Below are 51,138 nucleotides of genomic sequence, written 5' to 3'. Positions count from 1 at the left end.
GCACAGTTTAGAGGAGTCAGAGAAATTACATTTTTCCTCTACAGACTATCTAAAATTTATGCATAAATCTTACTAGTCCCCTAAAATTATACTTGACCCGAAGTCAGCCCAGAACAAAATACTGAAGGTGGAAGATGTTTTCATTATTTCGTCTTTAATTAACAATAATTCGTTGTTATCAGACGAAAGTCAAATCACTTATAAAGATACATTTATTTATTGTTTCACAGACTGTTGGCTGTAAATCTGGTCAACACTTTTTGGTTTTTTGATTTGTTATCCGATTTGTTGACGTTTTTAATCAAAACATATCAATTCTTATGATATTCTTAAAACCAGAAAAACCTGTTAATCATACGATTAACAGGTTTTTGGTATAGATTGATACTATAATTTGTCGGGGTGGCAGGATTCGAACCTGCGACCTCCTCGTCCCAAACGAGGCGCGATAACCGGGCTACGCTACACCCCGAATTGGTTATCTTATAATTGCAATATTATTAGAAATTTTTTTCTACTCTCGCAATTTGCGGAGAGACAGGGATTCGAACCCTGGGTACCTATTTCTAAGTACGACGATTTAGCAAACCGTTCCTTTCGGCCACTCAGGCACCTCTCCAAATTTCTCTATAAGAACGTGCGTATCTAAACGCGGATGCAAATGTATATTTTCATATACTATAATCCAACATTTTTTTTACTTTTTTTATCCCTTTTTATGTAACTATCTCATTCTGGATATTCTACCCTCAAATGATAAATATTTCTAAGCTTCTGTTTCATCACTTTTTTAATAATTTCTATCTCTTTGAAGGTAATATTGGCATTTAAAAATTGATTTGCATTTACCTGGCCTGCTATAATTTTATCTACAAACTCATCAATTATTACATAAGTTGGGTTTTTTAAACTTTTTGAAGCCGCTTCTACGGAATCTGCCATCATTAAAATTGCTGTTTCTTTAGAAAAAGGTAAAGGTCCTGGATATCTAAAATCTTTTTCATCTACCTCTCCATGCAAATCCAAATGTTTTTTATAAAAATAATACACCAAAGTTACTCCATGATGGGACCGAATAAAATCTATAACTCTATCTGGTAATTTATTTTTTCTTGCTATTTCAATACCATTAATAACATGATCAATAATAATTTTGGCGCTGTCTTTGGGCTCTAATTCATCATGTGGGTTCGCATTGGTAACTTGGTTTTCTGTAAAAAAAGTAGGATTGGCCATTTTTCCTATATCATGATATAACGCCCCTACTCTAACCAACATAGCATTAGCACCTATTTCATTAGCTGCTGCTTCTGCCAAATTAGATACTTGTAAAGAATGATGAAACGTTCCTGGAGCTTTATTAGAGAGCTCTTTTAGTAGCTTAGAATTTGTGTCTGATAACTCCAACAAAGAAACATCAGACACCAGACCAAATACTTTCTCATAAATATAAATTAAAGGTTGCACAAAAACGGTAGTAATCATTCCGTTTAGCAAAAATAAACTCAACGTTATCCAATCTAAATTATTTAGATTACCCTCATGAATTACATGAAAAGCCAAGTAACCAATTATATATATAAATGTAATCTGACCTATAGAGATAAATAAATTTGCTCTCTTATATAATTCTGAAATAGTAAGTATAGTTACAACACCAGCGATAATCTGTAAAAAAATGTACTCAAAACTATTTGGAACAATAAAACCTAATAATAAAACCGTTAATACGTGCACTATTAAAGCTAACCTAGAATCAAAAAAGGTTTTTAATATTAAAGGTAAAATACACAACGGAATTACAAACACGTAAGCCTCCTCATATTGCAACATGAGCGTTGTTACAAAAACAAATAAAAGTATATTAAAAAATATAAAAGTAACCTTGGTATTATTTTCAAAAATGGAGCTTCTATATTTTCTAATAAATAACAAAAGCATCATTAACACAAGAGCCACTAATACCGTATACCCAATAATTATATAATAAAAATTATATTCTGACCATAGTTCTGATTCGTATTGAGCCTTTAAAGAATCTAATACCTTAATTTTATCAGCTTTAACAACTTCTCCTTTTGTTATTATAACATCCCCTTCTTCTATTGCCCCTCTTGTATATGATATTTTAGACAAAGCATCTTCCAAAGATTTGTCAGACAGCTCTTTGTTATAAAAAATATTCGGTTTTACGATTTTTTTAAAGAGAGTATTATAAAAGCTCTCAAAATTAGATAATCCTTTTTGTGAAAGAATTTCACTTATGTATTTATTTAAATGCGGTACATTGGGCAAATCTACTACTTCAACTTGTTGGGCCGAATTATTCTTGACTATATAAATTAAACTAGAAGTTTCTTTAATATCCTCACCAGAACTTAACCCTTTACTATACAACACCTTTAGAATCTCCCTTCCTGCCTCATCCAATGTTATACGCTGTTCTCTGGAATACGTCTCTTTATCAAAAATCGTTAAAAAATTATTTACATACTCCTTAGAAACACTTTTTTCGATTGCCTTTCTTGCGCGATAATAAGGAATTTGGCTTTCGACAATATTCTTCTTTTCAAGCGCTATTTCTGAATCTGTTTTATTTACCGAAAAATCAAAAGGAGCATACAAGTTTTCGAACTGCCACGGTTTTCCTTTTTTGTACTCATACTTAAACTTACCTCCTTTAGGGAAAAAGAAAACAATAAAACAAATAGATACTATATATAAACCGTATTTGTAGATATGGGACTGATTTTTATAAATATTGTCCAAAGATTTTCGCATAAGTAATAGTATCTAGTCTCAAAAATAGAAAATAATAACATTAAACAACCAATTATAGGTAGAACCATTTTCTATGAAGTTTAATTTATTAAATTTACGAAAACGTTTAAGCAGACTAAATTCATGAAAAAAGTAGTAATAGTATCCGCCGTAAGAACTCCTATTGGTAGTTTTATGGGTGCATTATCTAGCATCCCAGCCCCCAAATTAGGCGCTATAGCCATTAAAGGCGCTTTAGATAAAATAAGATTGAGTCCCGATAAAATTGAAGAAGTAATAATGGGGAATGTAATACAAGCTGGCACAGGACAAGCTCCGGCTAGGCAAGCGGCTATATACGCCGGAATTCCCAATACTGTTCCTTGTACTGCTATTAACAAAGTATGCGCTTCTGGAATGAAAGCAGTAATGCAAGCAGCGCAAGCTATTGCACTAGGAGACGCTTCTATTGTTGTTGCAGGTGGAATGGAAAACATGAGTCTTATTCCTCATTATATACACATGAGAAAAGGGGTTAAATTTGGCCCTGCTTCCATGATAGATGGCATGCAAAAAGACGGCTTAGTAGATGCGTATGACGAAAATGCTATGGGCGTTTGCGCAGATGCTTGTGCCGCAGAATATAAATTCTCTAGAGAAGATCAAGATAATTTTGCCATACAATCTTACAAAAGATCAGAAGATGCATGGAAAAATGGGCTTTTTACAAATGAGGTAGTTCCTGTAGAGGTACCTCAACGAAGAGGAGAACCTGTACTTATTACTGAAGACGAGGAATATAAAAATGTAAGGTTAGAAAAAATTCCTTCATTACGCCCTGCATTTACTAAAGAAGGCACCGTTACAGCAGCGAATGCATCTACCATAAATGACGGAGCCGCTGCTTTAATTCTAATGAGTGAAGAAAAAGCTAAAGAGTTAAACATAAAACCTATTGCTACAATTAAAAGTTACGCTGACGCTGCTCACGAACCAGAATGGTTTACTACAGCTCCTGCTAAAGCATTACCAAAAGCATTAGAAAAGGCTAATATTTCTATTTCAGATGTAGATTATTTTGAATTTAACGAAGCTTTTTCTGTAGTTGGGCTTGCTAATATGAAAATATTAGGATTAAACGATTCTAATGTAAACATTAACGGTGGCGCCGTTTCCTTAGGACACCCCCTTGGATGTTCTGGTGCTAGAATATTAGTTACCTTAATAAACGTTTTGGAACAAAAAAATGCTAAAACAGGTGCCGCTGCTATATGTAACGGCGGTGGTGGTGCTTCTGCTATAGTTATAGAAAGAAGCTAATTAAATACCTAAAGTATTAAAAAAAGGGTCTTCCACCAAGTGAAAGACCCTTTTTAATAGTATTGAACAAAAGGATTACTCTCCTAACAACTTCTTTAATCTCATGAAGTTTTCATTATCCCCCATTGCGCCATAGATATTTTTTAACTGAGTTAATATACCTTGGTTATCTGGATTTGTCTTTAAAGCTTCCTCTAAAACACCAGCTCCTTCTTTAAATAAATCATCTTTTTGTTGCTTTAACTCATCATAACGAGCAATATCCGCTCTTGAGTTTCCTAAAGAATTCATTTCATCGATTAATCCATTACCTTCATTTACATATGTTGTAGAAAGGTTTAATTGCGCATTAGTATACCCTGGATCAACTTCTAATGTTCTTTTATAAGCAGCTCTTGCTTCTGCAATATTCCCCTGCTCCATATTAATTACACCAATATTATAATGCAAATCTGGATTATCTGGCGCCACATCAACAGCCTCCGCCATTAATTCTTTAAATTTTTCTTTATCTCCTAATTTAAAATAAAGATTAGCTTGATTTAGAATTAAATTTACATCTTTTGGATCATTTACTCTTGCTGCTTTATAAGCCTCTAAAGCCTTATCGTCTTGACCCAATTGCGTATATATTAAAGCTGTATTCTTTACAATTTCAGCTTTTTTAGAAGGTATTTTATCATCTACAGGATCCTTATATGTACCAGATTTAACCATTAAATCTCTTTGTACTTTATCCATTTCTTCACTCTCTCCTGAAGCAATATTAGTAGCTTTATATACTATTGCGCTACCATCGTAACCAACTTCTTGTAATTCATTATAATATTTTAAAGCATCCTCATAATGCCCCCCATTTACTGCACTACTCGCTGCATAATACAAATAAGTGGTGTCCTGTGGACTTAAATTATAACTTAGATATAGCTTTTCTGCAGCTTCTTTGAATTTTTTAGCCCCGTTATCCGCTACAGCTGAATTGACTAAATCGGAAGTTATAGCAGCCATCTGTTGCTTAGTATCTGAAGAATATTTGGCTTTACCGCTTTCTTCTTCAATTTTTAAAACCTTTTGAAAAGAAGCAACTGCCTCTTTAAAAGCTCCATTATCGCCTTTTTTAGCAAGGTCTGCATATGTTTTTCCTCTTAAAAATTCATATTGCGCTTTTACTTTTGCTTCTGCATTAGCAACTAACCCCGAAGCAGCTTCTAAAGATGCTTTTGCAGACATAGAATCTCCTCCTTTTAAAGCTTTATCTGCTGCTTTTAATTCACTCTTCTGGGCAAACCCTACCATGGTAAAGGACATTGCTGCCAATAATATAACTTTCGTTTTCATTTTTACTCTATTAAAATATTAGTTTTTGTTTATTATTTACTCTTCTGTTTCTTCTGTGCTATCCTTATCAATTGCCGTGCCACCTTCTGCATCTACCTCTATATCAGATGTTTCCCCTTCATCAATTTCATCTTCATCCTTCATTACTTTTGCTACAGCCGCAATAGAGTCATTTCCTTTTATGTTAATTAACTTCACTCCTTGTGTAGCTCTACCCATAACCCTTAAGTCTTCTACCGCCATACGAATAGCAATACCCGATTTATTGATAATCATTAAATCATCGGAATCTGTAACATTCTTAATAGCAACTAATCCCCCTGTTTTTTCTGTTATAGATATAGTTTTAACTCCTTTACCTCCACGGTTAGTAACTCTATAATCGTCTATACTAGAACGTTTACCATAACCATTTTCAGAAACCACTAAAAGTTCATCTTCAAAATCATGTATCGTAACCATACCTATTACCTCATCCGTATCATGAGCTAATGTAATACCACGTACACCAGAAGCATTTCTACCCATCGGTCTAGTTTTACTCTCCTCGAAACGAATTGCTTTACCAGATTTTAATCCTAAGAAAACTTGACTAGTTCCTGTTGTTAATTTAGCCTCTAACAATTCATCCCCTTCTCTTACTCCAATAGCATTAATACCATTTTGACGAGGACGAGAATATTGTTCTAAAGATGTTTTCTTAACTACACCTTTCTTAGTAGCCATAATAACATAATGACTATTTACATACTCTTCATCTTTTAAATCTTGCGTACAGATAAATGCTTTCACTTTATCGTCTTGTTCAATATTTATAAGATTCTGAATTGCTCTACCTTTTGATGTTCTACTTCCTTCCGGGATTTCATAAACCCGCATCCAGAAACATTTTCCTTTTTGCGTAAAGAATAACATATACTGGTGGTTAGTACCAACAAATAAATGCTCTAAGAAATCTTCGTTTCTTGTTGAAGAAGCTTTTTGACCAACTCCTCCTCTATTTTGAGTTTTATATTCAGAAAGAGGTGTTCTCTTAATATAACCCGCATGAGAAATAGTTATTACTACTTGCTCATTAGGAATCATATCTTCCATGCTTAAATCTCCGCCAGCATAATTAATTTCTGATCTACGCTCATCACCATACTTATCTTTAACCTCTTGGAGCTCATCTTTAATAATTTGCATCCTACGCTCCTTATTTGCTAAAATATCTTTTAAGTCCGCGATAGTTTTTAAAATTTCATCATACTCTGCACGAAGCTTATCTTGCTCCAGTCCAGTTAATTGACGCAATCTCATCTCCACGATAGCTTTAGATTGAATTTCCGAAAGCTTAAAACGCTCCATCAATTTCACTCTAGCTTCCTCTGCATTTGAAGATGCTCTAATAATAGCTATTACCTCATCAATATTATCTGACGCTATAATTAAACCTTCTAAGATATGAGCTCTATCTTCTGCTTTCTTTAATTCAAATTCTGTTCGCCTTACAACTACCTCGTGTCTATGCTCCACAAAATAGTGAATCATCTCCTTAACATTAAGTAACCTTGGCCTACCGTTAACTAAAGCAATGTTATTTACACTGAACGACGATTGTAACGCAGTGTATTTATAAAGCATGTTTAATACTATATTCGGAACCGCATCTCTCTTAAGAATATAAACGACACGCATACCTTTTCTATCCGATTCATCGCGAATCGTAGAAATACCTTCTATTTTCTTATCATTCACCAAGTCTGCGGTCTTCTTAATCATATCCGCTTTATTCACTTGGTAAGGAATTTCAGTAACAATAATACATTCCCTTCCTTGCACTTCCTCTATTACAGCTTTGGCACGCATTACAACCCTACCACGACCTGTATGAAAAGCTTCTTTTACACCTTCGTATCCATATATAATCCCCCCTGTCGGAAAATCTGGAGCTTTTATATGTGTAATTAACTCTTCAATCTCTATATCATTATTCTCAATATAAGCTATGGTACCATCTACGACTTCCGATAAATTATGAGGCGGCATATTTGTTGCCATACCCACTGCAATACCAGACGCTCCATTTACTAATAAGTTTGGAATTCTTGTCGGTAATACGGTAGGCTCCTTAAGAGAGTCATCAAAATTTAACTGATGATCCACAGTATCTTTATCTATATCTGCTAGCATATCATCTGCCATCTTACGCATACGGGCCTCCGTATAACGCATTGCAGCAGGGCTATCTCCATCAATAGAACCAAAGTTACCCTGGCCATCTACTAACATATAACGCAAACTCCACTCCTGAGCCATACGCACCATAGAATCATATACAGAAGTATCTCCGTGTGGGTGATACTTACCTAAAACCTCCCCGACGATACGGGCAGATTTCTTATGCGCACTACTGGACCGCACTCCTAATTCATACATCCCAAACAAAACCCTTCTGTGCACAGGTTTTAGCCCATCTCTTACATCTGGAAGGGCACGTGACACAATGACCGACATTGAATAATCAATGTAAGCCGATTTCATTTCATCTTCAATATTAATAGGAATCAATTTTTCTCCGTCTGCCATCTTAGAATCTAGTTGTTTTTAATTAGGGTTAAAAAAGCATGCCAATATACTCAAAATCGAAGTCAACAAAGCATTTAACAGAGACTTTATTAAAGAATTTATTAACACTTTAACACCCGCCAACAGTTAATAATTTGATATGCAATAATTTTGCTATTCCATACTTTTTTCGTCATTTAGATATAGTTTAACGAATATAGGTACAGTAATTGCTTATGTTTAAGCTAGATTTAGTAATTTTATAGCTGATACAATAATTATATGGATGATAATTTTTCACCACGAGTAAAAGATGTAATAGCCTTCAGTAAAGAAGAAGCATTAAGGCTGGGCCATGATTTCATTGGAACAGAACATCTTATGCTTGGATTATTACGAGACGGAAATGGAAAAGCAATTAATATTTTGGATGCTTTAGATGTAGATTTAGATCATTTAAGAAGAAAGGTTGAAATTCTAAGCCCATCTAACCCAAACCCTAGTGGTATACAAAAAGACAAAAAGAACTTACACCTGACAAGACAGGCAGAACGTGCTCTAAAAACTACTTTTTTAGAAGCTAAGCTATTTCAGAGTTCTTCTATAAATACAGCTCATTTATTACTTTGCATTTTAAGAAATGAGAATGACCCAACAACCAAATTACTTCAAAAATTAAAAGTAGACTATGATGGGGTTAAAGAACAATTTAAATTTATGATTACTAGTGATGATGATATTGTAGACTCTCCTACCTCAGAATCATTCCCAAGTGATTCCGAAGATACTAATGAAGGTAAAGAAAGCTCCTTCGGAAATACATCTACCCCTAAAGGAAATAAAAAATCTAAAACACCAGTTTTAGATAATTTCGGACGCGATTTAACACAAATGGCAGAAGAAGACAAATTAGACCCTGTTGTTGGTAGAGAAAAAGAAATAGAACGTGTTTCTCAAATTTTAAGTCGAAGAAAAAAGAATAATCCTCTTTTAATTGGAGAGCCTGGCGTTGGCAAAAGTGCCATTGCCGAAGGATTAGCTTTAAGAATTATCGATAAAAAAGTTTCTAGAATACTATACAATAAAAGAGTTGTAACATTAGATTTAGCTTCTTTAGTTGCCGGAACAAAGTACCGTGGGCAATTTGAAGAACGCATGAAAGCCGTTATGAACGAGCTAGAAAAAAATGATGATGTTATTCTTTTTATTGACGAAATACACACCATTGTTGGTGCTGGTGGCGCTACCGGGAGTTTAGATGCTTCTAACATGTTTAAACCTGCTTTAGCAAGAGGTGAAATTCAATGTATTGGAGCCACAACACTAGATGAATACAGACAGTATATTGAAAAAGATGGCGCCCTAGAAAGACGTTTTCAAAAAGTGATTGTAGAACCTACAACTGTTGAAGAAACAATTGAAATTCTACAAAACATTAAATCGAAATACGAGGACCACCATAATGTAACTTACACCGATGAAGCAATCATAGCTTGCGCTAAGCTAACTAATAGGTATATGACAGACCGTTTTCTTCCAGACAAAGCCATTGATGCTTTGGATGAAGCGGGATCAAGAGTACATATCGTAAATATGGATGTTCCTAAACAAATTTTAGAGCTAGAAAAGCAACTAGAAGATGTTAAAATATTAAAAAACAGCGTTGTAAAAAAGCAGAAATATGAAGAAGCTGCCAAACTACGCGACGACGAAAAAAGAATAGAAAAAGACCTAGCTGTTGCCCAAGAAAAATGGGAAGATGACAGCAAGCTCCACAAAGAAACGGTATCTGAAGATAATGTAGCAGATGTAGTTTCTATGATGAGCGGTATACCTGTTAATAGAATTGCACAAACAGAAAGTAATAAATTAGCAGAATTACCAGAGTTAATTAAGTCGAACGTAATTGGACAAGACGAAGCTGTTGCTAAAGTTGCTAAAGCAATTCAAAGAAACAGAGCCGGACTTAAAGACCCTAACAAACCAATAGGCTCCTTTATTTTCCTAGGTCAGACTGGTGTTGGTAAAACACAATTAGCTAAAGTTTTAGCCAAAGAATTGTTTGATTCTGAAGAAGCTCTTATCCGAATTGATATGAGTGAATACATGGAAAAATTCGCTATATCTAGATTGGTTGGCGCACCTCCAGGATATGTAGGATACGAGGAAGGTGGTCAATTGACAGAAAAAGTTAGAAGAAAACCTTACTCCGTTGTATTATTAGATGAAGTTGAAAAAGCACACCCTGATGTGTTTAATATGATGCTACAAGTATTAGATGATGGGTTCTTAACCGATAGTTTAGGTAGAAAAATTGATTTTAGAAATACAATTATAATAATGACCTCTAACATTGGAGCCCGTCAACTAAAAGACTTTGGACAAGGCGTTGGTTTTGGTACTGCGGCTAAAAAATCGCAAGCAGATACACACCAAAAAGGTGTTATCGAAAATGCTTTAAAGAAAGCTTTTGCCCCAGAATTTCTAAATAGAATAGACGACGTAGTTGTTTTCAACGCATTAGAAAGAGCAGATATTCATAAAATTATTGATATTGAACTACGTAAATTATACGCTAGAATCAAAGATATAGGATACCACCTGGACCTAACAGATGAGGCTAAAGATTATATCGCAGAAAAAGGTTTCGACAAACAGTACGGTGCACGACCTTTAAAAAGAGCCATACAAAAGTATATTGAAGATACCCTAGCTGAAGAAATTGTAAATTCTAAACTAGAAGAAGGCGATAGTATATTTATGGATTTAGACAAGAAAAAAGAAGAGCTTACTATTAAAATTAAAAAAGCAAAAAAATCTTCGGAAGCATAAATATTACATCGTACAAATATTTAAAAAAAAGGAGCTACAAGTTGTAGCTCCTTTTTTTATGTAAATATATTTTCAACTACCACCAAAAGCAGTATAAACGAAATTTAAGCCTTTAGTCTAATTTATTACCATAAGCCTTGAGTTACCAGTACATTCGCTTAGAATATTGTAATATATAATACATGAAAGTGGATTTGGCGAAGAAAAAAATTGTAGTAAAAGAATACCAGCTAGAGATAGGAAAAGTTCAAGTATATGACAACTATATGGTTTCTATTTTTGATGAAGGCGCCACACTTACACTAGAAAAAGCGTATCAAATTATAGGTATTTCCGAAATTCACTTTAGAAACAAAAACTTTGGATACATTAGCTATCGCAAAAACTCATATGCTATAGACCCAACTATATATAGCTATATACGAGAGCTAGAAAACCTAAAAGCATTTGCTATAGTATCTGTTAAAGAAATAGACATGCATAACTTTAACATAGAAAAACTTTTCTATAAAAAAGCTATGAAGTTTTACATAGAATATGACAATGCCTTAGTATGGGTAAAAAAAAGAATAAAAGCAAAATAAATTATTGCTATTCTTCTCCCTCCTGTTGTGGTTGTGGTTGCTCGGGAACTTTAAACAAATCTATATAAGCGTCTCCAAGAGCCGCTACAATATCACTTGCCATTAAAGACTGGTACCCCACTTGCTCTACAACTATATCTCCTGCTCTACCATGCAAATAAACACCGAAGATAGACGCACCCAGAGCGTCATAACCCTGAGCTAACAACCCTGTTATTATACCCGTCAATACATCGCCACTTCCTGCTGTTGCCATACCCGGATTACCTGTAGTATTTACATAGCCCTTACCTTTAAACAAAACAATTGTATTTGCTCCTTTTATAACAAGAACACAGGCATACTTTTCTGAAAAAGCCTTTGCTTTCTTAAGCTTATCAAAATCTCCTTTCCATTCCCCTATTAATCGTTCTAATTCTTTAGGATGAGGCGTAAGAATCGAATTCTTTGGTAGTTTCTTTAATAACTCTTTATTATCCGATAAAATATTTAAAGCATCTGCATCTATAACCAACGGAAACTTATTCGCTTCTATAAATTTAGTGAAAGCAACTACTGTTTCTTTTTCCGTTCCTAAACCAACACCAATACCAATCACTGATGGCTCTATATCAAAACTAATATCTTCAATAATCTGCTCCGAATTTGTCAATACCATAGCTTCTGGAAGAGCAGTTTGCATTGGTATATACCCACATTTTGGCAGATATGCAGTTGCTAATCCACTACCAATTTTTAAAGCAGCATTTGTTGCTAAAATTGGGGCTCCTATCTTCCCATAACTCCCTCCGATTATTAAAGAGTGACCATACGTTCCTTTATGCGAAAATTTTTCCCGTGGCTTATACAACGGTAAAACTTCATTCTTTCCAATAATTTCATACTCTACTTCCGTTTCAACTAAGTACTCTGGATCCAAACCAATATCTAAAACTTCCCATTGCCCTACATAAACCCCTGTATCAGGCAAGAAAAAAACTAGTTTCGGCGCTTGAAAACTTAACACATAATTAGCCTTTACGACTGCTTTTTCATTAGAAGGAGTCTTATCTGTATACAGTCCCGAAGGAATATCTACAGAAAGTACAAAAGCCTCCGACTTATGTAAATGTTCTATTAAATTCACCACCCAACCATCTGGCTCTCTATTTAGTCCAATACCAAAAATAGCATCTACAATAATATCATCTTTACCAATCTCTGGAAATTCGCAATCCGAATCCATAAAATTAGGCCATATTTTACGGTCCTTTAACCTATCTAAATTGATTAAAAAATCCTTAGAGCGCTTTTCACTATAATTGATAACATACACCTCTATATTATAACCATGCTCTTGCAAATGACGAGCTAATGCCATTCCATCACCTCCATTATTACCAATTCCACAAAAGAGATGAATTTTTACAGGAGCACCTTGCATACGCAGATGCATCCAATTAAAAATCTGAGTTGCAGCACGCTCCATTAAAGCCTCACTAGCAATTTCTTGTTTATTTATTGTGAATTTATCAGCAGCATATATTTGCTGAGCAGTAAAAAGTTTCATTCAATACAATTATTAAGCAAATAGTGAGGATTTCGCAAAAATCACTAGAAACATTTGATTAGCAAACCAAATGTACTACTTTTGAGACACACAAAGAATCATGTACGACAAAATAACGGACATATTATTTTCTTCATTGACCAATGGTACAACTACAATTGGTACAATTACCCCATTGGGGTAAGCTACTACATATACGTCCATTTTACGCGTTTTACACGCAACTCACTTATTCAGTACAAGTTAATCCCATTACATAATGAAAGTTTTAAAATTTGGCGGTACTTCCGTAGCCAACGCAAATAATATAGATCTAGTAAAAAACATAATTAATAATAGTAAAAGCAAAAAAAACATTGTTGTTGTTTCTGCTTTTGGAGGGGTAACAGATTTACTTCTAAAATCAGCCGATTTAGCAGCCAGCCAGGATGCAACCTACAAGCAAGTTATTACTGATATTGAAGAAAGACACCTATCTACTGTCAAAGAGCTTATAGACGTAAAAAACCAAAGCTCTATTCTAAGTAAAGTAAAAAGTGAACTTAACACTTTAGAGACCTTACTAGAGGGCGCTTTCTTAATAGGGGAAATAACCCCAAAACTATCTGATAAAATTGTGAGTTATGGTGAGTTATTATCTTCCTATCTTATTAGTGAGTATTTTAAACAAGAAGGCTTAAATGCGGAATACAAAGACAGTAGAGAGCTTATAAAAACAAACGACTTAAACGGAAAAGCAGTTGTTAATTTTAATCTAACTTATAAAAACAGCCTTCATTTCTTTACCAATACAAAAAGTACAGTCGTTGTAACTCCTGGATTTATTGCATCATCGGAAAACGGAAATTCTACGACCTTAGGCCGCGGAGGTTCTGACTATACCGCAGCTATTTATGCTGCTGCTGTAAAAGCCGATATTCTAGAAATTTACACAGACGTAAGTGGTATGTACACCGCTAACCCCAGATTGGTTCACCAAGCAAAAGCTATTCCTCATATTTCTTACGAAGAAGCAATGGAGCTTTCTCATTTTGGAGCTAAAGTACTATACCCACCAACAATACAACCTGTATTAGCTGAAGGAATATCTATTTGCATAAAAAATACTTTTGAACCAGATAATGAAGGTACCTTAATTACAAAAACGAAAAACGAAAAGGGAAAAACTGTTCGTGGTATTAGTAGTGTTGAAAATATTGCATTACTATCTTTAGAAGGTTCTGGAATGGTAGGTATTCCTGGTATTTCTAAACGATTTTTCGAAGTTCTATCGCAAGCAGATATTAGCGTAGTATTAATCACACAAGCATCTTCCGAGCATTCTATATGTGTTGGTATTTCGGCAGATGATATTGAAAAAGCTGTTGAAATTGTAAATAGTGCTTTTGAATATGAAATTGAAAGAGGTAAAATAAACCCCGTAATCCCTGAGAAAGATTTGGCCATTGTTGCTTTAGTTGGTGACAACATGAAAAGTCACCAAGGTCTTAGCGGAAAAATGTTTAGTACTCTTGGAAAAAACAATGTCAATATTAGAGCAATTGCGCAAGGAGCTTCGGAAAGAAACATATCTACTGTTATTAAAAAAGAAGATGTAAAAAAAGCATTAAACACCTTACATGAAGAGTTTTTTGAAGAAAACGTAAAGCAACTCAACCTATTTGTAATGGGAGTTGGTAATGTTGGGGCTAAATTTTTAAAGCAAGTTTTACAGCAAAGAGACTATTTAAAAGAAAATTTAAAACTAAACATAAGAGTTATTGGAATTTCGAACTCCAGAACCATGCTTTTTGATGAGAATGGAATTAACCTAAATAACTGGGAAAATTCACTAGTAAAAGGAGAAAAAGCCGATAAGCAAAAATTCTTTGAGAAAGTTAACACTCTTAATTACAGAAACAGCATTTTTGTTGATAACACTGCTAGTGCAGAAGTATCTGAAACCTATAACACATATTTAGGAAACAGCATTTCTGTTGTTACATGTAACAAAATTGCATGTTCTTCTAAATTTGACAATTATAAAGAACTAAAAAGATTAGCTAGAGAATATAACGCTCCTTTCTTATTCGAAACTAATGTAGGTGCAGGCTTACCTATCATAGATACACTAAAACATTTAATTGCTTCTGGCGATAAAATATTAAAAATACAAGCTGTTCTTTCTGGTAGTTTAAATTTTGTTTTCAATTATTTTAATGATGAAACCACCTTCCATAACATTGTAAAACAAGCACAAGAAGAGGGTTACACAGAACCAGACCCAAAGATTGATTTAAGTGGGGTTGATGTAATGCGTAAAATTTTAATTTTAGCAAGAGAAAGTGGTAATCAGTTAGAGATTGATGACATAGTCAACAACCCATTTTTACCACAAGAAAGTTTAGACACAACAAACAATGAGGACTTTTTTACTTCTTTAATTAAACATGAAGATTCTTTCCAAGCTATTTATAAAAAAGCGAAAGATGCAGACAGCAAGCTAAAATACGTTGCTCAATATGAAGATGGTAAAGCTAGTGTTGGGTTACAAGAAATACCCAAAGGACACGATTTTTACAATCTAGAAGGTAGCGACAATATTGTTTTGTTTTACACAGAAAGGTACCCTAACCAACCAATGATTATAAAAGGTGCTGGTGCTGGTGCAGATGTTACTGCTTCGGGAATTTTTGCTGATATTATTAGAATAGGTAATTTTTAAGCATGGAAGAAATAAAAGTTTTTTGTCCGGCTACAATAGCAAACATCTCCTGTGGTTTTGATGTACTCGGAGTTGCTTTAGATTCTGTTGGCGACGAAATGGTAGTTCGTAAAACAAAAGAAGCCGGCATTAAAATCACTAAACTAGAAGGGCAAAATTTACCTCTCGAAACGAAAAAAAATGTTGCTGGTGTAGCAGGTGTAGCATTATTAGAAAAAGCCGATTATAATGGTGGTTTTGAGATAGAAATTTATAAAAAAATTAAAGCTGGTAGCGGCATAGGCAGTAGCGCAGCAAGCTCTACAGGAGCCGTTTGGGCAATGAACCATTTATTAGGATGTCCGTTTTCTAAAACCGAATTAGTTAGGTTTGCAATGGAAGGAGAGCGTTTAGCAAGTGGTGTAGCGCATGCAGACAATGTTGCTCCTGCCCTATTTGGAGCATTTACTTTGGTTCGTAGCTACACGCCGCTAGACATCATCCCTATAAAAAGTCCGCCAGAATTATACGCTACAGTTATTCACCCACAAATTGAAGTTAAAACTGCCGATTCTAGAAAAATTCTAAAGACAACTATTTCTCTAGAAAATGGCATTAAACAATGGGGAAATGTTGGTGGATTAGTTGCTGGCTTGTTTATGGAAGATTATAATTTAATTGGTAGATCTCTAGAAGACCATATCATAGAACCTATACGCTCCATTTTAATTCCAGGTTTCGATAATATAAAAAAAGAAACTTTAAATGCTGGAGCACTAGGATGTGGAATATCTGGTTCTGGACCTTCTATATTCACGTTTAGTAAAGGCGAAGAAACTGCAAACAAAGTTGCAAAAGCTATGAGAGAAGTATATAAAAATATTGGCATTGATTTCGATATACATGTATCAAAAATTAACACCCAAGGAATAAAAATAATAGATTAAAGAATGAACTTTTACAGCCTAAATAAAAAAGCGCCAAAGGTATCTTTTAAAGATGCCGTAATTAAAGGTATTGCCCCAGACAAAGGATTGTATTTTCCTGAAAGTATAACACCTTTACCAGCTTCGTTTTTTGAAAACATAGAATCGTTATCTAACACAGAGATAGCGTTCCAAGCAATAAAGCAGTTTGTTTCTTCAGAAATTCCAGAAGATAGATTAAAAGAAATACTATCTAATGTTTTAGATTTTGATTTTCCTATAGTTGAAATAAGCGAAAATACTGCCACATTAGAATTATTTCATGGTCCTACTATGGCTTTTAAAGATGTTGGCGCCCGTTTTATGGCTAATTGTTTAGGCTATTTTTCGGAAGGAGAAGATAATGAAGTTACTGTTTTAGTCGCTACATCTGGAGATACAGGAGGTGCCGTTGCTAATGGGTTTTTAGGAGTAAAAGGCGTTAAAGTGGTTATTCTATACCCGAGCGGAAAAGTTAGTGATATACAAGAAAGACAACTTACAACGCTAGGCCAAAACATTACTGCATTAGAAGTAAGTGGTACTTTCGACGATTGCCAAGCTATGGTTAAAAATGCATTTCTAGACAGTGAATTATTAAATAATATGCAGTTAACATCTGCAAACTCAATCAATGTTGCGCGCTGGTTACCGCAGTTATTTTACTTTCTATTTGCTTATAAACAAGCAAAATCTAAAGATAAAGAGATTGTATTTTCAGTTCCTAGTGGTAATTTTGGTAATATTTGCGCAGGTTTAATGGCACAACGCTTAGGTATGCCTGTAAAACAATTTGTTGCAGCAACTAATGTTAATGACACCGTACCTGAATTTATGAGAACGCAAGAATACTCCCCTAAACCATCCTCAGCAACTATATCTAACGCTATGGATGTTGGCGACCCAAGTAATTTTATCCGAATTCGTCATTTATTTAAAGATAATTTTACAGACTTAGCCAAAAATCTTTCTTCGTATTCTTTTACAGATGAAGAAACAAAAAAAGCTATGCTCGAAATATATAAAGACTCTAAATACATTACCGACCCTCATGGTGCCGTTGGATATTTAGGTCTTAAAAAGTATCGAAAAAATACCCCTGATACGTATGGAATTTTCTTAGAAACCGCGCATCCTGTAAAGTTTTTAGATATTGTGGAAGATACTATGGATGTTAAAATCGACATCCCTTCTCAAATATTAAAAGTAATAGATAAAGAGAAAATATCTCATAAAATAGCTACCTATGACGAGCTAAAAAGACATTTATTAAAACGCTAATAAAAGAATAGAATTAGGAATACAACAAAGCCTCTTAACATAACGTAAGAGGCTTTGTTGTATTTCAAGGTTGTTATTTTAGCTATTGCAACTTTCATTTTACTAGTAACTACCTAACCAAAAGAATACACTATGGCATATTCCTTCTTTTACAATCCTAAATGCAACTTTTAAATAGTTCATATTTAATTTTCTCTTAAAACCATTTCTCCGTCTATATAGACAACCAAAGTTGCCTTTTTTCTGATTATAATCTCCTCTAAATTACAATCTCACAATATCATCAACATCTTTCCTATAACCATTAAAAGCAATACTCTAAAAAGGTTCGCGTGTTTGCCTAAAACAAAGTAAGCCATCCATACGCTTTCTACTTTTAAGCATCTTACATGCACAATAAGCCATAATATAAGTACATTTAATGTCTCAAATACCATCTTCATGGTCTGTATTTGCTCACGAACAAGCAACTATTTAGCTTGCAATCAGAAAACATTAAAACCTACTCTCATAGAATAATTAATTTATTAAACACGGGCACACTAAATTGGTTAATCCCTTTAGCGTAAACACAATAAACTCTGATAATTTTTTTTTATTAATTTAAGATATACAGCATTTTTTACTTCTAAAAATATACTGGTTAATTTAAAAAAACTGTCTAAAAGCACTAAAAAACCATTGCATTTAAACAACTCCATATGATTTATTTTGAATAGATTTGTACGACTAAAATAATTAAATAATGAAAAATACTGCTTTAACTACTACTCACGAAGCTCTTGGAGCAAAAATGGTTCCTTTTGCCGGATATAACATGCCCGTTTCTTATGAAGGGATTAACATAGAACATGAAACCGTTCGAAAAGACGTTGGTGTTTTTGATGTTTCGCATATGGGAGAGTTTTTAATTTCTGGACCAAATGCATTGGCTTTAATCCAGAAAGTAACTTCTAATGATGCCTCTAAACTTACAATAGGCAAAGCTCAGTATAGTTGTTTGCCTAATGAAACTGGCGGAATTGTAGACGATTTAATTGTATATCAATTAAAAGAAGAGCAATATTTACTAGTTGTAAACGCATCTAACATTGACAAAGACTGGACCCACATATCTAAATACAACACTGCATTTAATGCAGAAATGCGTAATATTTCGGAGGACTATTCTTTACTTGCTATTCAAGGACCTAAAGCGGTCGAAGCTATGCAAAGCATAACCAGTATTGATTTATCACAAATAAAATTCTACAATTTTGAAGTTGCAGATTTTGCTGGGGTTGAGAATGTAATTATATCTGCAACAGGATATACTGGTTCTGGAGGTTTTGAAATTTACTGCAAAAATGAAGACGTAAAACAAATATGGGATACCGTTTTTAAAGCTGGGGCAGATTTTGGGATTAAACCTATTGGGTTAGCCGCAAGAGATACTTTAAGATTAGAAATGGGTTACTGCCTTTACGGCAATGATATCAACGATACCACTTCACCGTTCGAAGCAGGTTTGAGCTGGATTACTAAATTCACCAAAGAATTTGTGAATAGTGAAGCTCTTGCTGAAGAAAAGAAACATGGTCTTGAAAGAAAATTGATTGCTTTTGAATTGGATGAAAGAGGAATCCCTAGACACGATTACGATATAGTAGACGGACAAGGAAACATTATTGGTATTGTAACATCCGGTACCATGTCTCCTTCTTTAGGGAAAGGTATTGGTTTGGGGTATGTTCCTAAAATTTTATCAGAAGTTGGCTCTAAAATAAACATCCAAGTTCGTAAAAAATCTATTCCCGCAACTGTAGTTAAGCTACCTTTTTATAAAGTGTAATGATCGCGTACCAAAGCATAATTGATGATATAGCAAAAACTTCAAGAAAAGTTGCTAACAAAGGTGTAGTTGCCTCTTATATTCCTGAACTTGCTGTAAATAACATTGATAAATTTGGTATTCACCTAGTAGATGCAAATAACAATAATTATAGTACAGGAGATGCTTTGGATAGTTTTTCTATTCAAAGTATTTCCAAAGTACTAACACTTGCCCTCTCTTTTAGTTTAGTAGGCGATGACTTATGGAAAAGAATAGATGTAGAACCTTCTGGTGACCCGTTTAATCATTTATCGCTTTTAGAATTTGAAAACGGAATACCTAGAAATCCTTTTATAAATGCCGGAGCTATTGTTATAGCAGACATATTGGTTTCTCATTTAAAAAACCCAAAAGAAGATTTTTTAAATTTTATACAAGAACTAACGAATGATACTACTATTCAATACAACGAAAAAGTAGCACTATCCGAAAAAAATACTGGTTTTAGAAATTATGCTGCCGCAAACCTACTTAAATCGTACGGTAATTTGCATAATGATGTAGATACGGTGCTCGACTTTTATTTTCATCAATGTTCGCTAGAAATGAACTGTAAACAATTGGCTAATGCATTTTTTATTTTTATGAATCACGGAAAATGCCAAAGAGGAAAAAGTTACTTAAACATAAATCAGGTAAAACGGATAAATGCTCTAATGCTAACTTGCGGGTTTTATGACGAAGCAGGTGAATTTGCTTTTGAAGTTGGCCTCCCTGGCAAAAGTGGAGTTGGTGGTGGTATCGTAGCGTTATTACCAAATACATATTGCGTAGCTACGTGGTCTCCTGGTTTAAATCCTAAAGGAAACTCTAAATTAGGAATGGCTGCTCTAGAGGAATTAACAACCAAAACAAAGCAATCCATTTTTTAAAAGTTGAAAGTAAAAAAAATTTTAATCCTTGGTGGAAGTGGATTTATAGGCAACGCTATTTATAAGGAACTTTGCCCCTACTTTAAAACCTACGCTACCTATAATTCTGCCAGAAGGTCTTCCGAAAAAAACCAACAATTTATAAAATATAATATGGAAGAGGATGATATTTACAACATCCTTGAAAACATAAAACCCCAAATAATTATTTCTGCGGTTAGAGGTAATTTTGCTGCTCAAATACAAGCACACCAGCATATTGTTGAATATCTAGAAGAAAATAACTGTAGGCTTCTTTTTATATCATCCGCCAATGTTTTTGACGCGTATAGTAAGTACCCGTCTTATGAGAATGACAAAACTCTATCCGAAAGTATTTATGGTCGTCTAAAAATACGTATTGAAAATATGCTATTGAGATTGCCTCCAGAAAAAATGGCTATCCTAAGAGTTCCTATGGTTTTTGGTAATACTTCTACTAGAGTTAAAGACATTAAAAATAGTATCTTAAACAACGAATCTATTGATGTTTTCCCTAACCTTGTTATGAATGTTACCAATGATGACAAATTAACCCAACAAATACACTATTTAATCAACAGAAATAAAAGCGGTATTTTTCATTTAGGATGTAAAGACCTAGTACACCATGAAGATTTTATAAAAGAGGTTATTGACCGAATAGGAACATTTAACCCCATTTATAAAAGAAATTTTACCACTAACAATGAACGTTATATGGCTGTTTTACCTAAAACAAATAAACTGCCTAAAAACCTTCAATTTACCTATCAAGATATTATAGACCACCATTTTATTATCTAACTTTAAGAAAAACAAAAATGCAAAAATTAACAGACGCCCAAATACAAGAGAACCTGAAACAATTAGATGGATGGGAATACATAGATGGCGCCATTGAAACCACTTTTGAGTTTAAAGATTTTAAAGATGCTTTTTCCGTAATGACCCGTATAGCGTTTGAATGTGAAAAACAAAATCACCATCCAGATTGGAGCAATGTGTACAATAAACTCAATATTCGTCTTAACACACATGACGCAAATGGCATTACAGAAAATGATATTACATTAGCGCACACTATAGAAGAAATAATTACCAGTGAGTAAACCTATACCCTTTAGCCCTTGCAGCAGCAATAAAATTTATTAAATTTGTAAATACACCTTTTAAACAAAAATACCATGGGAAGAGCTTTTGAATTTAGAAAAGCACGTAAAATGAAAAGATGGTCTGCTATGTCTAAAGCCTTTACACGTATTGGTAAAGACATTGTAATGGCTGTTAAAGAAGGAGGTCCAGATCCAGACTCAAATGCAAAATTAAGAGCAGTTATACAGAATGCAAAATCTGTAAACATGCCCAAGGATAATGTAGAGCGAGCCATTAAAAGAGCAAGCGACAAAAATCTTGGAGATTTTAAAGTTGTTTTGTTCGAAGGGTATGCTCCACATGGTATTGCCATATTAGTAGAAACTGCCACAGATAACAATACTAGAACGGTTGCTAATGTACGTAGCTACTTTAATAAATGTAATGGTAACATGGGGACTTCTGGCTCTGTAGAGTTTATGTTCGACCATACTTGTAACTTTAGAATTCCTGCAGAAGGATTAGACCCAGAAGAGCTAGAACTAGAATTAATAGATTTTGGTGCAGAAGAGGTTTTCGTAGATGAAGATGGTATTTTAATTTATGCTCCTTTTGAAAATTTTGGCTCTATTCAAAAAGAATTAGAATCTAGAGGGCTTGAAATTTTATCTTCTGGTTTTGAGCGTATTCCGCAAGTAACAAAACAACTTACCGAAGAACAAGCTGCTGACGTAGAAAAACTACTAGAAAAAATAGAGGAAGATGATGACGTACAGAATGTGTATCATACCATGCAAGAATAACCTAATTTAGGTGTATATATACAAAAGATTTTAACTTAATTGTTAAAATCTTTTTCTTTTTAATACTCTATTTTTTTAGCTATAACTATTCTCCTCTATCTTTCCTTTAACTCCTTTAAAAAATAGCTCATAGGATTTAAAATCTTCTTCCTTATCACCTGTAGGTGTATATGGCTGAGATACCTTTACCTGTTTTTTTCCAAAATCAAAAGCTATTAAAACAATTGGAACTTTTGCTTCTATCGCTATATAATAAAACCCTGTTTTCCATTTACTTACCTTCTCACGAGTTCCTTCTGGAGCTAATGTTAATCTAAATTTTTCACGCGTTTTAAATACCTCAGCTGTGGAGCTAACCATATTATTATTTTTGGCTCTATCTACCGGTGCACCGCCTGTCCATTTAAAAAACCAACCAAAAGGAGGCTTAAACAGACTTTTTTTTCCAACATAATTAATCTCTTCATTCCAAACCTTGCGAATAAGTAGTCCTAGAAAAAAATCTATCCAACTGGTATGCGGCACTACTGCAATAACACATTTATTTACCTGAGGAAAATCGCCAACGGTCTTCCATCCTAATAATTTAAAATAAATAAATTTTGCTATTTTATGCATCTAAATAAATAAAATAGAGGTTAAACCTCCATTATGGTATCGAGAAAAGCTATTATATTTTTTCATATATAGACCTCAATTTTTGTTCTGTAATAGTATCTCTCCAATTCTCTCCTAAAGCGTTTTCCCATAAAGGAGTCATACCCATAGCTACTTTTATCATGGTACTGTATTGTTCATCGGACAAATCCTTACAAATTCCTGTAGGCAAAATAATATTATGTTTATCCATCATTTTATAAAACAACGCAACTCCATCTGGATAGAATTCTTCTAAATATTGAAATACCAAACAATTACCTATTCCATGTTTTACACCTAACAAATAAGACAAACCATAGCTCATAGCATGTGCTACTCCTACTTGAGAATAAGCTATACTCATTCCTCCGTGCCAAGAGGCCATCATTAATTTATCCCTAGACTCTTCCTCATTTAAATCCTCTAAAAAAACCTCTTTACAAAGATCTAAGGATTTTTCACCATAACTCTGGCTAAAGGCATTTAAATATGTTCCCGTTAAAGATTCTATACAATGAATATAACAATCCATTCCGGTATAAAACCATTGTTCTTTTGGCACTCCTTTAGTTACATCTGGATCCAATAAAACTTGGTCAAAAGTGGTGAAATCTGAATTAATTCCTAACTTCTTCTCTGGCCCTAATAATACGGTTGTTCTAGACACTTCTGCCCCTGTTCCACTAATGGTTGGGATTCCTACATGATATAGTGCTGGTTTTGTGACCAAATCCCACCCTTGATAGTTTGCGGAACCTCCTTCATTAGTTAACATAATTGCTACTGCTTTTGATAAATCTAAAAGCGTTCCTCCACCAATACCAACTATTCCTGATGGTTCCTCTGAAAACTCGGAACGAATTAAATCTACAATAGCATCTACTTGGTGTGTCTTAGGTTCTTCCTCTGCAGATATAAAAATAATTTTATCATTAAAAATACAAGGTATGTTAGCTGCTAACTCCTGATTTTCAAAAACATCATCGACTAAAAAAATAAATGGAGCTTCGGAATGTTTTCTTTTAGGCATTAATATTTTACTCAATTGAGCAAAACTACCTTTACCAAAGACAACTCTAGGAACCATTGGAAAGTTCTTATATTCTACAGGATTATTACGTCCAGAATTTTTCACTCTTACTTCTTTTTTAATTTCCATTATAATCTTACAAATATGGCGTTATTTCAGCTAAACTATGCAATGTTAAAAACTCAGCCTCATCATCCACTTCTTCTACCTGCTCATGCTGCCATGTGGTATGGAAAGGAACGTGAACAGCTTTTGCTCCTATATTAACCAGTGGCAAAACATCTGACTTTAAAGAGTTTCCTATCATTAAAAACTCGGACACTTCAATTTCTAAATGTTCTAGTAAGTTAGAATAGTTTTTTTCCTTTTTATCACTCAATACCTCTACATGATGAAAATATTTAGATAGTCCAGAACGCTCTAACTTTCTCTCCTGATCTAATAAATCGCCTTTCGTTAAAACAATTAATCTATATTTAGATTGTAACGTTTGTAATACCTCTTCTACTCCATCTAACAATTCCACAGGGTGCGAAATCATTCTTTTACCTATCTCTAGTATTTTAGATATTGTTTTTTGCGAAACTTTATTATTCGAAAGTTCCATAGCTGCTTCTACCATAGATAACATAAAACCTTTAACACCATAACCATATAGTTCTAAGTTTTTAATTTCCACTTTAAAAAGCTCCTGATCTATCTTATTTTTGGTTTCATACCCTTCTAATAAAGCTGCAAATTCTTCTTCTGCGTCTCTAAAATAAGTTTCATTCACCCAAAGAGTATCATCTGCATCAAAACCAATAACTTTTATATTTCCATAATCTACTTCCATTCCGCTCTTGCTCTTTTTAAATCTTCCGGGGTATCTATTTCTATACCACTCACTGTAGTTTCTACCATTTTAATGGTTTTACCATACTCTAAATAACGAATAGCCTCTATCTTCTCTACCGCCTCTAACATTAACATGGGTAGGCGTTGAAAGTCCATAAGCGCACTTTTTCTAAAGGCATAAATTCCTTTATGTTTAAAATACACACTTTCCACTTCTTTATCTCTTGGATACGGAATTGGCGAACGCGAAAAATATAATGCTCTATTGTTATTATCTACTATTACTTTTACAGTGTTTGGATTATTTATTTCCTCTAAATCGGTAATCCTTACCATCAAGGATGCTAAATCTATTTCTTTTTTTGGATCCTTTTTAAACACATCTAAAACACTTACCAAACTCTCTTTATCTGTAAAAGGCTCATCACCTTGTACATTTACAATAATATCTACGTCCAAATCGGTTACAGCCTCTGCAATACGATCACTTCCACAATCGTGCTCTTCGATACTTTTAAGAACTTTGCCCCCTGCTTTTTCTATAGTTTCATAGATTATATCGCTATCTGTTACTACATAAACTTCATCAAACAATTGTGTATTTATCGCAGCTTCATAGGTCCGTACTATTACTGGTTTACCCGCTAAATCTTGCATTAGTTTTGCCGGAAATCTAGATGCAGCATAACGTGCGGGAATCATTGCTATTATTTTCACTTTTAATTGGGTATTAAATTAGCTCTTCCGAGGTCTTATCTTTCTATAAATTCGGAATATGATTATTAAAATTAGTATCACCAATACTGCTGCCAAATAAGGCGCAAAAATAGATGCTGCAGTCACTGCTATGGCTGTTCCTGTTTCTACAGTGGCTACTACTGGATTTGCCAAACCACCCGTACTTGCTGTTGACGCCAACCTTGTTGTTGCACCTGCTCCTTTAATAGCAGTTGCTGTTCCTCCTCCTGCAATTATAGCAAGAGACCAAGTTACCACGGGATCCAAATTGGCCACAGTAGACACCATTACCGCTGTACCAGCTATAGCTGCCAAAGGTACTGCAAAACTATCTAAGAGGTTATCTACCCATGGAATAAAATATGCAAATATCTCTATTAATGTTGCTGCTCCCAGAGTAACTACCGCTGCCAAACTGCCTATCCATTCCCAACTTTCATTAAGCTCCCATACATTAAAATAAGAGGCCAAACTCAATGCAAATAGAGGCAAGAACACTCTAAAACCTACAGAGGCAGCTAAACCTACTCCTAAAAAAATACTTAAGATTGTTTCTGTTGTCATACTATTTCTATTCTAAATTTAAGGAATACTTATTCTTCAAAAAAATCATTCTTAAAACCAATTAAATACAATTGTTTTTTAGCTCTTGTTACCGCAGTATACAACCACCTTAAATACTCCTTATCTATACCATTTGGCAAATAAGGCTGCTCTACAAACACAGTATTCCACTGCCCTCCTTGGGATTTATGACAGGTAATAGCATAAGAAAACTTCACCTGTAAAGCATTAAAAAACTTGTTGTTTTTAACCCCTAAAAATTTCTTGTATTTTGATGTCTCATGCTCAAAATCTTTCATCACTTCTTGGTATAATCGATTACCATCTTCATAGGATAATGAAGGAGTCTCCGCACTAATGGTATCTAACAACAATACTGTTTCAAAAGGTTTTTGATTAGGGTAATCTACCATAACTACTTTAACTTCAGCAAATTTGAATCCATAAATTTCTTTAAACCTAAAAATTTCTAAAATCTCTATAATATCACCATTCGCTATAAAACCAGCTTCAGATTCTGGCTTAAGCCAGTAATAGTTATTTTTAACTACCATCATATAATCCCCAACAGCTAATTCATTTTCTAGAAACAAAATTCTGCTCCGAATATTCTCATTATACAAGTTTGCCCTTTTGTTAGAACGAACTATAAAGGCAGTTTCTTCTTTGCCGTTTTCGGAATAAGAAGTATCTATAGCCTCTTGTATTTCATAACCATCCTGTAGTCTTACAATATCTGCAAACGATTGTAAATTAAACTTAAACGTATCGTAAAAAGAACCTTCTAATGCTTCTCTTAACAAAGTGGCATTCACTAAGATGCCAGAATCTTCGGCTTGTCTCACTACTTCATCTAGCTCTAACTTTACCACCTCCTTATTATAGTTTAAGGATAATTTATCCGGATCCAAAGCAGGACTTAAGCTTAAATGTACTGGAGGCAACTGCGCTGTATCTCCTATTAAAATAAGCTTACAATTATGTCCCGAATAAACAAATTGAATTAAATCGTCTAATAAAGAACCGTTTTCAAACAATTTAGAATCTGCAGGTGTATCAGGAATCATAGAAGCTTCATCTACGATAAAAATAGTATTTCTATGTTTATTAGGAGCCATTACAAACTGTACACCACCTCCACTTTGCTTTTTGGGGAAGTAAATTTTTCTATGAATAGTAAAAGCTTTTGTTTTGGAATAGTTAGACATTACCTTAGCCGCTCTACCTGTTGGAGCCATTAAAACAGCTTTCATGGCTGTTTCCCATAAGCTATTAACCATAGTTCCAATTAAAGTTGTTTTTCCTGTTCCGGCAAAACCACGCAATAAAAAAACTTCATTTTTCTCCTTAGATAGAACATAAGAAGCAAGCTTTTGCAATGCTACAATTTGTTTTAAAGTTGGCTCATGTGGGAATTTCGACTTTAGTAAAGCGAAAAAAGAAGCATCGGTCATAGATTTCATATAACATCAAATATAATCAGGATTTTTTCGAGAAAACCTTTTGCTAATAAAAAAAAATTGTAGATTTGTGAGAACCACGAATTATAATTAACACTTACAGAATGAAGACCATAATACAAATTGTACTTTGGATTGCTTGTATCGGATTAGGATACGCTATTTATCAATCAGTTACAGGACCAATCGAATTTAAAAAAGTAAAACAAGAACGTTTTGCTAAAGTTATTTCTAATTTAAAAGACATTAGAAATTCGCAAGAAGCTTATAAAACTGTTACAGGAAAATATGCAAATGACTTCAATAGTCTTATTAAATTTGTTGAAAATGGTAAATACACTATAACACAACAGAGGGATTCTTCTTATATGGAATTTGATGAAACCTATAAAATTGATGTTTTAAAAGAAGTAAAAATAATAGACACATTAGGCTTTGTTGGTGTTCGCGATTCTTTATTCAAAAAAGATGACCGCTACAAGACTATGATGAATGTACCTGGAGCAACAAAAGGGGAGAAATTCACTATGAAATCTGCGGTAATTGAAAAAAGCGGGTACAAAGCCCCTGTTTTTGAAGCGAAAGTGGAAAAAAGTATAGTTTTATCTGATCAACCTAAAACACTTCTTGATCGCGAAAATGGTCAAATGAGTGTTGAAGAAGTTAACGGTTCTTCTATTAAAGTTGGATCTTTGGACGAAGTTAGCACTAGTGGAAACTGGCCTCCTATCTATGACAAAAAGAAAAACAAATAATAGAATCATCACAGGTAATAAAAATTTTAAGAAATTGTCCATTCAAGTTAGCTTGAATGGACTTTCTTTTTGTGTTATAGACACAATAAATAATAAGATACTACAATCGAAAAATGTATTATTTAATAACGAATTAAATCCATATAGCTTACTTCAAGAATTACAACCTATTCTAGAAAAGAACAAAATACACTCCCAAGAATTCTCAGAAGTAATTGTTATACATAAAAACTCGCTTTTTAGTTTGGTTCCAAGCCCCCTATTTAATTCTAATGAATTAGAAAGCTACTTAGCTTATAACACCAAAATTTTAGAAAACGATTTATTAGCCTACGACGAAATAGACAACCAGGAAATAGTTACGGTTTATGTCCCTTTTATGAACATAAACAACTATATATATGACCTCTTTGGTGAATTTACATATAAACACCACAGTACTGTAATGGTGCACACTCTTTTAAATAATTTACACTCTCAAAAAGAAGAAACATGCTATATTCATGTTTCCGAACAACAAATGGACATTACCGTTGTTACTAATAAAAAATTAAAATTACATAACTGTTTCGACTACAACACCAAAGAAGATTTTATATACTATGTTCTTTTTACTTTAGAGCAACTACATTTAGATCCTGAAACTATCCTTTTAAAACTTTTTGGCTCTATTGAAGAAGAAGATGCTCTGTATAATATTTGCTACAAATACATAAAAAATATAACTCTTTTTATTCCAAACAACCCATACCATCCTATTGAAGAATCTAACACTGAGTCTATAGATTTCACTGTTATAAACGCCCTATAATGCGCATAATTTCTGGAAAACACAAAGGAAGATATTTACAAGCTCCCAAAAAATTACCTGTTAGACCCACCACGGACATGGCAAAAGAAGCTCTGTTTAATATTTTAAACAACACCTACTACTTAGAAGATGTTATTCTACTAGATTTATTTGCTGGAACTGGAAATATCAGCTTTGAATTTGCATCGAGAGGAACAACACAACTAACTGCAGTAGATGCTAATCACGGATGCGTAAAGTATATTGATAAAATTTCTGAGGAATTAGATTTTAATATTAACACTATTAAGAGCGACGTATTTTCCTTTTTAAAAAATGTAAAACAAAAAAGCACTATAATATTTGCTGACCCTCCTTACGACCTACCCTTCGAAGACTTTGCGAAGTTACCGGAGTTAGTTTTTACTAACGAATTACTTGTTGATGACGATGACAGTTTGCTAATTATAGAACACTCCAAACACACCGACTTATCTTCCTTAGATAATTTTAATAACGAAAGAAGATATGGTGGTAGTGTTTTTAGTTTTTTTAAAAAAGGTACTGACCAATAAAAAACTAACCTACATTCTTTGTTATGAAAAAACACAATTACAAAATTAAAATTGAGTGGACTGGCAACGAAGGTTCTGGAACAAAAAACTACAAAACATACAATAGAAACCATAGTATATCTGGAGATCATAAATCTTCGGAAATAGATGGCTCTTCTGACCCCTCCTTCTTAGGAGATAAAACACGTTACAATCCTGAAGATTTATTCTTATCCTCCATCTCTTCTTGCCATATGCTTTGGTATCTCCATTTATGTTCTGCTCACAATATAATTATCACTTCTTATTACGATAATGCCACAGGAATAATGGAAGAAAAACCGAATGGCAGTGGACAATTTACGAGCGTAACCTTAAACCCTACCATTACTATAACTAATAATCAAAAAAAAACGAAAGCTCTAGAATTACACGAGGAAGCTAACAAAATGTGTTTTATTGCTAATTCTTGTAATTTTAAAATTAAGCACAATTGTAATATTACTATTAAAGAGGATTTTTAGCTAAAAAAAACATTCTTAAAAAATATACTACCTATATTACTTCCTATTTTTTCCGAATAGATACACTATTCTTTTTATAGAAAAAAGCAGTAATACTTTTCTATTATTTCACTATATAAGCGTACTTTTATTCTTTGTTTTGTTTACCCTTTTTAGATAAAATATTTTTCAGGTAATTACTTACACAAAGGCTATTCTAATGGCAAAAAACAATATTCTACCTCTATTAATTATTGCACTTTTTGCCATCTTTAATACTTCTTGCAAAGACAAAGGATATGTACCAATTAAAGAAAAAAGCACTACAAAAATAACTCCTCATTTTGCAGGCACAGAGACCTGCATATCTTGCCACAATGACGAACATGCACGTTGGGAAAACTCAGACCATGATTTAGCCATGCAAATTGCCGATTCTACAACTGTTCTTGGTGATTTTAATACTACTACTTTTAAAAGCAAAGGCGTAAACTATCTTTTTACAAAAAAAGGGAATAATTTTTACGTAAATACAGAAGGAGGAAATGGCAAATACCAAGATTTTAAAATAAAATATACTTTTGGAGTTTTTCCTTTACAACAATATTTAATCGCCTTCCCTAACGGGAGCTACCAATGCCTAATGGTTGCTTGGGATAGCAATAAGAACATATGGTTTAATCTGCAACCAAATTTAGTAATTGAACACAATGAATGGATGCATTGGAGTGGCGGAAGTATGTCATGGAATTCCATGTGTGCAGATTGCCACTCTACTAATCTTCAAAAAAAATACGATTCTAACACCCAAAGCTACGAAACAACGTATAGTATTATAAATGTAAGTTGTGAGGCCTGCCATGGCCCAGCTAGTAAACATGTAGAGTTTTACAAAAATAAATCTAAAAGTACGGTGCCTCCCGAGTTATACATGACAAAAAACATGGATAGTAAAGAAGTGGTGCAGAAATGCGCAAGATGCCATTCTAGGCGCACACAACATACCGACTATTTTGATTATACAGGGCACTATCTAGATCATTACGCACCTTCTTTAATCATTGACCCTCTGTATGAATTAGACGGCCAGATAAAAGATGAAGTATATGTATACGGCTCTTTTGTACAAAGCAAAATGTACCACAACAATGTGTCTTGTAAAGATTGCCATGATGTACACTCCTTAAAGTTAAAAAAACAGGGGAACGATTTATGCTTAAGCTGTCATGTCCCTACCTACAACGAACCCGAGCATCATTTTCATAAAAAAGATACTCCTGCTTCTTTATGCATAAACTGCCATATGGATGGAAAAACGTACATGGGTAATGATTATCGAAGAGACCATAGCTTTAGAGTACCAAGGCCAGACCAAAGCATAAAATACGACACACCCAATGCATGCAACAAGTGCCACACAGACAAAAGTCCTGTTTGGGCAAGTAACTTCTTAAAATTGAAATTTGGAGAACCAGACCAAAATCATTATTCCAATTTATTATTAGAAGGAACTAATGGCAATTTTGATGCTTATCACTCCATCCTAAAAAACTCTAATTACCCAGAAATAATTAGAGCCACAGCTCTTTACAATTACGCAAACCAAAACTTATCTGAACAAGACATTAACAACATATTACATTTTATAAATGACAGTTCTCCTTTAGTAAGAAAAGAAGCGGTGGCTGTATTAGAAAAAATAAATGCAAACGAGTATACCAATAATTATATTCAACCCTTATTATTAGATTCCATACGATCTGTTAGAATATCTGCAGCCCAATTCTATGCGGCAAATAACATTCCTTTACCACAAAATAGAGAATACAAAAAAGCAAATAAAGAACTTAAAAATTCATTAGAAAATAATTCCGAATTCCCCTCAGGACAACATAAAATTGGGTTATTACATGCCGCAAAAGGAGACATAACAGCTGCAGAAAAAGCCTATAGAAACGCAATTTTCATTGACAATTATTACAATCTTTCAAGATTAAATTTAGCTTTAATTGTATATAATCAAGGAAAAACGAAAGAAGCTGAAGAGCTTTACTTAAAGGTGGCTTCTCAAGAGCCACATTCGAGTTATCCACATTTTATGCTAGGCTTATTATACAATGAAATTAACCAACCACAAAAATCTATACAATACTTAAAATTAGCTACAGAAAAAAAGCCTATCCTAATTAATGCGTTCTATAATTACGGTATAAAACTACAAGAACAACAGAAATATAAGGACGCAAGGACAGTAATTGAAAAGGGGTTAAAAGAAGTTCCCAACAGTGAGCGTCTTTTATATTTAAAAGTTATTAATCAAATTAATACGAACAATACGCAAGGAGCAAAAAACACCACTCTTTTTTTACTAGAATCATTTCCCGACAACCCTGCTTACAAACAGTTGTTAGATAATATAAATTCTAGATTATAAAAAAGCAGGTCATAAGCCGGATTCTGTCTTTGTATAAAACAAATCCTTATCATTTATCTAGGCCAGTGGTTACCCAAAGGCTCTAACCGCCTACCCTTCAGCTCGGACGTGCTGCCCTCGAACACTGATTTACGTGACGTTTCACCGTATAGAGTTTACCTGGTTTCACTACAGCATTACCTGTACATACTTTCTGTTGCACTTGTCCGTCCCAATAAATTGGGAGACGGGTGTTACCCGCTATACTGCACTATGGTGTCCGGACTTTCCTCTCTTCACACAAGGCGAACAGCGATAAGGAGACCTGCTTGGGGACAAATGTAACTCAATTGTTGATAAATATGTTGCTATTATTACTTAAATGAAGCACAAAATCTACAGCTATTTTTATATTTGTAATTCGCACTTTGATAGAGTAGCATAATTTAATAAAAAATAGTATTTGGAACCCTTTATAGTATCAGCACGTAAGTATAGACCTAAAACATTTAAAGATGTAGTGGGCCAGCAAGCTATAACCAATACTTTGCTGCATGCTATAGAAAGTAACCATCTAGCCCAAGCTTTACTTTTTTGCGGACCTAGAGGTGTTGGTAAAACTACTTGTGCTAGAATATTAGCCAAACAAATTAACCAAGACGACAACCAAAAAGCAGATGAAGATTTTGCTTTTAATATTTTTGAACTAGATGCAGCATCTAACAACTCTGTTGATGATATACGTAGCCTTATTGACCAAGTACGTATCCCTCCACAGGTTGGAAAATATAAAGTTTATATTATTGATGAAGTACACATGCTTTCGCAATCTGCGTTTAATGCTTTTCTTAAAACTCTAGAAGAGCCACCCAAGCATGCTATTTTTATTCTAGCAACTACCGAAAAACACAAAATAATACCAACGATTTTGTCTCGTTGCCAAATATTCGATTTTAAACGCATTACCGTTAAAGATGCTGCTGAATATTTAAAATATATAGCCGAAAACCAAGGTATTACTGCAGAAGAAGAAGCGCTACATATAATTGCTCAGAAAGCTGATGGAGCCATGAGAGATGCTCTTTCTATATTTGATCGTGTAGTAAGTTTCTCTGGAAACACATTAACAAGAAAGGCCGTTACAGAAAATTTAAACGTATTAGATTACGACACCTACTTTTCTGCTACCGATTATATATTAGAACACAACATTCCGCAAACCCTTGTTTTGTTTAACAAAACACTAGCTTTAGGTTTTGATGGCCATCATTTTATAAGTGGTTTAGCTTCACATTTTAGAGATTTAATGGTCTGTCAACACCAACAAACTATTGCCTTGTTAGAAGTAGGGGAAGTTACTAAAAAGAAGTACCTAGAGCAATCGCAAAAGGCATCGAGTTCCTTTTTACTACAAGCATTAGATATTGCTAATGATTGTGATTTAAAGTATAAAACCAGTAAAAATCAGCGGTTACTAGTAGAACTTACTCTAATGAAATTATCCTCTATCAATTTTGATGGAGAAAAAAAAAATCCTGAATCCGTAGCATTACACAATAAAACCATCGAGTTTATTGCTCCTGCTTCCTTTTTTCGTGCTAAAAGTAATGGTTCTTCTCCTAAAACAGTAAAAAGTGAGATAACCTCTGAATTAGAGGAAGAAAAAACAACTCCTACAGAGACTAATGTTACCCCAAAAGAAACAGCAATTACTCCTAATGTAACTAACGCAGCAGAAGAGCATATTCCTAAAGTAAATACTCCTACTGTAAATAAAAAATTAGACTTAAAAAATCCTATAAAAAGAGTTTCTGGTTTATCCATTTCTAGCCTTAAAGCCAAAAAAGAGCATGAGCTAAATAGAAAGGATAATACAATTGATGAGGCAGAATTACCTAGAGATATTTTTCCGGAAGAAAAAATGCAAAAACTATGGGCAGAATTCGTAGAAGTAATTGATGCAAAAGGACAAAAAATATTAGCCTCCAATTTAAATGCAGACACTCCTAAACTAAGAAACGAAACCACCATCTGGATTGAGTTGCCGAATGATACAATGAAAAAAGAAGTAGAGCGCGAGCAATACGAACTCATGGAGCATCTAAAAAAGAGATTAAATAATTACTTCATTGAATTAAAGATTACGGTTAACGAAACTACAGAAACAAAATTTGCATTTACCCCAGCAGAGAAATACGAAAAATTAAGGCAAAAAAACCCTGTAGTTGACTTTTTACGTCAAGAATTTGATATGGATATTAACTAACCATATTATTCTAAAAGTAACTTTACAGTTTTAAAATAGAGTCTTTTCCTGTACATTTATTAAATACCATTATTGATTATGCTAGGACTAAAATTACCAACAGACCCAAGATGGGTTAATATAGTAGAAAAAAATATTGACGAGATATTAACCGACCATGCTTATTGTGAGCAAAAAGCAGCAAGCACCGCTATATCTTTAATCGTTTCTTTCCCTGAATATACCGAACTAATAAAAGAAATGATTGCTCTTTCTAGAGAAGAAATGGGTCACTTTAAAATGGTACACGACCGTATTATTGCTCGCGGAAAAACACTAGGAAGAGACCGCAAGGATCAATACGTTCTAGCTTTGATAAAGTTTTTCCCAAAAGGAGGCAGCCGTACTACACAATTAGTACACAGACTACTATACGCTGCTTTAATTGAAGCCAGAAGCTGCGAACGTTTTAGACTTTTATCGGAAGAATTAGAAGATAAAGAACTGGCCGAATTTTACCATAAATTAATGGTAAGTGAAGCAGGACACTATACCATGTTCCTAAAGTTCGCAAGACAATATGGGGAAACCGAAGAAGTAAATAAAAAATGGGAAGACCTACTTATTTATGAAGCCGAAATAATGAAAAATCTAGGCACAAAAGAAACGGTTCATGGGTAATACACCCTTACCTTTTCTTCTTAGAATTATACAAAGTTTTTATAATACCATCTGATAGTCCTATTTTAGGTACGTATATTTTCTTAGCGCCACTCCATTTTGCAGCGGAAAGAAAGATACGTGTGGCTGGTATAATTACATCTGCCCTATCTGGGTTTAAACCCAACTCTGATATACGATCATCATAACATAAACTATCTAGAAAATGATATTGTGCATTCAGCCATATACAAGAAAGTGCCTGCCCTTCTTTTCTTCCAGACATTTTATGCAACTTGTTTATATTCCCGCCGGAACCTATTATAGAAAGTTTAGATAAGCCTTCTGTATTTGTTTTAATCCAAGACTGCAAATCATTCCACAAATCTTCACCAACCATATCGTTAAGCAAACGTACCGTACCTAATTTAAAAGATTTAGAAATTTTAATTTTACCTTTTGTAAATATGGTGAACTCGGTACTACCACCACCAACATCTATGTACAAATACGACTGATCCTCTTTAATTACATCTTTTAAATCTGTCGAAGCTATTATCTTAGCTTCCTCTTTACCATCTATTAAGTCTATAGATATATTGGCTTCTTTTTTAATCTTATTTATTATTTCTTGCCCATTTTTAGCTTCTCGCATAGCAGAAGTAGCACAGGCTCTATACTCTTCTACACCAGCAACTTCCATTAACAACTTAAAAGCTTTCATGGATTTCACCATTCTATCTACATTCTTTTCTGAAATTTGCCCTAAAGTAAAAGAATCCTCACCTAAACGAACCGCAACACGAATCAGCGCACTCTTTCTAAACTGCGTTTTTTTTCCTTTTTCCTCAATAACATTATGAGTTAACAAACGAATAGCATTAGAACCTATATCTATTGCTGCAAATTTTCTAACCTTCAATCTTTCTCTTTTTAAGAATTCAACTTATCTAAATAATAAGTATAACTAGCAAATTGAGACCGACTAGACTCATCACTATTTACCTTATATGCATTATCTTGCTTATCTGAAAACAAGCGTGCTTTCGCACTATCATTCCAAGAAATATCAAAAGTATCTAATATCTCTTTTTTAATTTCCTCATCATAAATAGGGCAGCCCACTTCTACTCTATTATCTAGATTACGAGTCATCCAATCTGCAGAAGATATATACACTTTAGAATCGCCATTGTTACCAAAAACGAATACCCTAGCATGCTCTAAAAATTTATCTACTACACTTATAGCCTCTATATTTTCACTCATTCCTTTAACTCCTGGAATAAGACAACATATCCCCCTAATAATAAGCTGTATTTTTACTCCTGCGTTACTCGCCTCGTACAACTTATCTATCATTTTATAAGAGGTAAAACTGTTCATCTTTATTTTAATATAAGCATCTTTACCCAATTTGGCATGCCCTATTTCTTCATCAATAAGTTTTAAAAATGTACTCTTTGTATAATGAGGGGACACTATTAAATGCTTGTACTTATTTATTTTATAGGTAGTTTCAAAAAAATCGAAAACTTTATTTAGTTCTTTTAAAATACCATCGTGTGCCGTGAACAATGTATAATCTGTATAGATTTTGGCCGTAGATTCATTAAAATTACCCGTACTAATAAATCCATAGCGCTTTATTCCTTCCTCTTCTTCGCGTTCTACAAGACATATTTTACTGTGCACTTTTAACCCAGGAACACCAAAAATTAATTTCACTCCTTCTGCTTGTAATTGCTCCGCATATTCAATGTTTGCTTGCTCATCAAAACGAGCTTGCAACTCTATCTGAACCGTAACTTGTTTTCCATTTTTTACCGCATTAATTAAAGAAGCTGCTACTTGAGAATTGCTAGCCAATCTATACACTGTAATCTTTATGGATTTTACTTTTGGATCTAGCGCTGCTTCTCTTAAAAATTTAATGATATAAGAAAAAGTATGGTAAGGCGTATATTGTAAATAGTCTTTTTTAGCAATGGAATCTAATATGCTTCCCTCTGTATTAAGCCCTTTTATTGGTAATGGTGTAATTTTATCGTAAAGTAAATCTTGTCTTCCTAAACTAGGAAAACCCATATAATCTCTTCTATTATGATAACGGCCTCCTGGAATAACACTATCTGTGTCTTCTACTTCCATCTTTTCTTTTAAGTAAGACAACGTATCATCTCCTATACTTTTATCATAAACGAAACGTACAGGATCACTAATTTTTCGATGCTCTACGCTAGAAGATATTTTCTCTATAAAACTTTTACTTAAGTCATTATCAATATCTAACTCCGCATCTCTTGTTATCTTAATCATGTGAGCCGAAATTGCCTCATAATCGAACATGGTAAAAATACTATCTAAACAGAACCTAATTAAATCATCTAATATGATGATATAATCATTTTCTCCTTCTTTCGGGAGCACTACAAAACGATCTATTCCTTTAGGGATCTCTATTAAAGCAAATCTTTTTATTTTAACGCCATCTTCTTCTTTAAGTAACATTTTCACCGCCAAATAAGCAGCTGTATCTTTTAATGTAGGAAACTTATTAGCATCACTTAAAATGATAGTCATTAATTGCGGGCTAACCTTTTGAACAAAGTATTCCTTAGCGAACTCTTTTTGGTTATCATTAAGCTCCGTTTCCTTTAAAACAAAAATATGCTGCTTTTCTAATTCTTCCTGTACCTTTTTAAGAATACCAAGGCTTTTAGTTTGCTGGTAAATAACTGTCTTGGTTATCTCTTCTAATAAATCTTTGGCTATTTGTCCACCAAGAACACTTTTTCCTTTTTTACCTGCTTCAAAAATTCTCTTAACGGTTGCGTATCTTACTTTAAAAAATTCGTCTAAGTTATTAGAAAAAATACCTAAAAATCGCATTCTTTCAATTAATGGAACCTTAGGGTCTGCACTTTCTTGCAACACACGCTCATTAAATAACAACCAACTAATTTCTCTATTTATATATTGATTCTTATTTTTTATCATACTTTTAATTGCTTTGGGGAAAAAATTTGTTTTGTTAGCCCTTTTGTTATACAAGACCAACTATCTTCATTAAAACTTAAATGTACCAACCCACTCGTTGGAACGTTATCAATATAGGTATTTCCTAAAGAATTAGCAATATGCGTAAAGGCATAATTATGCCCAAAAATTAATACCGTATTTAATTTATTATCTAGGTTTTTAATGAATGATATTGTGCTTTCTCCAGAAAAATCATACAAATCATTGGTTATCTGAAATTTAGAAAAACCAATCCCTAATTGCCTTAGAAAAATCATTCCCGTATGCAAAGCTCTATTCGCTGGGCTAGAAAAACTAAAATCTATTTCTAGATTCTGCTTACTCAGCATATCGCTCACCAAAAAAGCATCATTAACACCTCTCTCCTTCAATGGCCTATCGATATCATTTACAGAATATTCCCAAGAAGATTTTCCGTGTCTAACTAAAATAAGATGCTTCATCTATAGATATATTTATTTGGATTCTGAAAATATCACTGGACAACATATAAAATACACAAAACCTTTTCTAAATCTATTATGGAGCTAGGCGGTCTATTTTCCAATTAAAATCTTCTTGCAACTCAAAACGTATTCTGTCGTGTAGCCTATTAGGCCTTCCTTGCCAAAATTCCATGGAAACTGGTTTAACTATATAGCCACCCCAATGTTCCGGGCGATTAATTTCTTTGTTTTTATATTCTTCCTCTAGATTTTTTAAATCATTTTCTAACACTTCTCTAGAAGCAATAACACTACTTTGTTCTGATACAATAGCTCCCAACTTACTACCGTCTGGGCGAGACTCAAAATAACCATCCGATAAGTTTTCTGCTATCTTTTCTGCCTTGCCTTTAATAATTATTTGACGTTCTAAATTAGGCCAAAAGAAAGATAAACACACATTAGGGTTATTAGAGATTGCTTTCCCTTTTTCACTATTGTAATTGGTATAAAAAATAAAACCCTCATACGTATACTTTTTTAAAAGTACCACTCTATTTTTCGGGTAACCATCAAACCCAACAGTTGATACTGTCATTGCATTAGCCTCATCAACTCCTTTAGATTCTTCTACTTCATAAAACCATTTCTGAAAAACCTCCATCGGATTATCTGAAATAGAACCCTCCTCAAGTGCACTCTTTTCGTATGATTTTCTATAATTACCTAAGTCTTTTTGCATAGTTATTTAATCTTTTTACAAGATACACAAAGGTCTACAAAAGATAGGACAATGAAAAAATTAGAACTGATATTTATATTAAAACTCGAACACTCTACCGTCCTTTGCCAACTTAACATTAGCAAAAATTTCTTCGGCTTCCGTTTTAAACAAATCTATAGATTTATAACGTGTAGAATAATGCCCCAAAACAAGAGTTTTAACGGCTGCAGCTTTAGCAATTTCTGCAGCTTCCTTTGCTGTAGAATGTTTTGTTTTAACTGCTAAACTCCCTTCCGTATCTAAAAAGGTAGACTCATGGTATAAAGCCGTTGCATTTTTTATTATAGGAACAATATCTGGCTTATATGCCGTATCACTACAAAAAGCATAACTTTTAGGAGCAGCCGGATCTAATGATAACTCTGAATTTGGAATACGTTCTCCCGAATCTAAAACAACATCTTTTCCGTTTTTTATATTTTGATAATACGCTTTGTCTACCTTATACTTTTCGACAGCTTCTACATTTAATTTTCGTAGCCCCACTTTTTCTTGAAACAAAAAACCATTGGTATATATTCTATGCGATAATGGAATTGTGCTTACAGTAACCTTATCATCTTCATAAATTAAAACAGACTCCTTCGATGTAATTTCATGAAAATATAGATTGTAATTTGTCCAAGAATCTCCTAGCTTTAAAAGTAGTGTTATTGCTTCTTTTATTCCCTTTGGACCATGAACATGTAATTCTTTCTCGCGTCCCAATAGCCTAAAAGTAGACACTAACCCTGGTAACCCAAAGAAATGATCTCCATGCAAGTGAGAAATAAAAATGTGATTTATTCTAGAAAATTTAATCTTATGCTTTCTAAGTTGCACCTGTGTCCCCTCTCCACAATCTATTAAAAACATATGATTTTTAATCTCTAATAATTGAGATGTAGGATTTGTTAAGGTTCTAGGAGTAGCCGCATAACAACCAAGTATGGTTAGTTTTATCATCTTCTACAAATCAAGATCTCTTTCTATTTCTTCCATTTCAATAATATCTTTTGCTTCTTGTATTGTAGGAACCACACATAGTTCCTCTGGAGCATCATCATAAGACACTTTTGCCGTAACTAAAACAAAAGATTTTTTAGATGCTCTATGTGCATTAGACAATTGCATAAATTCTAAAATATCATTTGCCGTTAACTCTTCGAACGAAAAAAGATTTACAATAATGTTATCCTTATCTATTTTGGAATACTCTTTATTCAAATTATCTAAGAACACAGAGAGTGCTATATTTTCTTGAAATACAATGGTTGTATTTCCTTCTTTAGTAAGTATCATGCTTATTTTATTTTTGAAGCCAATAAGTAAATTACCGCCATACGAATGGCTACCCCATTCTCTACTTGATTCAGAATTATAGATTGCTTAGAATCTGCTACGTCACTAGTTATTTCTACGCCACGATTAATTGGACCAGGGTGCATAATTACTATTTCTTTATCTAAACTATTCAATAGGGATTTATTAACTCCATATTGCTGTGTATATTCTCTTGTAGTCGGAAAATAGCTAATATCTAATCTTTCATTCTGAATACGCAACATATTGGCAACATCGCACCAATTTAGAGCTTTTCTTAGATTAGTCTCTACTTCTACACCTAACGACGCTATATGTTTTGGAATCAAAGTTTTAGGACCACAAACCTTAACGTTTGCCCCAAGAAGCTTTAAAGCAAATATATTAGATAGCGCTACCCTAGAGTGCAAAATATCGCCAACTATAACTACATTTTTCCCTGCAACATCTCCAAATTTTTCTCGAATAGAAAACGTGTCTAACAAAGCTTGTGTTGGGTGTTCATGTGCTCCATCACCAGCATTTATTATGGCTGCTTTTACATGTTTTGCCAAAAAGATTCCCGCTCCAGGATTAGGATGGCGCATAACAACCATATCTACTTTCATAGATAAAATATTGTTCACCGTATCTATTAACGTTTCTCCTTTTTTTACTGAAGATTGCCCTGCAGAGAAATTAATAACATCTGCAGATAGTCTTTTCTCTGCCAACTCAAAAGAAAGTTTTGTTCTAGTGCTGTTCTCAAAAAATACATTAGCAATATTTATATCTCTTAAAGAAGGTACTTTTTTTATAGATCTATTAATTACTTCTTTAAAATGATCCGCAGTTTCAAAAATGAGTTGAATATCCTCTTCTTTTAGATATTTTATTCCTAGTAAGTGATTTACACTTAATTCGCTCATTTCTTATTTATTTATTAAATATACAATGTCTTTACCGTCGTTTTCCTCCCACATTACTTGCACTTTTTCATCATTAATAGCGTCTACTTGCCTTCCTCGATAATTAGGTTGGATGGGCAAATGTCTACTAAATCTACGATCAATTAGGGCTAGTAATTCTATTTCTGAAGGTCTACCAAAACTCTGAATAGCAGTTAATGCTGCTCTTATACTTCTTCCTGTATACAAAACATCATCAATCAAAACTACTTTTTTATCTTCTATTAAAAAATCAATCTTAGTTTTTGTAGCCTCTAAGGTTTTATCTCCCCTTCTAAAGTCATCCCTATAGAATGTTATATCTAAATAACCCAAGTCTATTTTCTTAACCCCATATTCATCGCAGAGAATTTTAGTAAGTCGGTCTGCCAAATATTTACCTCTTGGCTGAATTCCTATTAAAACGGTATTTGTAAAATCTAAATGACTTTCAAGAAGCTGGCAAGCTAATCGATGTAGGATGATATTTATTTCTTTTGAGGAAAGTAGAACTTTTTTACTCATGCATTAAATCCTATACTCTTTTGAATTACAAAAATAGGGAATTATCATCAAAGAAAAAGATATTTATTCCGCTACTGTTTTGAATTTATCTAGAAAAAAAATTAAAACATAAAAAAGCCTGAACATAAGTCCAGGCTTTTTAAAATCTACCAAGGCAGATTAAGAATATTAAGAAAGTTACTATTTAGTTTTACCTTCCATTTTATCTTTTAACGCTTGTAAAGCCTCATTAGCATCCCCTAAAGTTGGTTTAGCTTCATCAGCAGCAGCAGACTGTCTCTTAACAGCAGCTTTTACATTACGTTTCTCTTCTTCTCTAAAGATTGCAGTGTGACTTGCAACTACGCGCTTAAAGTCTTTATTGAATTCAATGATTTTAAATTCAGCCTCGTCTCCTTTGCCTAATTTTTTACCATCTTCTTTCTCTAAATGACGTTGCGGTACAAAAGCAACGATATCTTCGTTGAATTCTATTGTAGCTCCTTTATCAACAATATCAGCGATAGTTGCCTTATGAACTGTATCTAAAGCAAATTCAGCTTCATACTTGTCCCAAGGGTTATCTGTAGTTTGTTTGTGCCCTAAACTTAATTTACGACCTTCCACATCTAACTCTAATACTTCCACTTCTAATTTGTCACCTACAGTAACAAATTCTGATGGGTGCTTAATTTTCTTAGTCCAAGATAAATCAGAAATATAAATAAGTCCGTCAATACCTTCTTCTAATTCAACAAACACACCAAAGTTTGTAAAGTTTCTTACAATTCCACTATGCTTAGAACCTACAGGATATTTAGTAGTAATATCTGTCCAAGGATCTGGAGTTAATTGCTTAATACCAAGAGACATCTTACGATCATCTCTATCTAGAGTTAAAACAACTGCTTCAACTTCATCACCAACTTTTACGAAATCTTGCGCAGAACGTAAGTGTGTAGACCATGACATCTCTGAAACGTGAATTAATCCTTCAACACCTTCTACAACTTCGATAAATGCACCGTAATCAGCGATTACAACAACTTTACCTTTTACTTTATCTCCAATCTTAATTTCATCAGATAAAGCTTCCCATGGGTGCTTCTCTAATTGCTTAAGACCTAATTGAATTCTAGATTTGTTTTCATCAAAGTCTAAAATTACAACGTTTAATTTTTGGTCTAATTCTACAACCTCATTTGGATGATTAATTCTACTCCAAGAAAGATCTGTAATATGCACTAAACCATCAACACCACCAAGATCAATAAACACACCGTAAGAAGTAATGTTTTTAACAACACCTTCTAATACTTGTCCTTTTTCTAATTGACCAATGATTTCTTTTTTCTGTTCTTCAATATCAGCCTCGATTAACGCTTTATGAGAAACTACAACGTTTTTAAATTCATGGTTAATTTTCACCACCTTGAATTCCATTGTTTTGTTTACATACTGATCGTAATCACGGATTGGCTTAACATCTATCTGAGAACCTGGTAAGAATGCTTCGATTCCGAAAACATCTACAATCATACCACCTTTAGTTCTACACTTAACAAAACCACTAACGATTTCTTCATTATCATGTGCAGCATTAACTCTATCCCAAGCCATGATTGTTCTTGCCTTTCTATGAGAAAGAACTAACTGACCACTTTTATCTTCACGGATATCGATTAATACTTCAACCTTGTCACCTACTTTTAAATCTGGATTGTATCTAAATTCATTTAAAGAGATGACACCTTCTGATTTGGCGTTAATATCAATAATTGCTTCACGATCGGTCAAATACACTACGGTACCCTCTACAACCTCTTCATCTGCAGTATCAACGAAATTTTCGGAAACAAGTTTTTCAAACTCTTCTAATTTAGAGTCTTCAACTTTTTCTATTCCTTGTTCGTACTTTTCCCAATTGAAATTTTCTAAAAATTCTTTAGGATCCTGTACTGGTGTTTCCACCTTTGTTTCTTGTGCTACTACAGTTTCTTCTGCAGGAACGTTTGCTTTTTCTTCAGCCATTTGAAGATTTAAATTTGTATTCTATGAATAGAATAAGAGTTAAACAATTATCACAGAAGCTGTTATATTTATGTTTATTCGATTCCCTTTTCCTCTTATTTCTTTGTAAAAAAGGTGTGCAAAAATACTATTTATTTACGATTTTACCAACCTTTTCATAATATACAAAATATTTAATACAGAATTAAGTTTATTAATGGGTTCTCTTCTGCTATTTATTAGTATATTGAGCTATAAATATTAACCGTTTAAAAAAATTATTATGAGTGTTAAAGCAAAATACCAAGGCGTATTAAGCCTAGGTGAGCAATTAGGAATTAAAAATGGTGATGTATCGGAAGAAGGTGGCATCCTAAAGATAAAAGGTGAAGCAAATACTCCATACGAGAAAAACTTATTATGGGATAAAATTAAAGAATTAGGTGGTGAAAATGCTAGCGATATTAAAGCTAATATTTCTGTTACTGATAGCTCTGTTTACCACAGACATACTGTTAAAGGCGGAGAATCTTTAAGTAAAATTGCAAAACATTATTATGGTGATGCAATGAAGTACAAAGAGATATTTGCCGCTAATACTGGTGTTTTAAAAAACCCTGATGTTATTCATCCAGACCAGGAATTAGTAATTCCTAACTTGTAGTAAAGTAAAATTACTTTTATAAAAAAAGGACGCTAATTAGCGTCCTTTTTATTTTTATCTATTATCCTTAATGCAAAATTATACATTCGTTCAAACTGTTCTTCTAAGCCCATATCACTATTATCAAACTCTATAGCTCCTTCTGCTTTTCGTAACGGAGAATGTTCTCGGTGCGAATCTATATAATCTCTACTTTCTACATTTTTAAGAACCTCTTCATAAGAAACCTTTTCTCCTTTATCGAGCAGCTCCTTATATCTTCTATAGGCCCTTTTGTCGGCAGAAGCTGTCATAAAAACCTTTAGCTCTGCATCTGGAAAAACTACAGTACCTATATCCCGGCCGTCCATAACAATTCCTTTACTCTTACCCATCTCTTGCTGTATTTGCACAAGCATTTCTCTTACTTTTTGCAACTCTGCAACTCTACTAACATTTTTAGAGACTTCTAAAGTACGAATAGCTTTTTCTACATTCTCATTGTTTAAATACATTTCTGAAAATCCTAGAGCCTCATTGTATTTAAAACGTAGCTCAATTTTCGATAAATCATCGCAGAGCGAAGTAATATCCTCTTCCAAACCACCAACAAAACCCTTACGCATAGCAAATAAAGTCACAGCCCTATACATAGCACCAGTGTCTACATATATATACTCTAAAGCTTTAGCTAATTGCTTTGCTATAGTACTTTTCCCAGTAGATGAATAACCATCTATTGCAATGGTAATCTTTATCATTTCATATATTTTAAGTGAGAAACATTATAATTTTTTAGCATTTTTAACTTTAGTTTTAGTTAGCGCTAATTCTATAACCTCATGCATATCTGTAACATAATGGAAAGTTAATCCTTTTAGATAGCTTTCTTTAATTTCCAGAATATCTTTTTTATTAGCTTCGCATAAAATAATCTCTTTTATACGCGCTCTTTTTGCTGCTAAAATTTTCTCTTTTATTCCGCCTACAGGTAAAACTTTACCCCTTAAAGTTATTTCACCAGTCATGGCTAGACTCTTCTTTACTTTACGTTGCGTAAATAAAGAAACCAAAGAAGTTAACATGGTTATACCTGCACTTGGACCATCTTTTGGAGTTGCACCTTCTGGTACGTGTATATGCACATTATATTTATCAAAAATATCTGTATCTATCCCAAATACATCTGCATTAGATTTAATATACTCCATAGCTATAGTTGCAGACTCCTTCATTACCTTACCTAAGTTTCCTGTAATATTTAAAGTTCCTTTACCTTTGGATAAAATAGATTCTATAAATAAAATATCGCCCCCAACGCTTGTCCAAGCTAAACCTGTAACTACACCAGCAACATCATTATTCTCGTATTTATCTCTTTCTAATCTAGGAATACCTAATACCTCTTCAACATCATCATTCCCTATCTTAATATTATACTCTTCCTCTGTTGCAATATTTTTTGCTGCATAGCGCACCATTTTGGCTATTTGCTTTTCTAAAGAACGAACTCCAGATTCACGCGTATAGCCTTCTACAATTTTCTCTAATTGCGGTTTTCCAATTTTTAAATGCTTATCGGACAAACCATGCTCTTTTAATTGCTTAGGCAACAAATGTTTTTTTGCTATTTCTACCTTCTCTTCTATAGTATAGCCAGTAACATTAATAATCTCCATTCTATCCCTTAAAGCAGGCTGAATAGACCCTAAATTATTTGCTGTTGCAATAAACATAACTTTAGAAAGATCGTACCCCATTTCTAAAAAATTATCGTAAAACTCGCTATTCTGCTCAGGATCTAAAACTTCTAACATAGCAGAAGACGGATCTCCTTGATTACTATTAGATAATTTATCTATTTCATCTAAAATAAATACAGGATTAGAAGTTCCTGCCTTTTTTAAACTCTGAATAATTCTACCAGGCATTGCACCTATGTAGGTTTTTCTATGTCCTCTTATTTCTGCTTCATCTCGCAATCCTCCTAATGAAATCCTAACATATTCTCTTCCTAAAGCTTCTGCAACAGACTTCCCTAAGGATGTTTTACCTACACCTGGAGGGCCATAAAGACAAAGAATAGGAGATTTCATATCGTTTCTAAGCTTTAAAACAGCTAGATATTCAATAATTCTTTTCTTAACATCTTCTAAACCATAATGATCCCGATCTAAAATTTTCTGAGCTCGTTTTAAATCGAACTTATCTTTTGAAAATTCGTCCCAAGGCAAATCCAAAAACAAGTCTAAATAATTTCTTTGAATGGAATATTCTGCCACTTGCGGATTCATACGTTGCATTTTGGCCAACTCCTTATCAAAATGTTCCCCTACTATTTTATTCCATTTCTTCGTTTTTGCCTTCTCGCGCATTTCATGAATTTCTTCATCATAAGAAACTCCTCCTAATTCTTCTTGGATGGTTTTCATTTGTTGATGTAAAAAATACTCGCGTTGCTGTTTATCTAAATCGTTGCGAACTTTAGACTGAATATCATTCTTTAACTCCAACTTTTGAAGTTCAACATTCATATACTTTAAAGTAGATAATGCTCTCTCCTTTAAATTACCTATCTCTAATAATTCTTGTTTAGCTTTTACATCTAAATTTAGATTTGAAGAAACAAAATTGATTAAAAATGAATCGCTTTGAATATTTTTAATAGCAAAAGAAGCTTCGCTTGGAATATTTGGATTATCTCTAATAATCTTAAGCGCCAACTCTTTTATAGACTCAATAATAGCTAAAAATTCTGAACTTTCTTGATCTCCTCTTTCTTCTTTCGTTTCTCTTACAGTAGCCGTAAAATAAGGCTCTTTAGTTAGCACTTCTGCTATTTCGAATCTTTTTTTACCTTGGATAATTACAGTAGTATTACCATCTGGCATTTTTAGCACTCTTAATATTTTCGCAACAGTACCTAGCGTATTAATATCATCAATTCCTGGGTCTTCTGTTTCCTCATTCTTTTGAGAAACAACCCCAATAACTTTAGAGCCGTTATTTGCATCTTTTATTAATTGAATAGATTTGTCTCTACCCGCTGTAATTGGAACAACAACGCCCGGAAACAATACCGTATTACGTAAAGGCAATATTGGTAACGTTTCTGGCAAGCCTTCGCTATTCATTTTTTCTTCATCTTCTGGCGTTAATAAAGGTATTAACTCAGAATCCTCATCTATACTATGCAAAGACATATTGTCAAAATTTGAAAATTTGGAATCTCCCATATACTTATTTCGGTCATTCTGTCACTAAAGTAACAGAATCCTTTTTTATCTAATTATTAAAATAATTTGCAAAGCACTGAATTTATTAGCTTTACAATCCTCATCGTATTCTATACCTTTTATAAAGACAATTGTTGTGCCAATTAGATTAAAAGCAAAACCCTTTCTAGAATTCTAGAAAGGGTTTTGCTTTTAAATTAAATGTAAAAGATTTATTTCTTTACAATTACAGATTTAGAAACTTTAAAATCAACTCCTTCCACGACTATATGATAAATCCCTTCTGTTAAACCACTTAAATCTATATTTTCTATAGCTTCATGGTTCGTGTTATACATTATAAAGTAAACTACTTGTCCGCTTGCGTTTACCACTCTTACATCTAAAGCTTCATTAGGCTTATTCCTTAAATCTAAATTTAATTCTCCTTTAGTTGGGTTTGGGTAAATAGATACATTTTTACTATTTACTGTCTGATCGTCCAGCCTCGAATCTATTGATAAGCCATTCTGAAACGTAGTACTATTTAATTTAAGTGTTAATTCTTCAAGAACATTTAAAGTAATTGTTGTAGAACAACCTTCAGAAGATGTTAATACGTAAAGCCCTCCATCCGAAGCTTCTATGCTTCCTAAATTATAATTATCTCCAACAATTTCTCCATTAGGCAACTCTATACTTACCCCTACCCCATTAGGTAACATACTTAACATTAATGCTGTTCCTTTAGTAAGTTGTAAATTGTTTAATCCACTTTCCCATGCCCCATCTACTCTATATTCTGGAATAATGCTAGTTTCCGAACAATTACTACTAGTATCAGTAACGACCAAATTTATTGTCGTACTACAACCTTCCGAAGATGTTAATACGTAAAGCCCTTCATCCAATACATCTATACCTCCTAAATTATAATTATCTCCAACAATTTCTCCATTGGGCAATTCTATACTTACCCCTACCCCATTAGGTAACATACTTAACATTAATGCTGTTCCTTTAGTAAGTTGTAAATCGTTTAATCCACTTTCCCATACCCCATCTACTCTATATTCTGGAATAATGCTAGTTTCCGAACAATTACTACCAGTATCAGTAACATTTAAGGTAATAGTGGTAGAACAACCATTAACAGCATTGATGATATAATCACCAGAATTAGCTGTCGTTACATTTCCTAGTTCATAATCTCCTGTTCCCGTATAAACTTCTATTCCATTATACGAAACGGAAAAAGCAATACCGTTTGGTTGCATACCTAAGAATACATTGTCCCCTATTGATGCATTAACCGCTAAAGGTAAATTATCTGGCGCTGTACTATAAGCACTTCCTCCATCTAAAGACCATTCTGCTCTCATGGTGGTTGCATCGCAAACAAGACCTGCTGCATTTAAAGTAATAGTGGTAGAACAACCTTCGCCTGATGTTATAGTATAAACTCCAGAATCTGAAGAATCTATATTGCCCAAATTATAATTATCCCCAACAATATCGCCATTAGGTAATGTAATGGACACACTTAAATCATTAGGCAACATGCTCAACATTAAGGACGTTCCTAACTCCAAATTCAATTCATTTGAACCACTTTGCCAGTCTCCATTTATTCTATATTCAGGAATAGAACGTTCAGGTAAACAGGGATCTAACTCTCCCGTTACAGTCAAATCTATTGTTGTAGAACAACCCTCGCCTGATGTTACGATATAAACTCCAGAATCTGAAGAATCTATATTACCCAAATTATAATTATCTCCAACAATATCGCCATTAGGTAATGTAATGGACACACTTAAATCATTAGGCAACATACTCAACATTAAGGACGTTCCTAACTCCAAACTTAATTCATTTGAACCACTTTGCCAGTCTCCATTTATTCTATATTCAGGAATAGAACGTTCGGGTAAGCAAGGATCTAATTCTTCTGCTACAGTCAAATTTATGGTTGTAGAACAACCATTTACAGCATTAATGGTATAGCTGCCCGAATTAGCTGTTGTTACCTCTCCCAAGCTATAATCTCCTCTACCATTATATATTTCTGCTCCGTTATAAGTAATCGTAAAATTTACCTCATTAGGAACCATACTAAGAAAAACAGTATCCCCTGTGCTAGATGGAACGGTAACCGCTTGTTCGTCTAGCGCTTCGTTATAAGTAGTACCACCATCTAAGGTCCATTCCGCTTTCATGGTAAAAGCATCACATACCGTAGCAATTACATTAAGTGTAATGGCTGTAGAGCAACCATTTTGTGCAGTTAAAATATAAGAACCATTATCTGTATTGTCTGCCAAACCTAATACGTAATCTCCTTGGCCACTATAGACTTGGTTGCCATCTTTAGATATTGTAAATGGTATTCCGTTAGGAACCATACTAAGACGAACATTATCGCCTTCGTTAAGACTGATAGTTACAGGAAGATTATCAGGAGCCTCTATGTAAGTACCATTTATGGCCCATTCTGCCCTAAGAGTAGAAGCATCACAAACCACTTGGTTGATTGTAACATCTATGGCAACCGAGCAACCTTCTTCCGATTCTAA

The 51,138-nt window shown here is 33.6% G+C and carries 41 protein-coding genes, 2 tRNA genes and 1 other RNA gene; 19 read left to right on the top strand and 25 right to left on the bottom strand.

The genetic code is table 11. The annotated features are described in order from the left end of the window. Positions 1–397 precede the first annotated feature (397 nt). The 3 genes from QZZ51_RS03075 to QZZ51_RS03065 form a co-directional block, all read right to left on the bottom strand. Positions 398–472: transfer RNA gene (locus tag QZZ51_RS03075), tRNA-Pro, on the bottom strand. Positions 473–530: 58 nt separating this feature from the next. Continuing rightward, positions 531–619, bottom strand: a tRNA-Ser gene (locus tag QZZ51_RS03070). 110 nt (positions 620–729) lie between these two features. Next, positions 730–2,781, bottom strand: a complete 2,052-nt coding sequence (locus QZZ51_RS03065; RefSeq protein WP_291865707.1) for an HDIG domain-containing metalloprotein — start codon at positions 2,779–2,781, stop codon at positions 730–732. A gap of 123 nt (positions 2,782–2,904) precedes the next feature. On the opposite strand from QZZ51_RS03065, the gene QZZ51_RS03060 reads away from it, so the two are divergent. Beyond that, positions 2,905–4,080: an acetyl-CoA C-acyltransferase gene (locus QZZ51_RS03060; protein WP_291865704.1), complete on the top strand. Its 1,176-nt coding sequence runs from the start codon at positions 2,905–2,907 to the stop codon at positions 4,078–4,080. Between the two features lie 75 nt (positions 4,081–4,155). Here the strand turns inward: QZZ51_RS03060 and QZZ51_RS03055 are convergent, their stop codons facing one another. After that, positions 4,156–5,418 carry a tetratricopeptide repeat protein gene (locus tag QZZ51_RS03055; RefSeq protein ID WP_291865702.1) on the bottom strand — a complete coding sequence of 421 codons (1,263 nt, stop codon included), beginning with the start codon at positions 5,416–5,418 and terminating at the stop codon, positions 4,156–4,158. 36 nt (positions 5,419–5,454) lie between these two features. After that, on the bottom strand, positions 5,455–7,989 hold the full coding sequence (gene gyrA / locus QZZ51_RS03050) for a DNA gyrase subunit A (RefSeq protein WP_291865699.1): 2,535 nt from the start codon (positions 7,987–7,989) through the stop codon (positions 5,455–5,457). 261 nt (positions 7,990–8,250) lie between these two features. Here gyrA and QZZ51_RS03045 point away from each other — a divergent pair, with 261 nt between their 5' ends. Together QZZ51_RS03045 and QZZ51_RS03040 are read left to right on the top strand one after the other, a co-directional pair. Continuing rightward, on the top strand, positions 8,251–10,800 hold the full coding sequence (locus QZZ51_RS03045; protein WP_291865697.1) for an ATP-dependent Clp protease ATP-binding subunit: 2,550 nt from the start codon (positions 8,251–8,253) through the stop codon (positions 10,798–10,800). 182 nt (positions 10,801–10,982) lie between these two features. Then, complete coding sequence (locus tag QZZ51_RS03040) at positions 10,983–11,384, top strand: STAS/SEC14 domain-containing protein (protein WP_291865695.1); 402 nt, start codon at positions 10,983–10,985, stop codon at positions 11,382–11,384. Positions 11,385–11,391: 7 nt separating this feature from the next. On the opposite strand, the gene QZZ51_RS03035 is transcribed toward QZZ51_RS03040, so the two are convergent. After that, positions 11,392–12,933: an NAD(P)H-hydrate dehydratase gene (locus QZZ51_RS03035; protein ID WP_291865693.1), complete on the bottom strand. Its 1,542-nt coding sequence runs from the start codon at positions 12,931–12,933 to the stop codon at positions 11,392–11,394. A 259-nt stretch (positions 12,934–13,192) separates the two neighbouring features. On the opposite strand from QZZ51_RS03035, the gene thrA reads away from it, so the two are divergent. From thrA to QZZ51_RS02995, 8 genes are all read left to right on the top strand, one after another. Further along, on the top strand, positions 13,193–15,637 hold the full coding sequence (thrA, locus tag QZZ51_RS03030; RefSeq protein ID WP_291865689.1) for a bifunctional aspartate kinase/homoserine dehydrogenase I: 2,445 nt from the start codon (positions 13,193–13,195) through the stop codon (positions 15,635–15,637). A gap of 2 nt (positions 15,638–15,639) precedes the next feature. Beyond that, positions 15,640–16,563, top strand: a complete 924-nt coding sequence (locus QZZ51_RS03025; protein ID WP_291865687.1) for a homoserine kinase — start codon at positions 15,640–15,642, stop codon at positions 16,561–16,563. Between the two features lie 3 nt (positions 16,564–16,566). Then, entirely contained in the window at positions 16,567–17,862 is a 1,296-nt protein-coding gene (thrC, locus tag QZZ51_RS03020) for a threonine synthase (RefSeq protein WP_291865685.1), read from the top strand. A gap of 745 nt (positions 17,863–18,607) precedes the next feature. Then, a complete protein-coding gene (gcvT, locus tag QZZ51_RS03015; protein WP_291865682.1) occupies positions 18,608–19,693 on the top strand; it encodes a glycine cleavage system aminomethyltransferase GcvT in 1,086 nt (361 codons plus the stop codon). Further along, complete coding sequence (locus QZZ51_RS03010; protein ID WP_291865679.1) at positions 19,693–20,607, top strand: glutaminase; 915 nt, start codon at positions 19,693–19,695, stop codon at positions 20,605–20,607. Before gcvT ends, QZZ51_RS03010 begins: the two co-directional genes overlap by 1 nt. A 3-nt stretch (positions 20,608–20,610) precedes the next feature. Beyond that, positions 20,611–21,432: a sugar nucleotide-binding protein gene (locus QZZ51_RS03005; RefSeq protein WP_291865676.1), complete on the top strand. Its 822-nt coding sequence runs from the start codon at positions 20,611–20,613 to the stop codon at positions 21,430–21,432. A 17-nt stretch (positions 21,433–21,449) separates the two neighbouring features. Beyond that, positions 21,450–21,737 (top strand): 4a-hydroxytetrahydrobiopterin dehydratase, encoded by a 288-nt coding sequence (locus QZZ51_RS03000; protein ID WP_291865673.1) that lies wholly within the window; start codon positions 21,450–21,452, stop codon positions 21,735–21,737. Between the two features lie 75 nt (positions 21,738–21,812). Continuing rightward, the gene (locus QZZ51_RS02995) at positions 21,813–22,523 is read left to right on the top strand and encodes a YebC/PmpR family DNA-binding transcriptional regulator (protein ID WP_291865670.1); all 711 of its coding nucleotides are present in this window, start codon (positions 21,813–21,815) and stop codon (positions 22,521–22,523) included. A gap of 75 nt (positions 22,524–22,598) precedes the next feature. Here the strand turns inward: QZZ51_RS02995 and QZZ51_RS02990 are convergent, their stop codons facing one another. From QZZ51_RS02990 to QZZ51_RS02965, 6 genes are read right to left on the bottom strand one after another with little or no spacing between them, the layout of a single operon-like run. Next, the gene (locus tag QZZ51_RS02990; protein ID WP_291865668.1) at positions 22,599–23,141 is read right to left on the bottom strand and encodes a 1-acyl-sn-glycerol-3-phosphate acyltransferase; all 543 of its coding nucleotides are present in this window, start codon (positions 23,139–23,141) and stop codon (positions 22,599–22,601) included. Positions 23,142–23,193: 52 nt separating this feature from the next. Further along, positions 23,194–24,321, bottom strand: a complete 1,128-nt coding sequence (locus QZZ51_RS02985; protein ID WP_291865666.1) for an iron-containing alcohol dehydrogenase family protein — start codon at positions 24,319–24,321, stop codon at positions 23,194–23,196. Between the two features lie 7 nt (positions 24,322–24,328). After that, positions 24,329–25,027, bottom strand: a complete 699-nt coding sequence (locus tag QZZ51_RS02980) for an HAD family hydrolase (protein ID WP_291865663.1) — start codon at positions 25,025–25,027, stop codon at positions 24,329–24,331. Further along, on the bottom strand, positions 25,018–25,731 hold the full coding sequence (kdsB, locus tag QZZ51_RS02975; protein ID WP_291865712.1) for a 3-deoxy-manno-octulosonate cytidylyltransferase: 714 nt from the start codon (positions 25,729–25,731) through the stop codon (positions 25,018–25,020). Before kdsB ends, QZZ51_RS02980 begins: the two co-directional genes overlap by 10 nt. 33 nt (positions 25,732–25,764) lie before the next feature. Then, entirely contained in the window at positions 25,765–26,331 is a 567-nt protein-coding gene (locus QZZ51_RS02970; protein WP_291865660.1) for a DUF4126 domain-containing protein, read from the bottom strand. Positions 26,332–26,360: 29 nt separating this feature from the next. Next, complete coding sequence (locus QZZ51_RS02965; protein ID WP_291865657.1) at positions 26,361–27,794, bottom strand: ATP-binding domain-containing protein; 1,434 nt, start codon at positions 27,792–27,794, stop codon at positions 26,361–26,363. Positions 27,795–27,895: 101 nt separating this feature from the next. On the opposite strand from QZZ51_RS02965, the gene QZZ51_RS02960 reads away from it, so the two are divergent. From QZZ51_RS02960 to QZZ51_RS02940, 5 genes are all read left to right on the top strand, one after another. Then, positions 27,896–28,546 carry a hypothetical protein gene (locus QZZ51_RS02960; RefSeq protein WP_291865654.1) on the top strand — a complete coding sequence of 217 codons (651 nt, stop codon included), beginning with the start codon at positions 27,896–27,898 and terminating at the stop codon, positions 28,544–28,546. Further along, complete coding sequence (locus QZZ51_RS02955) at positions 28,524–29,357, top strand: DUF3822 family protein (RefSeq protein WP_291865651.1); 834 nt, start codon at positions 28,524–28,526, stop codon at positions 29,355–29,357. Before QZZ51_RS02960 ends, QZZ51_RS02955 begins: the two co-directional genes overlap by 23 nt. After that, positions 29,357–29,911, top strand: a complete 555-nt coding sequence (locus tag QZZ51_RS02950; protein ID WP_291865648.1) for an RsmD family RNA methyltransferase — start codon at positions 29,357–29,359, stop codon at positions 29,909–29,911. Before QZZ51_RS02955 ends, QZZ51_RS02950 begins: the two co-directional genes overlap by 1 nt. A gap of 23 nt (positions 29,912–29,934) precedes the next feature. After that, positions 29,935–30,414, top strand: coding sequence for an OsmC family protein (locus QZZ51_RS02945; protein WP_291865646.1), 480 nt, complete (start codon positions 29,935–29,937; stop codon positions 30,412–30,414). Between the two features lie 199 nt (positions 30,415–30,613). Then, positions 30,614–32,827: a multiheme c-type cytochrome gene (locus QZZ51_RS02940; RefSeq protein WP_291865643.1), complete on the top strand. Its 2,214-nt coding sequence runs from the start codon at positions 30,614–30,616 to the stop codon at positions 32,825–32,827. On the opposite strand, the gene rnpB is transcribed toward QZZ51_RS02940, so the two are convergent. After that, positions 32,825–33,138: RNase P RNA component class A (rnpB, locus tag QZZ51_RS02935), an RNA gene on the bottom strand. The two genes, QZZ51_RS02940 and rnpB, sit on opposite strands and share 3 nt — an antisense overlap. Positions 33,139–33,269: 131 nt before the next feature. Here rnpB and QZZ51_RS02930 point away from each other — a divergent pair. Continuing rightward, positions 33,270–35,072 (top strand): DNA polymerase III subunit gamma/tau, encoded by a 1,803-nt coding sequence (locus QZZ51_RS02930; RefSeq protein ID WP_291865641.1) that lies wholly within the window; start codon positions 33,270–33,272, stop codon positions 35,070–35,072. Between the two features lie 78 nt (positions 35,073–35,150). Next, positions 35,151–35,732: a tRNA-(ms[2]io[6]A)-hydroxylase gene (locus tag QZZ51_RS02925; protein WP_291865638.1), complete on the top strand. Its 582-nt coding sequence runs from the start codon at positions 35,151–35,153 to the stop codon at positions 35,730–35,732. A gap of 7 nt (positions 35,733–35,739) precedes the next feature. Here the strand turns inward: QZZ51_RS02925 and QZZ51_RS02920 are convergent, their stop codons facing one another. From QZZ51_RS02920 to rpsA, 9 genes are all read right to left on the bottom strand, one after another. Continuing rightward, positions 35,740–36,633 carry an exopolyphosphatase gene (locus QZZ51_RS02920; RefSeq protein WP_291865635.1) on the bottom strand — a complete coding sequence of 298 codons (894 nt, stop codon included), beginning with the start codon at positions 36,631–36,633 and terminating at the stop codon, positions 35,740–35,742. 11 nt (positions 36,634–36,644) lie between these two features. After that, positions 36,645–38,711, bottom strand: coding sequence for a polyphosphate kinase 1 (ppk1, locus tag QZZ51_RS02915; RefSeq protein ID WP_291865632.1), 2,067 nt, complete (start codon positions 38,709–38,711; stop codon positions 36,645–36,647). After that, complete coding sequence (locus QZZ51_RS02910) at positions 38,708–39,196, bottom strand: histidine phosphatase family protein (RefSeq protein WP_291865630.1); 489 nt, start codon at positions 39,194–39,196, stop codon at positions 38,708–38,710. The genes ppk1 and QZZ51_RS02910 overlap by 4 nt, the downstream gene beginning before the upstream one ends. Positions 39,197–39,272: 76 nt before the next feature. Then, positions 39,273–39,920: a pyridoxamine 5'-phosphate oxidase gene (gene pdxH, locus QZZ51_RS02905; RefSeq protein WP_291865629.1), complete on the bottom strand. Its 648-nt coding sequence runs from the start codon at positions 39,918–39,920 to the stop codon at positions 39,273–39,275. Positions 39,921–39,998: 78 nt separating this feature from the next. Next, positions 39,999–40,904: a ribonuclease Z gene (locus QZZ51_RS02900; RefSeq protein ID WP_291865710.1), complete on the bottom strand. Its 906-nt coding sequence runs from the start codon at positions 40,902–40,904 to the stop codon at positions 39,999–40,001. 6 nt (positions 40,905–40,910) lie between these two features. Then, positions 40,911–41,243 (bottom strand): ribonuclease Z, encoded by a 333-nt coding sequence (locus QZZ51_RS02895; RefSeq protein ID WP_291865626.1) that lies wholly within the window; start codon positions 41,241–41,243, stop codon positions 40,911–40,913. Between the two features lie 2 nt (positions 41,244–41,245). After that, positions 41,246–42,172 carry an aspartate carbamoyltransferase catalytic subunit gene (locus tag QZZ51_RS02890; protein ID WP_291865624.1) on the bottom strand — a complete coding sequence of 309 codons (927 nt, stop codon included), beginning with the start codon at positions 42,170–42,172 and terminating at the stop codon, positions 41,246–41,248. A gap of 3 nt (positions 42,173–42,175) precedes the next feature. Next, complete coding sequence (gene pyrR / locus QZZ51_RS02885; protein WP_291865621.1) at positions 42,176–42,715, bottom strand: bifunctional pyr operon transcriptional regulator/uracil phosphoribosyltransferase PyrR; 540 nt, start codon at positions 42,713–42,715, stop codon at positions 42,176–42,178. Between the two features lie 180 nt (positions 42,716–42,895). Further along, a complete protein-coding gene (gene rpsA / locus QZZ51_RS02880; protein WP_291865618.1) occupies positions 42,896–44,725 on the bottom strand; it encodes a 30S ribosomal protein S1 in 1,830 nt (609 codons plus the stop codon). A gap of 262 nt (positions 44,726–44,987) precedes the next feature. On the opposite strand from rpsA, the gene QZZ51_RS02875 reads away from it, so the two are divergent. Continuing rightward, entirely contained in the window at positions 44,988–45,368 is a 381-nt protein-coding gene (locus QZZ51_RS02875) for a LysM peptidoglycan-binding domain-containing protein (RefSeq protein ID WP_291865615.1), read from the top strand. 32 nt (positions 45,369–45,400) lie between these two features. On the opposite strand, the gene cmk is transcribed toward QZZ51_RS02875, so the two are convergent. From cmk to QZZ51_RS02860, 3 genes are all read right to left on the bottom strand, one after another. Then, positions 45,401–46,108, bottom strand: a complete 708-nt coding sequence (gene cmk, locus QZZ51_RS02870) for a (d)CMP kinase (RefSeq protein ID WP_291865612.1) — start codon at positions 46,106–46,108, stop codon at positions 45,401–45,403. 24 nt (positions 46,109–46,132) lie between these two features. Beyond that, a complete protein-coding gene (gene lon, locus QZZ51_RS02865; RefSeq protein ID WP_291865610.1) occupies positions 46,133–48,583 on the bottom strand; it encodes an endopeptidase La in 2,451 nt (816 codons plus the stop codon). 212 nt (positions 48,584–48,795) lie between these two features. After that, positions 48,796–51,138, bottom strand: a 2,343-nt coding sequence (locus QZZ51_RS02860) for a T9SS type A sorting domain-containing protein (protein WP_291865607.1), incomplete at its 5' end; no start/stop codon positions are given.

The sequence above is a fragment of the Maribacter sp. genome (assembly GCF_016744255.1).
Classification (GTDB): Bacteria; Bacteroidota; Bacteroidia; order Flavobacteriales; family Flavobacteriaceae; genus Maribacter_B.
This window is presented reverse-complemented; position numbering and strand designations above follow the sequence as displayed.

What these genes read in the sequence shown, in the direction of transcription:
- QZZ51_RS03065 (WP_291865707.1), bottom strand. Translation starts at nt 2,781, where the DNA reads ATGCGAAAATCTTTGGACAATATTTATAAAAATCAGTCCCATATCTAC.
- QZZ51_RS03060 (WP_291865704.1), top strand. Translation starts at nt 2,905, where the DNA reads ATGAAAAAAGTAGTAATAGTATCCGCCGTAAGAACTCCTATTGGTAGT.
- QZZ51_RS03055 (WP_291865702.1), bottom strand. Translation starts at nt 5,418, where the DNA reads ATGAAAACGAAAGTTATATTATTGGCAGCAATGTCCTTTACCATGGTA.
- gyrA (WP_291865699.1), bottom strand. Translation starts at nt 7,989, where the DNA reads ATGGCAGACGGAGAAAAATTGATTCCTATTAATATTGAAGATGAAATG.
- QZZ51_RS03045 (WP_291865697.1), top strand. Translation starts at nt 8,251, where the DNA reads ATGGATGATAATTTTTCACCACGAGTAAAAGATGTAATAGCCTTCAGT.
- QZZ51_RS03040 (WP_291865695.1), top strand. Translation starts at nt 10,983, where the DNA reads ATGAAAGTGGATTTGGCGAAGAAAAAAATTGTAGTAAAAGAATACCAG.
- QZZ51_RS03035 (WP_291865693.1), bottom strand. Translation starts at nt 12,933, where the DNA reads ATGAAACTTTTTACTGCTCAGCAAATATATGCTGCTGATAAATTCACA.
- thrA (WP_291865689.1), top strand. Translation starts at nt 13,193, where the DNA reads ATGAAAGTTTTAAAATTTGGCGGTACTTCCGTAGCCAACGCAAATAAT.
- QZZ51_RS03025 (WP_291865687.1), top strand. Translation starts at nt 15,640, where the DNA reads ATGGAAGAAATAAAAGTTTTTTGTCCGGCTACAATAGCAAACATCTCC.
- thrC (WP_291865685.1), top strand. Translation starts at nt 16,567, where the DNA reads ATGAACTTTTACAGCCTAAATAAAAAAGCGCCAAAGGTATCTTTTAAA.
- gcvT (WP_291865682.1), top strand. Translation starts at nt 18,608, where the DNA reads ATGAAAAATACTGCTTTAACTACTACTCACGAAGCTCTTGGAGCAAAA.
- QZZ51_RS03010 (WP_291865679.1), top strand. Translation starts at nt 19,693, where the DNA reads ATGATCGCGTACCAAAGCATAATTGATGATATAGCAAAAACTTCAAGA.
- QZZ51_RS03000 (WP_291865673.1), top strand. Translation starts at nt 21,450, where the DNA reads ATGCAAAAATTAACAGACGCCCAAATACAAGAGAACCTGAAACAATTA.
- QZZ51_RS02995 (WP_291865670.1), top strand. Translation starts at nt 21,813, where the DNA reads ATGGGAAGAGCTTTTGAATTTAGAAAAGCACGTAAAATGAAAAGATGG.
- QZZ51_RS02990 (WP_291865668.1), bottom strand. Translation starts at nt 23,141, where the DNA reads ATGCATAAAATAGCAAAATTTATTTATTTTAAATTATTAGGATGGAAG.
- QZZ51_RS02985 (WP_291865666.1), bottom strand. Translation starts at nt 24,321, where the DNA reads ATGGAAATTAAAAAAGAAGTAAGAGTGAAAAATTCTGGACGTAATAAT.
- QZZ51_RS02980 (WP_291865663.1), bottom strand. Translation starts at nt 25,027, where the DNA reads ATGGAAGTAGATTATGGAAATATAAAAGTTATTGGTTTTGATGCAGAT.
- kdsB (WP_291865712.1), bottom strand. Translation starts at nt 25,731, where the DNA reads ATGATTCCCGCACGTTATGCTGCATCTAGATTTCCGGCAAAACTAATG.
- QZZ51_RS02970 (WP_291865660.1), bottom strand. Translation starts at nt 26,331, where the DNA reads ATGACAACAGAAACAATCTTAAGTATTTTTTTAGGAGTAGGTTTAGCT.
- QZZ51_RS02965 (WP_291865657.1), bottom strand. Translation starts at nt 27,794, where the DNA reads ATGAAATCTATGACCGATGCTTCTTTTTTCGCTTTACTAAAGTCGAAA.
- QZZ51_RS02960 (WP_291865654.1), top strand. Translation starts at nt 27,896, where the DNA reads ATGAAGACCATAATACAAATTGTACTTTGGATTGCTTGTATCGGATTA.
- QZZ51_RS02955 (WP_291865651.1), top strand. Translation starts at nt 28,524, where the DNA reads ATGACAAAAAGAAAAACAAATAATAGAATCATCACAGGTAATAAAAAT.
- QZZ51_RS02950 (WP_291865648.1), top strand. Translation starts at nt 29,357, where the DNA reads ATGCGCATAATTTCTGGAAAACACAAAGGAAGATATTTACAAGCTCCC.
- QZZ51_RS02945 (WP_291865646.1), top strand. Translation starts at nt 29,935, where the DNA reads ATGAAAAAACACAATTACAAAATTAAAATTGAGTGGACTGGCAACGAA.
- QZZ51_RS02940 (WP_291865643.1), top strand. Translation starts at nt 30,614, where the DNA reads ATGGCAAAAAACAATATTCTACCTCTATTAATTATTGCACTTTTTGCC.
- QZZ51_RS02925 (WP_291865638.1), top strand. Translation starts at nt 35,151, where the DNA reads ATGCTAGGACTAAAATTACCAACAGACCCAAGATGGGTTAATATAGTA.
- ppk1 (WP_291865632.1), bottom strand. Translation starts at nt 38,711, where the DNA reads ATGATAAAAAATAAGAATCAATATATAAATAGAGAAATTAGTTGGTTG.
- QZZ51_RS02910 (WP_291865630.1), bottom strand. Translation starts at nt 39,196, where the DNA reads ATGAAGCATCTTATTTTAGTTAGACACGGAAAATCTTCTTGGGAATAT.
- pdxH (WP_291865629.1), bottom strand. Translation starts at nt 39,920, where the DNA reads ATGCAAAAAGACTTAGGTAATTATAGAAAATCATACGAAAAGAGTGCA.
- QZZ51_RS02895 (WP_291865626.1), bottom strand. Translation starts at nt 41,243, where the DNA reads ATGATACTTACTAAAGAAGGAAATACAACCATTGTATTTCAAGAAAAT.
- QZZ51_RS02890 (WP_291865624.1), bottom strand. Translation starts at nt 42,172, where the DNA reads ATGAGCGAATTAAGTGTAAATCACTTACTAGGAATAAAATATCTAAAA.
- pyrR (WP_291865621.1), bottom strand. Translation starts at nt 42,715, where the DNA reads ATGAGTAAAAAAGTTCTACTTTCCTCAAAAGAAATAAATATCATCCTA.
- rpsA (WP_291865618.1), bottom strand. Translation starts at nt 44,725, where the DNA reads ATGGCTGAAGAAAAAGCAAACGTTCCTGCAGAAGAAACTGTAGTAGCA.
- QZZ51_RS02875 (WP_291865615.1), top strand. Translation starts at nt 44,988, where the DNA reads ATGAGTGTTAAAGCAAAATACCAAGGCGTATTAAGCCTAGGTGAGCAA.
- cmk (WP_291865612.1), bottom strand. Translation starts at nt 46,108, where the DNA reads ATGATAAAGATTACCATTGCAATAGATGGTTATTCATCTACTGGGAAA.
- lon (WP_291865610.1), bottom strand. Translation starts at nt 48,583, where the DNA reads ATGGGAGATTCCAAATTTTCAAATTTTGACAATATGTCTTTGCATAGT.